Source organism: Zobellia uliginosa, assembly GCF_900156625.1.
In the GTDB taxonomy this organism is placed as follows: Bacteria; Bacteroidota; Bacteroidia; order Flavobacteriales; family Flavobacteriaceae; genus Zobellia; species Zobellia uliginosa.
Map to the genome: position 1 here is coordinate 1 of NZ_FTOB01000008.1, position 57,671 is coordinate 57,671.

A 57,671-nucleotide genomic window follows, 5' to 3' on the forward strand; every position below is an offset into this window, starting at 1 on the left:
CAATTCAGAGGTGTTAGAAACGTAGAGTTCTTCTTATTTAGGTTAACTAATATTTTTGCCTAAAGATAAAATCCCACAACTTTATGACTTGATCCGTAACAATCTTAATATACTTGGGAGCCGATAGTAATGTGTTTGTATTTAATATGGTGGGCGCTATTAAGACCCTAGGTAATCGGAGTAGGTATAATTTAATCGAATGAAATTGAAGCCTAGAAAGAAGGATTGAAAATAGGCATCAAAATAGACCTGACGATTGGAGGTGTTTTAGCGAGAAAAACCAAAATACTCGAAAGGGTAATTGTTGATTTTGTCAATGATGGGAATTCTTCTAACAATAGCGATAATATAGGTTGGATTGCTCATCGCCTAATAATTTGAATCTTAAGTTTTAAGCCTTTGGTAATTAAGAAAGTAGTCTAATCGGTTGATGTCATTTTACCTATCTGCAAGAAGGGAAACAGAATGACCGAAGACGTTCAAAAATCGTTGGCATTCGAACAGAATATTTTATAAGCTTTTAAATTAAGAGCTAAGCGAATGAGGTGCGATTCTTGCTGAGGTCGCTATCTTAAATTATTGTTTTATAAGGGGGCTTAAGCCCTAATAAGTGTAAGTCCTTTTAATTAGGGGCTTTTATATTTTATAGACATCGAATTTTTTGACCAATTCGTTTATCCTTTTTTTGTTTTCTTCTAGCTTTTCTTTAAGTTCTTCTATCTGTTCTTTCGTAAGGGGGTTCATACCATCATTAATTATGATTGTCCGATTATAACGATGCATAAAGGCTTACATTGTGTGCTTTTTAATCAATTATAAAATTTTCATCAGATAAATTGTTGATAACTCATCTTGTTATGCCGTTTTGTTCTTAATAATTTTAGTTTTTCCTCTTGGTCCAAATCTCGTACATGGGTTCTCCCTTACTATTGTTTCCGGTATGGTGCCAATCGTTTCCTTTTAGTTCGTAGTTGAACTTTAAGGTCGCTCCCACACGGGAATCGTCTTTTGAGAAAAAGTCTATGTTTTCGGTGTAATGGCCATCTTTTGAACTAAAGGAACCTCCGCCCGTACCAAAAAACTTCATGCTGTCGGTATGGTAGGCAATCCATTGAAAGCGTCCGTTCATAAGTAGTTTGAGTGTTTTTCTAGGGTTTTCTTCGCCTCTTCGCTCTTGACCGGTATCGGGGCCACGTGTGGCAAAAAGCCATTTTCCGTCCAAGGCTTGTGTTAGGGAGGCAATCGGTTTAAAAGTAGCGTTCGGTTTCAGTTCAAGAACAAGGGCATCCTCTTTTTGTTCGAAGGGAATCTGTAGTGTCTTCAGTTGGTCGTTTTCGTAATTGGAATTGAATTCCAAATCGACAATGAGGCGATTACCTTCGACTTGTACAAAACCTCCACGGGTCGTTATAAAATGGGGCGGACTTTTTTCATAGATCGTATGTACAAGGTAACCATCGTTGATATGAAGCTCATGGGTGATGTTTTTTTGGTCGATGTGCTCTTCAAAAAGGTAACTTTTTGATGCCATTTGGGCGCTCACAAGATGGGTCGTGGCCAAAATGAGGAATAAGACCATACATTTTGTCCCAATTTTGATTGTCGTTTTCATTTGTTGATGGTTTTTAATGGTTTAAAAATAAGGTAATTACGCCGTATTCTTAGCTTTTTGGCCTCCTTTAAAAATTTTTTTTCACGCTTTGTCGTAATTTTTTTGAAAATTCTTGATTTTAATTTTTTTTTGTTTTCATTTGTCTTGTCTTTAGCGCTTCAAAACTAAAGACGTTTAGAGCTTTTAGCTGAACATTATGCAACGTGTTTCTATGTTCGGGCTATGGGAGATTAGGAAGTCAAATCTCATAGCAACCCATCAGATGGGCGGCCGGATTTTAAAGCTAACTTCCGATTTTTCTACTACTATTGTGCAAAGCCAGCACAACTATTTTTTCATTCCTACTACTCAGGAACAAATTCTTATATGACACCATCGGTAACAATTTTTTAATCTTTACGGCACACCTTAGTAAAAAAATATACCGATTTTCATTCACAAGAATTCGCAATGAATACAAAATACATCGATCTAATCGATCAAACGTACTTTTTCCCTCAAGAAGAATTTACCCTTGAGGACGAACACTTGAAATTTCACGACATACCGCTTAGGGATGTGGTGGAAAAATTTGGGAGCCCCCTAAAATTCACCTACTTGCCTAAAATTTCAGAGAATATCGGAAGGGCGAGGAATTGGTTCGCGAACGCTATTGAAAAGAATGCCTACAAAGGCAAATACCACTATTGTTATTGTACCAAAAGTTCGCACTTTCAGCATATCTTGCACGAAGCGCTCAAGAACGATATCCATATCGAGACCTCTTCGGCCTTTGATATTAATATCGTAGAGCAGTTGAAAAACGATGGAAAGCTAAAAGATAGTGCTTATGTTATCTGCAACGGTTTTAAACGCGAGCAGTATATAGATAATATCGCAAGGCTGATCAACAAGGGCCATAAAAACTGTATCCCCATCATCGATAATTACGAAGAAATCGGACTTTTATCCGACGTTATAGACGATACCTTTAAAATTGGGATCCGAATAGCTTCTGAGGAAGAGCCTAAATTCGAGTTCTATACCTCTCGCTTAGGAATTGGCTATAAGAATATTGTTCCGTTTTTCGAAAACGAAATCAAGGACAACGATAAGGTAGAGCTGAAAATGCTTCACTTTTTTATCAATACCGGTATTCGTGACAATGCCTATTATTGGAACGAGTTGGTAAAATGTCTAAAAGTGTACACCCGTTTGAAAAAAATCTGTCCCTCTTTGGATAGCTTGAATATTGGGGGCGGATTCCCCATCAAGAATTCCTTGGCCTTTGAGTACGATTATCAATATATGATCAACGAAATCTTGAACCAGATCAATATTACTTGCGAAGAGGCCGATGTGCCGGTTCCCCATATTTTTACGGAGTTCGGAAGTTTTACCGTAGGTGAGAGCGGCGGCGCCATTTATGAAATTCTCTACCAAAAACAACAGAACGACCGCGAAAAATGGAATATGATCGATTCATCTTTCATTACCACTTTACCCGATACTTGGGCCATTAACAAGCGGTTTATCATGTTGCCCATCAATCGGTGGAACGACGAGTACGAACGCGTGCTTTTGGGCGGTTTGACCTGCGATAGCGACGATTATTATAATAGCGAGCAGAACATGAACGCTATTTACCTGCCCAAATACAAACGAGATAAACCATTGTATATAGGCTTTTTCAATACAGGGGCCTACCAAGAGACCATTGGCGGTTATGGTGGACTTCAGCATTGCTTGATTCCCCAGCCTAAACATATATTGATAGATAAGGATGCCGATGGCAATCTTACCTATGAGGTTTTTAGTCCCCAACAAAAGGCGGAAGACCTATTGGACATTTTGGGTTATAAAGCGGATAAATCTACCGTAGACACCAGCGATACTACTATCGAACATGCAATTACATCAAACGTATAAACTTCAACAATCAAGATGAGCACAACAAAGAATTATGCGGGCATTCCCGACAAATTCGCACAATTAGAAACGGCCAAGGTAGTTTTAATACCTGTGCCTTATGATGGAACAAGTACTTGGGGCAAAGGTGCCGATAAGGGCCCTCAAGCATTTTTAGAGGCTTCCGAGAACATGGAGCTTTACGATATCGAAACCGATAGCGAGGTGTATGGGCAAGGTATTTATTTGGCCGAGGCCATAACCGAGAACAGCTCGCCCGAAGCCGTGGTAAACGCTGTTCATAAACAGACCAAAGATTATATTAAACGTAATAAGTTCGTAACCTTGTTCGGGGGGGAGCATTCCATTTCGATAGGTACGATCCGCGCTTTTAATGAGTGTTTCGATAATCTTACCGTTTTGCAGATCGATGCCCATGCCGACCTACGCGAGTCGTATGAAGGTACAAAATACAACCATGCCTGTGCCGTTCACGAAGCCAGTCAGACCACAAATCTGATTCAAGTAGGTATTCGTTCCATGGATGCTATAGAAAAATCGTTTATGGACGAGGAGAAAACCTTCTTTGCCCACGATATGGTACATGATGAGTATTGGATGGACAAGGTAATCGAGGCCATGACGGACAATGTCTTGATTACTTTTGATCTTGATGCCTTTGATCCTTCTATCATGCCTTCTACGGGAACTCCCGAGCCAGGGGGACTCTTTTGGTACGAGACCTTGGAGTTTTTAAAACAGGTATTTGAGGAGAAAAATGTAGTGGGTTTTGATATTGTGGAGCTCTGCCCTAATCCCACGGATAAATCTTCAGATTTTCTTGCCGCTAAATTGTATTATAAAATGCTAAGCTACAAATTTATAAGTGAGGCGGCAGATGACGAATATGACAACACTTACGATGTAGATTACAAAACAGGTACGAACGGTTTAAAATTTGATGATGACGAAGACTAAAGGAGCAATTTCCGAATTTATAGAAAAATATTACCTGCATTTTAATGCTGCCGCTTTGGTAGATGCCGCCAAAGCATACGAAGAGCAATTGAACAAGGGTTCTAAAATGCTTGTATCATTGGCGGGAGCGATGAGTACTGCCGAATTGGGCAAGATCTTTGCCGAAATGATCCGTCAAGACAAGGTGCAGATCATATCGTGTACAGGTGCCAATCTAGAGGAGGATATCATGAATTTGGTAGCGCATTCACATTACAAGCGCGTTCCCGAATACAGGGACCTTACGCCCCAAGATGAGTGGAATTTACTCGAAAAGGGCTTGAATAGGGTAACCGACACCTGTATTCCCGAAGAGGAAGCCTTTAGAAGGTTGCAAGAGCATATTTTTAAGATATGGAAAGATGCCGAGGAAAAAGGGGAGCGCTACTTGCCACATGAATACATGTATAAAATGTTGCTTTCCGGGGTGCTTGAGGAGTATTATGAAATTGATCTTAAAGATTCATGGATGTACGCCGCTGCCGAGAAAAACCTGCCTATTGTGTGCCCAGGATGGGAAGACAGTACTATGGGCAATATCTTTGCATCTTATGTATTAAAGGGCGAGTTGAAGGCCAGTACCATGAAATCGGGTATTGAATATATGACCTTCTTGGCCGATTGGTATACCGATAACTCTAAAAACGGTATCGGCTTCTTTCAAATCGGAGGAGGTATAGCTGGTGATTTTCCCATCTGTGTAGTACCTATGCTCTATCAAGATATGGAGCGTACCGATACACCGTTCTGGAGCTATTTCTGTCAGATCAGTGATTCTACCACCAGTTACGGGTCGTACTCGGGTGCGGTTCCGAATGAGAAAATTACATGGGGAAAACTAGATATCCATACCCCAAAATTTATAATAGAAAGCGATGCAACCATTGTTGCGCCATTAATTTTTGCTTATCTTCTTGACTTATGAGTAGTAGAAAAGAAAACACAAATTTAAAGCGCGTCATCGTAGACTTTAAAAAGCTGACCCCAGAAGTATTGAAGCTTCTGGTGGAGGCTTATCCTGATGGTTATGATGATCGAAATATCATTTCCTTCAAAAATGCCAATGGTGAACGTATAGAAGCTGTTGAAGTGTTGACCGAAGACACCAAATATTTGGTGAAGATCAGTGCGAAGCTTGAGTACACTATGGAGAATTATGACGAAGATGATTATGAAGATTTTGATGAAGATGACCCAGATGCGGTAATAGAGCCCGACCCTGAAGATATGGCTCAAGACGATGATTAGAGCCGTTCTTCGGTTTGCGCAAAACCTTTGTTGCCCGTTCTTCGGGCAGTGGCCCCTTCTTAGCTCTATTCCAAAATTTCTTCATAGTAACAATTACCGCTTAATGCCCGTTCGATGAATATAGAGGATATAGAGAATGTAGAGTTGAAGTTTTTGAGCCTTGATGATTATCAAGAGCTCAAAGATGCCATGATATCGGCCTATGCCAATATGCCTGGATCCTACTGGAAAGAAAAGCAGATAAAATCGCTTATCGATAAATTTCCGGAAGGACAGGTGGTAATCAAAATAAATGGACAGTTGGCCGGTGTGGCCCTATCCATTATTGTAGCCTTTGACCGTTTTGACGATGAACACACCTATGAGCAGATTACGGGCAACTATTCCTTTGCTACGCATGATGATGAGGGCGATGTGCTCTACGGTATCGAGGTCTTTATAAAGCCACAGTTTCGCGGTCTTAGATTGGGGCGTCGCTTGTACGATTATCGAAAGGAATTGTGTGAGAAATTAAACCTTAAGAGTATTGTCTTTGGGGGAAGAATGCCCAATTTTCATAAATACATGGGCGAGCTCACCCCAAAAGAATATATTGCCAAGGTGCGCCGAAAGGAAATTGCCGATCCCGTACTGAACTTTCAGATCAGCAACGATTTTCACCCCGTTAAGGTCATGAAAGGATACTTGGAAGGCGATAAGGATTCGAGTGACTTTGCCATTCTGATGGAGTGGGACAACATCTATTATCAAAAACCTTCTAAAAAGGCGGCGACCAAGAAAAAAGTCATTCGTTTAGGGCTTATACAATGGCAGATGCGGCCCTATAGAGATTTGGAAGAACTCCTGCAGCAGGCGGAGTATTTTATCGATGCGGTTTCAGGGTATAGGTCTGATTTCGCCCTGTTTCCCGAGTTTTTCAATGCGCCCTTGATGGCCAAGGACAATCATTTGTCCACTTCCGACGCCATTCGTGAATTGGCTAGGCATACGGGGGATATCGTACAGAAATTTTCTGAGTTTTCCATATCCTATAACATCAACATCATAACCGGAAGCATGCCTGAAATGATCGATGGCCGTTTGTACAACGTAGGCTATTTGTGTCGACGTGATGGTAGTATGGAACGTTATGAAAAATTACATGTTACCCCTGACGAAGCCAAGGTCTGGGGAATGCAAGGTGGAACCCAACTGAAGGCTTTCGATACCGATTGTGGTAAAATAGGCGTCTTGATCTGTTATGATTCCGAATTTCCTGAACTAAGCCGTTTGTTGGCCGATGAAGGTATGGATATATTGTTCGTTCCTTTTTTGACCGATACCCAAAATGGCTATTCTAGGGTACGGCATTGTGCCCAGGCAAGGGCGATAGAAAACGAGTGCTATGTGGCTATTGCCGGTAGCGTGGGCAACTTGCCCAATGTGCAGAATATGGATATTCAATTTGCCCAATCCATGGTATTTACACCTTGTGATTTTTCCTTCCCCACCAATGGGGTCAAGGCCGAGGCCACACCGAATACCGAAATGATCCTGATAGCCGACGTAGATATCGATTTGCTGCGCGAACTTAACCAATTTGGGGCCGTACGGAATTTGAAGGATAGAAGAAAAGATATATTTGAACTTAAAAAAAAAATATAGTTTGACCGACTTAAAGATTATAGGAAGCGAAGAATGGTGCGTGTTTGAAAATTTGGGTATCCCGGCCATAAAGGCAAGGGTGGATTCAGGGGCCAAAACATCGTCAATACAAGCGACCAACATAAAGATTATTATGAAGGGCACCCAAGAGTGGGTAAAGTTTGAAGTAAGCCCGCTTCAAGAAAACCGAAGTATTTCCATACCCTGTCAGGCGCGGTTGGTAGACCGTAGAATGGTAAAAAGTTCTTCAGGAATCTCAGAAGAGCGCTTGGTAGTACGTACTGCGGTGACCCTCGGAGACGATACTTTTGAGATAGAGCTTACCTTGGCCAACCGTGATACCATGGAGTTTCGTATGCTTTTGGGGCGCGAGGCGCTGAACGAACGTTACATTGTAAACCCTGCTCTCAATTATCGGATACAGGATTTTGACGATGAGGTCATTAATCAAAAATACGCTCCCTATTTTAAGGAGAAAACGGGGTTAAAGATTGCCCTCTTGGCCAGTAACCCTAATCTATATAGTAATAAGCGTATCATGGAGGCCGCTGAGGCCCGTGGTCATGAAATTGTTTTTCTGAACGTAGAACTGGCTTACATGAAGCTTGATGCCCACTCGCCTGAAATACGGTATAGAGGGGGCAATATTCTAAATGCCTTTGATGCCGTTATACCGAGAATCAAGCCTTCGGTTACCTTTTACGGTTGTGCATTGCTCCGACAATTCGATAACCTTGGGGTCTATTGCCAAAATACGGCCGAGGCCATTACACAGTCAAGGGACAAGCTTTTTGCTTCGCAATTATTTTCTAAGAACGATATACATATTCCTATTACGGGCTTTGCAAAATCTCCAATGGACACCAAAGACCTGATCAAAATGGTCAATGGGGCACCTTTGATCATTAAGTTGTTGGAAAGTACCCAAGGAAAGGGGGTGGTGCTCGCCGAGACCAATAAGGCCGCAGAGAGTGTGATCAATGCGTTTAAAAGTGTAAATACCAATATTTTGGTGCAAGAGTTTATCAAGGAAGCCAACGGGCAAGATATTCGTTGTTTCGTCGTCAACGGAAAAGTAGTGGCCTCTATGCAAAGACAGGCCGAAAAGGGGGAGTTCAGGGCCAATATCCACCAAGGCGGCAAGGCTTCCATTATCCGCATTACTTCCGAAGAACGCAAATTGGCACAAAAGGCGGCAAAAGTATTGAACCTGGCCGTTGCCGGGGTCGATATCATTCGCTCGAACAAAGGCCCCTTGCTCTTAGAGGTAAATTCGTCGCCCGGTCTTGAAGGTATTGAAAATGCAACGGGAAAGGACATTGCCAACGAAATGATCGTAGCTATTGAAAAGAAGTTAAGGTTTAGTATCTAAATCGAACACCAGATCAAATAGTCCGAATTTGGAACTATAATACTATACCGTAGTACCTATATAATAGACTGACAAAGAAGACCTCGTTTTGCGAGGTCTTCTTTGTTATATATAAAGATGCCAAAAAAGAGGTATCCTTTCCCTTGGCGCTTACTTTTTTGGCCTACCGATGAAGCCTCCTACCTATCTTTGGTATATAGGCATAATACATATCCGAAGTGTCTTTTGCCTTCCTTTTTGACCCCTTGACGATATCACCGATCAAGGGGTATCGCCCAAGTAATTTCTTTCTCCGATTAAGGGTCAAATTCCCGACCTATGGCATCATTTATTCGATGAAAAAACATTAAAACCGACTTGTATGTATCTGATTTATAGTTTTTTACGCTTTAACGAGTAAAGCGTACCACTTGTATTGTTTTTCTACTTGACCGTACAATGTGCCGTTCAGGTCTAAGCAAAACAAGAAACAATAAAATTCATTTAAGTTATGGTACGATTCAACACTTTACTTCTTATTGCAATTACAGTCTTAATGACTTCATGTTCTTCTTCAACCCCGGAAGAAGATGAGCTATACAAATCGGTTTCTTCTACCCATCAAGAAGTAACGGTTTCCGATATAGAAAAAGAGGTAATGGATGTAGTAAATGAATATAGGGTGTCGATCGGGCTGAATGCATTAAAGTTTAGCGAGCTTGCCTACAGTTATGCAAATGATCACAATACTTATATGATTTCGGAAGGTGAGATCAGCCATGACAATTTTGATATAAGGGCTTCTAAATTATCTGTAGAGGCCAAAGCCGATTATGTTTCTGAAAACTTGGGCATGGATTTTACCAATGCCGAAGATATTCTTGAGGCTTGGAAAAATAGCCCGATTCATAAGAAGGTTATGGAAGGTAAATTTGAATACACGGCGGTTAGTGTGACCGCCGACGAAAATGGGGTACTCTATTTTACCCAGTTGTTTTTTCTATAAGATAAAGGTATACCATACACTTAAGTGGACCAATATTAGGTTGGCCTCCTATTTCGCAGAAGTAGGGGGCATTTTTATGGCCTAAAATGAGATGAAAAAGGGGTGGAAATGCGATGACTTCCTTCCAAATTATTGTTTTTCAGGGAATAATACGCACAATTTGCTTTTTTTTCTGCTCGATGAACTACGTTTTTGAAATAAAATACGCTAAAAACAGTGCATTTCATCGAAAAAACATGCATTTCATGGAGTAAAAATAATAGCGTAGGCAATAACATTTAGGACAAGGGAGTTTTTTATAGGACCTAAACCAACATTCTTTGCCTATGATACGTAAAACTACCTTAAAGCAAAACTTGCTGTTATTTTTCTCGTTTGTTTGCTTTTTTTCTTTTGCTCAAGATAGGGTTTATACTAGTGCCGTTACTAGTGAAAACGAAGTGGATCTATCTAACAATGCCATAGGTTCCGATTTAACAACCAATGCGACTATCAGGGCGAATTCTGGTATTGCTTTGGGAATTGGTGCTTATGATGGACATTTGGAACTCGCCTATCCGTCAACACTACCGGCGAATACTACCAGTTATTTAAAAATTGAGACCGAAGACAATTTGCTCTCTAGCCTATTGGGTGGGAGTCTAGGGAATTTACTATCCGATATTGTCGGGGTGCTGCTTATCGGAAATCAAGAGTTTACTGTTGAGGCCCGTAATGTCAATACAACTGTCCTTCAATCGAATTCGGGTATTGTCAATGCTTTTGCATCTGATGAAGCAAGGGTCGTTATTGACGAGACAGGAACCTATTTTCTTGCCGTGACCCCAACAAGCGCCTATGACAGGATTCGCTTGACCAATAGCGTCGGATCATTGATTGGATTGGGTCAAACTAGGGACCTCGATGTTTACGGCTCTTTTTATGGAGATGGAGATACCGCATGTGGCGCTCCTAGTTTTACTTCGTACAGTGGTAGCGGCATATCGTTAGACCTTCTCGACTTAGGGGGGGCAGGGGTGACCGACCCACATTTGGCCATTGATGGCGATAACAATACCTTTTCTAAGTTAGGACTTGGAATCATTGGTGTTGCAGCTAATATAGAACAGACGATTTATTTTAATAGCCCAGAAGATACAGATGATTATTACTATGTAGAGATGGCTATCGACCCTTCGTTATTACAATTGGATATAGCCAACTCCATTGAGGTAATCGGTCAGAACGGTGCGGCAACACCTGTCTATACAGAGAGTCTATCGAATTTATTGGATTTAGACCTGTTGGGTCTGTTACAGAGTGGTCAAACGGCCGTTATTGGCTTTGATCCCGCAACCCCTATAGATCGGGTAACGGTGAGGTTATCATCCTTAGTCGGTGTCGGTATCGATCAGAATATTAAACTTTACGATGTGTACAGGGCTCCTGAAACACCTGTAATCACCGCTACCGCAGATGACCTAAATATCTGTGCGGGTTCGGCTACTAGCATAACTGCAGAAATTCAAAACACTACCAATACAGAGTTGAGATGGTACGATGCCGAACACAACGGAAACCTATTGGCAACCTTAAACTCGGGTGATGCATTTACCACACCGGTCTTAAATTCAGACACGACATATTATGTGGCCGCTGCCGAAATCGGTTGCGCCGAGGAATCTCCTCGAACTGAAGTTGAAATAAATGTCGTTGCCATTCCGACTGCAGCCGATATTACGGTTCTGGGTAACGAAAATCCTGTATGTTCTTCAAACAATATAGTACTTGTTCCTTCAAGTACGGTAGACGGAAGCTTTACTTGGTATCTTGATGGGACAAAGTCCACCGAAATTACCGATGGAATGGTAGATGGTGGGGTTACTTACGAAATTGATTCCAATGGTGTTCTGACCGTAACCGGGCTGACCGAAGTGGGATCTCCGTACACGTATTTTGTGTCGGTGAAAGATGATTTGGCCGGTTGCGAGAATGTTTCTGGCGATTTGAAATCGGTAGAGGTCAACGTAGTAGATTTTTCAAAGACGGTATCTATTGATTCTGAAACTTTGATAAGCCTAGATAATCTCCTTGATATTTTTGATGGTACTAGTACGGTAGATGTAACCGGAACCGTATCGGGTGATGTTGTGGCAGGAGAACCTATTTCCTTGGCCGTAAACGGAAACCTTTTTAATGGCGTTGTGGGAGCCGATTCATCGTTTAGCGTTGCAGTAGATGCACTCGACTTGGTATCCGATCTAGATAACACCCTTGAAGCCTTTTTGCAAGGTGTTCTTTGTAGTGTTTCCACGGAAATTTCGGTAGACCTTCCTGATTTAGTGATAGACGATGTGCTACAGGTTTTCTGTGCCTCTGATTTTGCTACCGTAGCGGATTTGCAGGTAGATCTTGACGATATCGTTTTCTTCGATGACCTCGTGGCAGGATTGCAAATTGATGCCAATACACCCTTGGTCGACGGACAGGTTTATTTTGCGGGAATTTTAGATATTCCTACTTCTATACTGGCACGGGTACAGATTAGTGTTCAGATTATTGATGTTCCAACGCCGACTACCGACAACACGGATCAAGTTTTCTGTGAAAGCGATAGTCCCATAGTAGGCGATATTCAAACCGACCAAACCAATGTAGTGTTCTACGACAGTGCTTCGGGCGGAAATGTTATCGATCCTTCTACCCCCATAGAAGATGGCTTTAGCTATTATGTTGCGGCGGTCGAAAATGCTTGCGAAAGCAGTCAGCGGTTGGTGGTTACCACGAGTTTGGTCGATGATGGTTCTACACCTATTACATTGACCGGTGAATTCGAGGATGCTTGTCAAAACCGTTCGTACACCTATGTGACCAATGCCGATAAACAAAATTATGTTTGGGAAATTGTAGGAGGTACAATCATAGAGGGCGGAACTTCTACCGATGATTTTGCGACCGTAAGGTGGACCGAGTTGATCGATACGCAGATCAGCGTTTCCTATGTAGATGAATCGACATGTAGCCCCAATAAAATGCTTTCTCAAAATGTTGAGGTAGAGAGCTGTGGCGTGGTTATGGGAGAGGAATTCTGTCTTAAGGTTTTTAATGAGTTTTCCCCGAACAATGATGGCTTCAACGATTTCTTTACCATACAATGTATAGAAGATTACTCCAATACCTTGGAAGTCTATAACCGTAACGGAAACCTTGTCTACAAGGCCAAGGACTATCGAAATACTTGGAACGGGCTGGCAAATGTCAAGGGCGTTTTGAACAGCGGAGATCATTTGCCTTCAGGAACGTATTACTATTCCATTACGATTCCTGAGCTAGAAAGAAACCTCGTCGGATGGCTGCAATTGGCCAGATAACACGCTTTTCTTTAACTATTCACACCAAACCTTTACCTATTATGAAAGCACTTTGTACTACTATAAAGATAGTTATGGTCTGCTATCTCGCATTTAAAATGAGCGTGGCCTACGGTCAACAACCTCCGCAGTACACACAATATATGTATAATACGGCCGTATTGAATTCGGGCTACTCGGCCAACAGTACGTTAGAGGCAACTCTTTTGCATCGTTCGCAGTGGGTCGGCATAGACGGTGCCCCCGAAACCCAGTCCCTTTCGGTACAGGGGAAATTACGCGAACGTATCTCCCTTGGGCTTACGGCCATTAACGATAATATCGGGGCCGCAAACGACCTTGATGTCAACGGAACCTTTGCGTATGAGATACCCACAGGGTATACCACCAAACTATCGCTGGGCGTCAATGCCGGGATCGATGTTCTAAAAGTCGACTGGTCCAAAGGTATTTACCAAGACGGCCTAGATCCCGTATTTGCAGAAAACGTAAATAAAATTCGACCCGTGTTCGGTGCCGGGGCCTACTTCTATAGTAGCAACTGGTATGTTGGCCTATCTACCCACAATTTTTTGAACTCGCAAATCTACAACGATGACGAAGTGGAGGTAACGGACCGAAAAAGCCAGTATTACTTGATGGCAGGTTATGTTCTGGATCTATCCGATAACTTGAAGTTCAAGCCGGCCATTCTGACAAAACATGTGGCAGGGGCGCCTATAACCGTAGATGTGTCGGGTAATTTTCTGATCAAGGAAACATTGGCCTTGGGCTTGGCCTATCGTTATAACGACGCGATCAGTGCCTTGGCCGGTCTGCACATTTCTAAAAGCTTCTTTCTCGGATATGCGTATGATTACTCTACGACCGGTTTAAAAAGCTATAACGATGGTTCGCACGAAATCATTCTCAAATACAACCTGTTCAATGCCCAAAAAAGGGCACTGTCACCAAGATTCTTCTAAAAACCGACAATCATGAAAAAAATAGTACTATACATATTTATGGGTACATGCCTTATGGTTACTGCTCAGAGCAAGGAAGAAAGAGCCAATTCTTATTTTGAGGATTTTAAGTTCGACAAGGCCATAGAACTGTACAGTGATTTGGCCGCTGAAAAAAAAAGGCCTTCCCTTGATGTCATACAACGCCTGGCCGATAGCTATTTTAATATGAATAGGTATCAAGAAGCCGTAAAATGGTATGAAAAACTCTACCTGATCAAAGGTAAGGAAGTGGGAGAAGGCAATATTATTAAACTGGTGCAAAGCCTTAAGGCGAGCATGCAAATCGATAGGGCCGATGAATTGCTCAGGGAGTTCTATACCGATGAGAAGCGATTGAACATGATGTTGGCGCAGAAAAAACACTTGGACAGTACGCTCGGACAGAAAGAGAAATACGAGGTGGTAAACCAGGCTTTTAATAGTATCAAATCAGATTTCGGCCCTATGTTTTTTAACGATGGGTTGATCTTTGCCTCGGCACGTGACACTATCAAGTCCAATGGGGAACTATACCCTTGGAACAAACAACCTTATTTGGATTTGTATATAACCCGCCCTAGCGATGCGAGTTATGTACCCGAAAAATATCTGGAAAACCTTGAATCGTCTTACCATGACGCTACGCTGACCTTTTCTTGGGATGGACAAACCGTGTATTTTACCCGAAACTATCTCAAAAAGAAGAATAAACTCAGCGCCAACGAAGAGGGCTTGTCGAACATGCAGATTTTAAGGGGAACCATAAGCAACAACGAGCTTATCAATGTAACCTCATTGAGCTTTAACAGTAAAGACTACTCTTGCGGACATCCGGCTTTGAGCCCAGATGGCAGACACCTGTATTTTACGTCGAACATGCCCGGTGGCTATGGTGAAAGTGATATTTATGTAGTAGACCTTAACAATGACGGAGAGGTACTTTCCGATCCCATGAACCTCGGTCCTGCGATCAATACCCGTGGTAGGGAAATGTTTCCCTTTATCAGTGGTGACGTCCTGTATTTTTCATCCGATAGCCATTACGGCTTAGGAGGTTTGGATATTTTTGGGTCGGTAATTTCTTCGAAGACCGATTATTCCCTGCCCTTGAACCTAGGAAAACCCTTGAACAGCAATATGGATGATTTTTCGTTCATAAGGGAAGATGAAAAAGGCAACGGATATTTTGCTTCCAACCGAGCGGGAGGTAAGGGCGATGATGATATTTATCGCTTTGAAAAAGTAAAGGCTACCGATTGTCTTGAATATTCGGGTTATGTGTTGAACCAACAAACAGGTCAACCGATAGCCGAAGCCAATATAGAACTTAAAAATACGGTCGATGAACTTATTGTCGTTCACAGAACCGATGCCATGGGGTATTTCAATATTACCCTTCCCTGCAACAAGAAAAATACGATCGTCTTTTCAAAGGCGGGCTATTCTAAGGAAACGATAGTGCTAGAAACGGGTGAAAACCCCGCAGCGCCATCTGTCGATAATAAAATTTACCTAACCCCCTTTGATAGCTTGGTAGAGAAAGAGGGCGACGTAGAGAAAATCAGGGTGAACCCGATTTATTTTGAATACGACAAATCTGATATTACCGCCCGGGCGGAAATTGAATTGGACAAGGTGCTCTTTGCCATGGAGAAATTCCCCGAAATAAAGATCAAGATCGAATCCCATACCGATTCCAGGGGTACCGATAAATACAATTTGGAGTTATCGGACGATCGTGCCAAATCAACAAGACGCTACCTTCTTTCAAAAGGCATCGATGCGGATAGAATTGAAAGTGCCAACGGGTATGGTGAATACCGTTTGAAAAATGAATGTTCCAATGGCGTAAAATGTAGCGACCAGAAACATTTGGAAAACCGTCGGTCTAATTTTATCATAGTTTCCAAGAAGGCCGATGAGAAGCCTTATGCTAAAAAATAAGATAAAAATAACACCTCCGGATAGCTCCTGTATTATTTCGTGGGCTTGGAATTTTATTTGAGCATTCGGATTTCTGCGTTAGATTGTTGGAATTTTTGTCTTAGGGAGCCAAATTTTCCAACATTTCTTTCGTAGTGCTTTAAAGATCGAAACGGGCTTGCCAGCCCCAATCGTTACGGGCTTTTGAATCGTTAATGCTACTAGGCCATGAATCGGCAATCGCCTGGCGAAAATCGGGCTTGTACGATATTTTGAAATCCTTGATGTGCTTTTTGATTTGCTCCGCTATTTGAGCCGGGTTAAAGCTCATAGCCGCTAAATTGTATGAAGCGCGCACTTTTATGTTTTCCTTATCGGCTTCCATGAGTTGTAATGTCGCCCTTATGGCATCGTCCACAAACATCATGGGCAATTCGGTATCTTCCTTTAAAAAGCAGGTATATGCCCCTTCCGACAAGGCCTTATGGGAAATTTCCACCGCATAATCGGTGGTGCCTCCTCCAGGCATGGTCTTCCAACTGATAAGTCCGGGATAACGTATACTACGCACATCGACCCCAAATTTATAGTGGTAGTATTCACACCAGCGTTCACCTGATTGTTTGCTGATACCGTACACGGTACTGGGGTCCATTATGGTGCTTTGCAAGGTATGTTCCTTTGGGGTATTGGGCCCGAAAACGGCAATACTTGAAGGCCAGAATATTTTGTTTACTTTCTTCTCCTTACCCAAGTTGAGTACGTTAAAAAGTGAATTCATGTTCAGGTTCCAGGCGCGCATCGGAAATTTTTCTGCCGTGGCGCTCAACATGGCCGCCATCAAGTAGACCTCGTTGATGTCGTAGTAGGCCACAATTTCTTCAAGGGCGTTGTAATCGGTAGCGTCTAAAACCTCGAAAGGTCCAGAATCCATTAGGTTTTTACTCCCCTCGCGAATGTCACTGGCAATTGTGTTTTCCTTGCCAAATTTGTCACGAAGGGCCAATGTGAGCTCTGTGCCTATTTGACCACAAGCACCTATGATCAGAATGGATTTTTGCATTAATGTGGCGTTAAATGAGTTGTGTAATAAAGATAGCGTTTCTTAAAATTTGTACATTCGCTTTATGAAAAGAATCTTCTTTTTTAGTGCGATGTTGGTTTTGTTTCTTTCCTGCAAGGAAGAGAAACAGGAATCGACGGCTGAGAATACCGAAAACTATGAGATAAATACCGAGAACTGGGACAAAAAGCTAGCGGTAAAACCCAAGGCCGAAGCCATTTTGAAAGATTGGGCGGAGTTTGCCGCACTCGAAACCAGTTTTGATGCCCTCTATACGGTGGCCAACCGTGACGACCTGAACTTGGTGATCGAGAACCTGGTCGCCAAACAAAATGAGTTGGAAGAATCCACCTATCCCGAAGCGTTCAATGTTCCACAGGTGAAAAGCCGGCAAAAGGTTTTCAAGACCTATGCGCTAAAAGTAAAGGGCGATTTGTTTTATAGAACCGACCCAGAGGAATCGGTTGTTCAAATGATCGAAGCCTACAACGCTTTTAGAAACCAGTTCAATGTGGTTGTAAACAATACCTTGGATACCGAGTTGATCCTAGACTTCTAAAAAAATCACTTACAGCAAGAGGGATAGGCCGCATGGGAATGGTATGGCTAAGGCGCTTAGTTGCAATATACCTTGACCCGATGCGGTGAACTGGGGTTTATATAGGTGCTGTCCGGTACTATTTTATTCTATGGTACCGTTTCCTCCATCATTGATAAAACATCAAGGGAATCACAGGAATGGGCTAATGCCTATAAAAAAGTGCCGCGTACTGCAATTTGCAGTACGCGGCACAAGGTAAGGTTATGTAAAAGTTACTCCTTTTTATCTGCTTCTGCAGGTGAGTTTCTTCTAGATTCAAGAGCCTGCTTGCTTAAACTGGCCAAATTGAAATTTGGGTCAAGGGCAAGGGCTTCGTCTATTTTTGCTATGGCTGCATCTATGTTGTCTTTGTTATTGTCAAATATGGTAAGCGCCTTTAAATGTAAAAAGGCCGCTTTTAAAGGGACCTCATAAGGTTGTTGTCTTTCGTAAAAGGCATACTTCATATCGTCTTTGGCATTGGCTATGCCGTAATCGATATTGATGGTGGCAGAGGCAAGGTCGCCGGTCTGGATTTTAAGATCGGCCAGTTCATAGGCCAAATATGGGTTTGGGGTTCGCTTAAAAAGTTCTTCAAACTGCTCTAAGGCACGTTTGGGTTGGTTAAGGGCCTTTAGTGATATGGCCTTCACTTGTACGGCCATGTCAGAATCGGAGGCCTCTTTTTCAATACCGATGGTATTCAAGGCCTGCATATGTTGATTGTTGTTCGCATACACAAAGGCCAAGGTGTCTTTGCGCTCCTTAGAGGGCGAAATGACATTTAGATGGGTTAGCGCGTTGATTACCCCGTTTACATCACCTTGGAGCCTCATTTCATTATAAAAGGCCTCATAGTGTTTCTGTAAGTCGCTTTTCGTTTGTGCTGTTGCTGAAAAACCGATGCTCAAAAGCAAAACGGCGATAATCTTCTTCATGTTTCCTTATTTATGGTTCTTTAATTTTCTTCAGGTGGGCAAAATTAAGAATATTATCGGTATGTAGCTGTGAATAAAAGCATAATGGAGTTTTGGGTATAAAAAAAGGCGCCGTTTAGGCACCTTTTTTATATAGTTTTACATGTTGTACTACGCAACCAACGAAAGCTCGTTGCTTCTGTACGATTTTAAAAGCATGGCGTAAAAAGCAATACTTTTTGGTTCTTTATCTATACATGACTCCAAGAAGTCGTATAGATGCTTATACCACAGATTGGTCGACAATGTTGGAATACTAAGATTCACTTTTTTGGGATCATAATCATTGTCATCCATGACAATGTCCATTTCAACCCTTCGTCTATGGTAATCGATAGACACATGAACTGCATTGTAATGATGTTTTAATAGCGCTACATGCAAGTCTTTCATTTTTTGGGGAACTTTTTGCTTGGTACAGCTCGAAGCGATTAGATTTTTGATTTCAATCAAAATCTGGCTTCTTAAACCTGAATTTTCCATGGCAAATAGTTTTAATTTAGATTCCAAAGTTAGTCTTAAATCGACGAAATGCAGGGGGTGTTAACAACTATTGATCGAGTTTGTTGTGAAACGTGCCGGAGCTGTTGTGAAACGAATCTACAACGTTGTAGTAAATTTGAATTTCTTAACATTTGTAAGGGTTTGCGAGTGAATTAGCTTTCCCTTGGCCCTTGTATCATTATCATATTCAGGGGGTTGAATTCGGTTTTTGTGTGCTTGTAAGGTATAGTACTCAATTTTTGTAGGATGATACGGGAAGACGGCATTGAACAATTCTGCCCACCAGTTTTTCGTAACTATTTGAAGTATGATTTCTATGCAGTCGTTTAAATGTATGAGGTTGATAGGGGCCTTGCCGTTCTTTAAATTTTTTCGTTTGGAAAGCATGGTGACCGGATGCCTATTTGGTCCGATCAAGCCTCCGAACCTGATGACCGTGGTTTTGAATTCTTCCTCATTTTGAAAGAGCCGTTCACATTCCAAGAGCTGTCGGCCCGATTCGGTGGAAGGCCGGGGAGGGGTCTTTTCGGTTACTTCACCATCTATATCACCATATACCGAGGTGCTGCTCACGAAAATGACATTTTTGATGGTAGATGCTAAGATGGCATCGTGTACCAATTTCATTTTTTGAACGTAGTTTTCACTATTGCCGCCCCGAAGCTTAGGGGGGACGTTCAAGATGAGCACATCGGTATTGCTTAAAAACGAATGGATGTCCCCGGTGATTGCGGTCTCGGAAAGAGAAATCTGAAAAGCCTCGATTCCTTGGCCGGATAAAGCGTCGAGCTTGCTTTCCGAAGTGGTGCTTCCCTTTACGCGATACCCTTTTGATATAAAGGTTTTGGCCAAGGGCAGGCCGAGCCAGCCGCAGCCCATAATGGCTATGGTATTATTCAAATCTGATTGTTTTTGTGGTTATGATGGCATCATTGAGTACAAAGGGCATAGGGATACTGTTTTCAGGCCGTTCCGGTACTTCAAAGAGTGGGTGGGTCAGAAGATCGTTTGACGCTTCGTAAAATGTAAGCTCGAGAACACTGTCTTTTGGGAGGGTGATTTCAAGTTCGGTATAGGCGTCGTCAGTGATGTAATGGGTAACCAGCTTTGTCGATTTCCGTTGGTTGAGGTAAAAAGGCGATAGCTCAAGTTGATTGACCTTGACCTTTTTGAAATTCGACGTTTTGGTAAAGACATCAAGCCGGTTTACGTGGCGTTTTGGGGTAACGCATAGTATTAACTTTCGGTCGTTTCCGATGAGCGTATCTTTTAAGGTTTCTATATTCGGGCCTTCGATAGTTTTCAAAGGGGCATTTGCAGACCGCGTAAATACGGTGTTGTACTTACTTCCGATGGTATGTTGGTTCAGTTTTTCGATACTGTTATTCCCTTCCCCTAAAAAAGCTTCGTTCCACGTAATGGGTACTTGGTCGTAACTGGCCCATTGAGCCGTTTGACTATCCGTATCTAGAATGTAGACCAGACTGCTCGGTTTACCGTTTTCTGCATCGAAGCCTGAGTGTATATGGGCGTAGGCCATAGCTCCGATAAAAATGAGCAGTCCCAAATAGGCCCATTTCTTTTTATGTCGGTACTTGGCAAATAGGGGTAGTAATAGAAAAAAGGTAAGGGTGACCAACAAGGTACAGCCCACCAACATCTTAAGGCCGAGTCCCACAGGGAAGCCTTTGACCAAGGGAGCGTACAGCCATACGGCCGGTAAACTTAAAAACAGCAAGGGCAGCACATCGGGAGCCTTTTGGTTTGTGCTTACATAGCCCGCGGCGAGAAGGGCGAATACGGGTACGATAAAAAAGCTTGCCCCTGGCAAATACTGGGCCATAAGCCCACAGATTACCAACCATAACACTAAAGGGGCCACGAGCAAGTCGGCCGTTGCCAGTTTTTTGAACTTATGGTAAATGCCAAAACAAATGGCTATGGCAAGACAGGCAAAGGCCAAAATATAGGCGTAGCCGTTATACGTAAAGCCGTGCAGCATATCCTTGTATTCGGGGTATGCCCATTTTAACACGGGCCAGCTGAAATACCCGACAAGGCCATTGGTAATGACGGAAAAAAGCAAGGGGACAAAACCGGCAAAAATACCCTTCAGTGTCAAGGCCTTTTTTCTAAACCCGTATACTAGAAGACCAATAAAGGAAAGAATGGCCAATAGGAACATGGGCCAGATCCAATCAAAGGGATAGGAAATAACACCGAAAAGGGGCATGTTGAAGTAAACGTAGTCATTGGGACTTTGCAGTTGGCTGAGGTCGGCTTGGCTAAAATGCTTTAGTAAGGGGATTAGGTAACTACCTTGGTGGGCCAATGTTTTTTTGTCCAGGCGTTCGTAGGCATCCTGGGCGGTGTGATAATCAAAGTGATCGTCGATAAAGGCAAAGTTGAACCCTTGGATATCGCGGTCTTCCCTAAAAATGGTTAGATCGGTATCGTTCGGAAGCATTTTGTAGATGCTGTAATATAGGGAGTTTGCCATGGGGTATTCGGGATTGGCCCTGATAAACCCACTTATCAAATGTTGGTTGCCCCTATTGGTTTCAATAAAGGTATAGCTTGGTCCTCCACTTCCCCTGGCCTCGAAATTGAGTACAAGGCCCACATCTTTCGCCCATTCGTGCCGGTTGACAAAGAGGTCAGCTCCGTTCAGACCCAGTTCTTCCCCATCGGTGAACAATATAATGATGTCGTTTTTGGGTTTTTGCTTTTCCGATAGAAAGGCGCGTACTCCTTCTAGAATAGTTGCCACGCCGCTACCGGCATCACTGGCGCCCAAAGAGGAGTGTGGATGGCTGTCATAGTGAGAAAGTAGAAGTAAGGCCTTGCCGTTCTCGGTTCCCTCTATTCTAGCGATAATGTTTTCTGGTTTGCTCATATTTCCCCAGTCGCCGACCGCATAATCGTTTTGCAGGGAAGCTTGCAATCCCATTTTTTCCAATTCGGAAACAATATGGTCCTGGACCTTTTTATGCGCGGGGAAACCCACGGCATGGGGCTCTCGTGAGAGTTCTTTTACGTGTTTTAATGCGCGATCGGTAGAAAAGGCCGATGCCGCTGCAGAACTATCTTCGTGGTACACCGGCATTGAAGTGTGAAACCCCCAATAGATGGCAGCGACCAGAAGTAGAAAGGAGAGGGTAGCGGGGAATTTTCTCATTTGTTAAAGTTCTCAATTTTAAATATAAAATTCTAGTGGAATTCGGTTTTTTTGAAAGGGGGTATTTTTTTAAATTGGTATTAATTTGTATAAATTAAGAATAATACAATAGGTAATACGTCGAATAACTGAGTATTTTATTAAAAAATTCATTATCTTTAGTAATTAACCTAATCTGCCGCTAGGCAATAAAAACTATACTATATGGGAATAAAAAGTTTTCAAGGCCCTCGGGCAAAAGTCGATGTCAAGAAAGAGTATGAGGCGCCCATATTGGTTTCAGACTACATGACCAAGAAACTGGTGACATTTAAGCCTGACCAGTCTATTCTAGAGGTTATGGAGCTGTTTACCAAGCACAACATCTCGGGTGGTCCTGTCATGGATGACAATGGTTTTTTAGTTGGCATTATCTCAGAGGCCGACTGTATGAAGCAGATTTCCGAAAGCCGGTATTTCAACCAGCCTATTCTAGACAAAAGTGTAGAGAAGTTTATGACGAAGGAAGTTGAGACAATTCCCCATGATATCTCAATTTTTGACGCCGCAAGCATCTTTGATAAGCACAATAGAAGAAGGCTTCCGGTTATGAAAGACGGCATTTTGGTCGGTCAGATCAGCCGAAAGGACATTGTTATTGCCGCTCTGAAATTAACAGGCCACAATTGGTAATGTCACGTTCTCCCCAAACGCATTGCCAATAAATGAACACGAGTGCTTTCCTATGGAAAGCATTTTTTTATGGTAGTATGGCCCTGAAGTGCTTATTCCCGCTTTACGATCATATAGATATCGTTGTCGAGTGGCAGGTATCCCAAGTCGTACACAAAGTAGTAGACCGTGCCTTTTTTGGTGGTGTAGAGGTTGGTGATAAAATCGAAATCGAAGCCTTTGTCCAACAACTTTGCCTTGGTGGTAGTGGTCTTGCCGTCTTTTAGGGGGAAGCTATCTAAAATTCGGTAGTTCTTTCGCAAACGGTTGTTCGTATTGCGAATGAGATTGTTAGCGTCTTTGTTCGCCTTGTTGTGGTAGGCGTTTCGGCAATAATCGGAACAGAATTTCTTGTCGACGCGGCCTATGATTTCCCGGCCACAATCCAAACATTTTTTTTTCACCCTATTCTTTTTTAAAGTTAAAGGTTACCTCTTCGGCAGAACCATCTTCATTGCCGATTTGGGCGTAAATATTGATTTCGTCATTACTTACCTTTTCAAAGGTAAATCCTTCAAAATACACACGCTTACCGTCAACTTTTACCAATTTGAACGATTGCACTTCGTCTTTCTCTTCCCATCCCTTTAAATCACCATGAAAATGCTTGAGTTCATATACTAGGGTGTTGTCGAGCTCGCGAATGTGCCCCAGTTCATAAAAACCAACTTGGCCGTCCGATACCAGCTTAAAGGAAAACATCATGGAACCTCCCAAAGGAGGACCCCATATTTCTTCGGTAATACCTCCGAAGGCCTCGCCCGACCAATGGCCTTGCATCCAGGAAATGTCTTTTAACATGGCTTTAGGTGACGCGGCGCCTTCCGGAAGTGTCATAGTGTTTTGGCCATGTACGGCCGTTACAACAAAAAAGAAAGCACAAATAAAATAGCGCATGGTCTAAAGGTTTATAGGATTGTAAGATACATAATTATCCGTTTTTAAACGTATATAAATATCAAGGCTCTATTGATAGGTCATATTTGTTTAAGAGGCCAATGAGCCCCTCTTTTGAGAAGCGGGCTTTTTTGATATTGTTTTTTTCGGGGTCTATGTTAAAGTTGATGGCTGTTCTAAAATCGGCTTTTTGCAGGTCGGTGCGGTCGAAAATGGCATTTTCTAGATCGCATGTGTCGAAAATGGCATTTTTGAGAAGGGCCTCGGTAAAGTCGGTTTGAATCATTTTACAGTCCACAAATTGTTGCTTGCTCAAAGTGAGTCCTAAGAATGAGGAATAGTTGAGCGTACAATCGTTGAAACTAAAACCGATGAGAAAGGTATTGCAATCTTCAAATTTTAGTCCCATCATTTTGCAATGGGAGAAAGAGACCTCCTTAAAAGTGGTATGGCGAATGTTGGCATTGCTGAGGTTACAGTCGATAAACTCGCATTCCATAAAATTTTGGTTGTCGAGGTAGGCATCTGAAAAATCGCAACCTTCAAAAGTGCAGTTTTCGTAATCCCCTTTGGGCAGTTTGTTTTGGGTAAGGTCGCTTCCCTTAAAGGTTTGGTCGGCAATAAAGGGTTTATCCATAATCAGGTCAATTGATGTGCAATTTCCTGAAATGACTTTAAATATCCTAAAAAAAGCAGGGTTTCGTTTTAGAGCGTATCAATCGATGCGTTCAACCTCGCTCTCGAGCTTCAATACGTCACTGCCGTCTTCCTGTTTGATTAAGAGGGCTTTATTGTCGGTCGAGCCGTTTCGGGTAATATCATGATTTTCAATTTTTAGGGTGACCGATTTCGTATAAGTGTCTTCCACTTTGCCTTGGGCCTGTCCCGATCCCCATTTCAATTTTACCTGTGTTCCTTTTCTGATCATAGTGTCCGTAATGATGTTTTTCCCAAGAAAAGAAATGGATGGCACATTAAAGGAGGCGATAGGGGGAAATGCTGATCCAATCGAGAAATGATACGTAGCAATTGGGCTATGGCGCCTAAGGTCAAAATTCTAGGGTATAGGTCAAAGGACGACAGCGGTCGGTCATGACGAAAAAATGGGGCTGCCTTATTTACCCCCTTTTTTAAACCTCATTTTCCACCTCAAGTATTTTGTTGTTGTAGTTCTTTGGATCAGAAACTATTTAACTCAATAATTATGAAAAAAACCAACCCTAAATTTAAGACCTTCATACATGGCAAGACTTTGCTCTGTATGATGTTGTTTTTGACAAGTTTGGCCGTTATGGGCCAAAATTCGGTGAGCGGAACCGTTTCCGATAGTAACGGGCCTTTGCCGGGGGCCAATGTAATTGTAAAAGGGACCCATAACGGTGCCCAAGCTGATTTCGATGGAAACTATGCCTTGAGCAATGTTGCCGACGATGCCTTATTGGTGTTCAGTTATGTGGGGTTCAAGACCAAAGAGCTTGCCTTGAACGGACAGACCGTCATCAATGTAACCTTGGAAGAAGATGCAGAATCTTTGGACGAGGTTGTAGTAATTGGTTACGGAACCCAAAAGAAAAGTGATTTGACCGGTGCGGTAGCGGTGGTTAAGGGAGAAAAGGTAAATATAGCGCCCACCCCAAGTTTGACGCAAAACCTATCGGGAAAATTGCCGGGGGTCATTACTCGACAGGAAACGGGCAAACCCGGTGACGATGGAGGGGAATTTTTGATCCGGGGCAAAAGTACCTTTGGGAACAACAGCGCACTTATTTTAGTCGATGGAGTGGAGCGCAGTATTGATCGGCTCGACCCGAACGCCATAGAGAGTATAACCATATTGAAAGATGCCGCTTCGGCCGCCATTTATGGGGCACGTGCAGCTAACGGTGTGGTTTTGGTAACGACAAAGCGTGGTGCACTAGGGGCACCAAGCATAAGTTATAACAGTTCCTTTGGTTTTCAATCTGCGGTACAGGTACCCGAAATGCTAAACGCAGGTGAATTTGCCCAGTATTTTAATGAAGCCAGTTTGAACAGTGGTGATAACCCGGCTTTTACAGATGAACAAGTACAGGAATACCAAAATGGAACTTTGCCCAGTACCGATTGGTGGGGAGAGGTAATCCGAAAATCGGCACCGATCCAACAACAAGGTATTACCGTAAGTGGGGGTGGCGAAAGGGTCAGGTATTTTACCAGTTTAGGTATGCTCGACCAAAAAGGATTGTATGAAACCTCTTCTTTTAAAAGATATAATGTAAGGGCCAACGTAGATATTGATTTGACCGACCGGTTTACCCTCGGAATCGATTTGGCCGGAAGAAAAGAGAACATAAGCGATTCAAGTAATTCCCCCTTTAATTCACTTTTGAATTCCCAACCCACCTCACCGGCGTATGTGCCCGATAGTGTCGAACCGGGTGGATTAGGCTATAACGGGGTGAATATCAATCCTATTGGCGAGGCAATACATTCAGGGTATAAAAGAACCAATTGGAACGTGTTCCAAGGTAATTTTAAATTGAAATACGATATTCCTATTGAGGGGTTGACCACTACTTTCAAGTACAATTATGACCATTCGTTTAAAAATGAAAAAGAGTTTAAGGAGCCTTATACCTTCTACGTGTCAGATCCGGTCAATAATATCTATACCCCGTTCAATAGCATTTCGAACATTACATTGATCGAGGGCTATGATGAGATCGTGCAAGAGACCACCCAGTTTTTTTTGAATTATGATAGGGAGTTTGGGAAGCATAATTTAGGGGCCCTGTTCGTTTATGAAAAGGTCGATAACGAAAGGAAAAATATAGAAGCAGGCCGTCAAGGTTTTGTTTCACCCTCTATTGACCAGTTATTTGCCGGTGGGGCAACGGGCCAGACTTCTGACGGAAAGGCCTCTGAAAGCGCAAGACAAGGCTATATCGGACGTGTAACATATAGCTATGCGGATAAATATTTGTTTCAGGCCAATGTAAGGCATGATGGGTCTTATAACTTTCCAAAAGACAAAAGATGGGGTACGTTCCCCGCTTTCTCTGTGGGTTGGAAGATTTCAGAAGAAGGTTTTTTATCGGGCGTAGATGCCATAGAGACCCTAAAGCTTAGGGCTTCATGGGGTAAGTTCGGTAACGATAGGGTAGGGCCGTTTCAATTCTTGTCGGGCTACACCTTTAAGTCTGGATCCGTTATCGGCACTTCGGGGGCGTATAATCCCGGTATTCAAGATACGGGAATTCCCAATCCTAACATCACATGGGAAACGGCAACGGCCAAAAACCTTGGATTGGATTTTAGCCTTTGGAAAGGCCGTCTCTCGGGTGAATTCGATATTTTCAGTAAGCGTACCGAAGATATCTTGATTGCCAGAAACGCTTCCATTCCAAAGACCTTTGGCGCCAGTTTGCCCAAAGAAAACCTCGGTATTGTAGATAACAAAGGTTTTGAATTGGCCTTGACCTACAAGGGGCGTATCGGTGAAAATTTCAAGTTTGAACTATCGCCCAACATGACCAAGGCGACCAGTGAGGTCATCTTTATCGATGAGCCCGATGACGTTGAGGATAGAATACGAAAAACAGGCCGACCCTTTGATCAATTGTACGGATATACTTCCGAGGGCCTTTTTAAATCACAGGAAGAAATAGATGGATGGGCCGACCAAGATGGTCAAGGCAATGCCTCCCTTAAAACGGGTGATATCAAGTACAAAGATATTAACAATGATGATGTTATTGATGGTTTTGATGTCCAACAAATTGGTAAGAGCGTTATTCCTGAGATCGTATATGGCCTAAACCTGTCGATGTCTTACAAGAACTTTGATTTGAACGCCAGTTTTCAGGGCGCTACCGATTATAACAGCTATGCCTATATCGGAGCCTTTAGTCTAGGGTCGAATGCCATTCGCGAAAGGGTTTTGGATTCGTACAGGGAAGGAAACGAGAATGCGACTTTTCCTAGGGCTTATTTCAATACGCCCCCGAATAACGAGCGTACCTCTACTTTTTGGATGATAGATGGATCGTATTTAAAGTTGAGAAATGTAGAAGTAGGTTACAATTTGCCCGATGCCGTAATGGATAAACTGGGAATTGATTCGATTCGCTTCTTTGTTTCCGGAAACAACCTTTTGACATTTTCTAAATACGATTTCTATGATCCGGAACGGCCTTCCAATAAAAGTGGGAATTCGCTTTACTATCCGCAGTTGAGACGTGTAAACCTAGGTTTTAGTGTAAACTTTTAAAATTAAAAAAATGAAAAGGATAAAAATATATATGTCCCTGGTCGTGATTTTTGCATTTGCAATTTCATGTGAAGACGGATTTTTAGAAAGAGAACCCTTAGATATTATTAGTGAAGACGTGGTCTATAATGACCAAGGTTATGTAGAATCTGTTCTGTATCGATTGTATAATTATATGCCCGTAGGTTTCCCGGGAAGGGGGCAAGACAATCAGCCGGGAAACAATGCCTATGGTTTTTCTTCCATCTTGGATAATAATACCGATATAGCCATGACCAAAAGTGCTTGGATCGAAACGTGGAAGGTGATTCGTCCCGGTTTGATGGATGCTACCAATAACCCTTTGGACAACTGGGAAACCCTGTACAAGGGAATATACTTGGCAAATACCATTCTGGCCAATATTAAAGATAGCGAGTTGGAAGATGAGGTCAAGGCTAGGGTTACGGCAGAGGCCCGTTTTGTAAAGGCGTTTCAATATTTTGACCTGGCCCGAAGATATGGGGCCGTACCCTTGATCAAAGAGTTGCAATCGATCGATGATGAATTATTGTTGCCCAGAACCCCGGTAGATGAGATTTACGAATATATCGATCAAGAGTTTACCGCTGCCGCCGCCGATTTGCCATCGGTATCGGAACTTCCCGATTCTGAAATCGGAAGGGCCACAAAAGAGGCCGCATGGGCCTTTAACGGAAGGGCCCAACTGTTTGCTAAAAACTATGCACGTTCCGCAGAATTGTCGAAGGCCGTCATTGACGGGAACGGGTACACCCTGTCTTCAGATTATGAAGGTTTGTTTCAAACCTATGGCGGAGATCCAGAGGTTATTTTTGAAGTGCTTTTTAACGGTACCGACAAGGGCCATTCGATGGATAAGGTAATGCTGCCTTTCAGTTATAGGGCCGATTGGGGTTCGCAATGTAACCCTACGCAAGAGTTTGTAGACAGCTATGAAATGGCCAATGGTCTGCCGATTACGGATCCGGCATCTGGGTATAATCCCTTAAAGCCTTACGAAGGAAGGGATTCAAGGTTCTACGCTACCATATTGTATCAAGGAGCCGATTTTATGGGCAGGAAAATGGATTTGCTTTTTCCCGATGGGGTAGATGCGCCTTTGCGTACCGGCCTACATACCATAACCGGCTATTACATCAGAAAATTTATGGACCAAAGCGCGCCTTTTGGTGTTGATTTTGGACAAAGCAAACAAAGTTGGATAGAGATGAGGTTGGCAGAAGTATTGTTGAACTATGCCGAAGCACAAAATGAGGTGGCAGGTCCAGATGCGTCGGTCTATGATGCCATCAACAGGGTACGTACAAGAGCGGGGCAGCCCGACTTGCCCGCCGGACTCTCAAAAGCTGATATGTTCGATAGGATCGTACACGAGCGCAAAATTGAATTGGCCTTGGAAGGTCACCGTTTTTGGGACCTTAAACGATGGGGCATGGGCGTAGAGGTATTGAACAATAAGGTTTTTACGGGAATGAAGGTGCTGGATGTCGACCCTGTAACGGGGGAAATGGAACTAGAGCCTTTTCCGGTGGACAACAGGCCTGTTACCATCTACTCAGAGAAGTTTGATCTGTTCCCTGTTCCTCAGGCCGAAATAGAAAAGAATCCTAATTTACTTCCGCAGAACCCTGGTTACTAGGGGGCGAAGTTTATAGTGAGTTGCACGTTAGTTGAGTTGAAAGGGTTACGGAATATTTCCGTAGCCCTTTTATTGTACTCGAAGTTTTGGTGTTATTCCAGCATTAAGTTTTGAAACTTCTCCAAAAACTGTGCTACGTGATAACCGTCTACCAATGCATGGTGTACATGAACGGAAACGGGCATAAACAGTCGGTCGCCTTTGGCGGTCATTTTTCCAAAAGTAATTTTCGGACAGCTATCGGGCCGTGCGTAGTGTCGGGCGTGCGAAATCGAAGTAAAATCGACCCAAGGAATGGCCGAGCAGTGCACCACATTCTCTCCCGATTCTTCGGGCGGCATAAGCCGGTCTGAATTTTGCACCTTTTCAATGGCCGGTAGGGCCAAGGCAAGAAAATCTTCAAAGTCCTCGCGATACTTTACGTGTGAAAAGCCAAAAGCGCCGTTTTTTTTATTGATGGTCGGCGAGGCATTAATGGTCTCGTACTCGTACAACTTGCCGTCAACGATCCGGTACCTGAATTCAAGCGTTCTGTTTACGGCAACCAAGGATTTGTGCAAGTAGGACAAGAAAAAGGAATGACCATTAGCCTTTGCGGCCTTATAGGTTTCCGTGCAATCTAATTTGGTGGCAATGCCATGAAAGGGCTCGTCAAATTTTGAAAAGAACTCAAAGTGGTCTTTCCTGTTCCAAGTTTCGATATTGATTTCTTTGCGCATACTACGTTTTTAGTAAAGGGTTTTGGTTTGTTCGTGAAAAATACTCAATGCTGGTGGAATCGGCATAAAGAGATGCTTTTTTTGGTTGGGGCCAGAAATGGGGAGTCTGGGAGAAATGGTTGTTTTTTCTTCTTGATGTTAACCTATGCTACTGCTTGGGTATGAAGTAGTACAACAAACTGATAAAATTGAAATATGAAAACTACTGTAAAGATTTTGACTAGTATGGTAATGGTATTTACCATTGCATTGGCCTCATGTTCCAAAGATGGTGTGGATGGTGATGTCGGAGCACAAGGGGCAACAGGTCTTCAAGGACCCCAAGGGGAACAAGGCCTAAAAGGGGATAAGGGAGACCAAGGCGAACCGGGAACTGTCAATGTAATGTATAGTGATTGGCTAGACCAAGACTTTAATTTTAGCGATGAGGCGAGCTACAAATCAATGAGGGTTATAGAAGCGAACCTGACTCGAGATTTTTTAAATAATGGCGGTATTGTACTGGGCTTTTTCAGAAGAACCAAAAATTCAATATACCAATTGCCCCGGGTTTTTGACTATGGGGGCTTTGCCATACGTCATGATTTTGTGGCCATCCATTTTCCCGATAGGGGGGAGGTTCGGTTTAATGTAAGTTCTATAGACGATACGGATCTTTCGGAGCATGAGCTTATAGGCTCATCCATTTCCGAACCGCAGTACAGATATGTCATGATTCCCGGTGGGGTGAGTCTCTCAGGGCGTTCTTCTCGACCGAATTTTGAAAAGATGTCGTATGAAGAGATCGCGGCGTATTTTGATTTAGAGGATTAAAGACCAGGCCATACGCTTTAGGTTTTGGTACGGAATTCTATAAGGTTTTGAAGTACTTCCTTTTTAAGTCTTTTGTTTTGAGTTTGTCGCAGCCCAAAACAAAAGTTCTGTAGGCGGGCCTTTTAGGTCCGAAATAGGGAATCTCGTCTTGAATGAATTTAATCTCTCTTTTTCTTAATTCTTCGGATAATTCCATTTTCTCTTCCTTTGAAGTTGTCATTCCGATACAATGGGTTTTCGCCCATTTGTCCGATTGAATTTGATCAAAGGTATAGGCGATCAACTCCTTTTCCGTATTGAAGATTTTGATGTTTTCTTTGATTCCGCTTTCGGTGTAATACCAAATATATTCGCCCTTGGTTTTATCGATTCCAAACCCTTCGTAAATTGCGTTTCCGTTTATGGAATAACTATTAAAATTATAGCAATGCCGCTTCATCCAGGTTTCTAGCTCTATTTCTGTTTGGGGAATCATTACAGGGCAATTTTAAAATAATGGGGAGTCAGTCTTAGGTAAACCAAAAAGCTTTGGTAAAGTGGGGCTTGGTGTATGGGGCGATACGGGACTTATTTATGTTTCTTTAATTCGTTTTTGACCATTTTTTCAAGTTGCTTCATTTCATCTTTGGAACTATACAGTTCTATAAAAAAAGAATCGCCATTTATTTCAGAGCCTACATAAAGTGCAAAGATAAGTTCGTTTTTAACGATAAGTCCCAGCTTTTGGTGCGTTCTCATGCCAATTCGCGATAGGTTTTGTATTTCGGACTGCCCTTTTGGGTTTAACGTAAAAGATAGTCCGCACTGTTTTTCGGATGCTTTAAAATATTTATCCTCCAGACATATTCGTTTGACCTTGTCAAAATTACCGATAGGTAACCAAGGTCTTTTTTGAATAAAATAGTATTCGTTAGGGTTATTTTTTAAAACCCTTTTAACGCCTGTGGAGTCGTTTAATAAATATATGCCCGATGGTAAAATCCCTGGCTCCGTTTCCGGTTTCCCTTGCAATAGGTGCATTGTACTGGAGCCTATAGTGGACATAAAAAGAACGATGGATATGGTTTTTGTAAAAATGCTCATTATGTAGGGGTGCTGAAAGTTTTAGATTTTTTCCAATGGTTAAATGCTACAAGGTTATCTTTCAAGAGTGTGGTTCGTTTTTACTTTTTTTTCCTTTTGTCATCTCGATAATCTATAGAATAAAGAAAACCTTGTAATCTCTTGTGCTTTGTCTCTCGGTTTGTAAGAGGTAGAATTACTTTGCAGCATGGGTCTGTGGGTCGCGAGCTGCTTTTTGGTTCTAAAATCGATATCCAATGCGGAGGTGTAAGTTTGCGGCGACGTCTCCTTCGTTTTCAGAAAATCCGGCATTTTTTGCAAAAGAATAGCGGTAACCAATTCCAATACCGGTTTCGTAGTTCAAATGATTTCCGATATTTCTTCGAATTCCCCAAGTGGGAATTATTGTCAGCTGGTTAATAACATTAATGTTCTCGTAATTCGATATAACGAACCAATCGGGCAAAAAACTGGTTTTTAGGGAAACAAAATTACCTGCATTATCTGCCGTATTTTTAGCTTTCGAAGCGCGTTTCTTTAAGTTGTAATACCATCTTGGTTCAACCGAAATGGAGGGGATCAATAAATATCCTGTTCCATCGTCATAAAAAACGCTGCCTCCGAAAAAACCGGCGTCGAGTCCCACTTCACTTCTCAAGGCAATGTGGTCACTTAACTTACTTTCGTTGTGGAACCAAAGTCCTAAAATCCCTGTTTGTATTCCATATGTCGATTTTTCAACGGTTCCGTCTTGGCATTGGGCGGAAAAGGCCAAGGCAAATAATGTAAAGAACAAAAAAGTTTTTTTCATAATTTTTTTTTGTTTTACGGTGAAGCTGATAGCTCAATTTTCTTTTAGTCACCAAACCTACGGGGTTTGCTGGGCTAGTACATACCGGCCATTAATTTGTCACATACCATCCTATTTGCTATTACGGTGTTGACAATTGTATTGTTTCGGGTGTCGTTTTTTGGTGACATCACTTTATGGTCTTACTAGAATGAAACGAAACTACTAAATTTAAAATGCTCAATAGCCCCAAACCCTATTTGTGCGTCTCGATTAGAATCTAACGCGGTTGTTCAATATATACGGAAACCCTTATTTCAATTAAAGTAGGGGCATTATTGAAATGGGGTAATAATCGTAAAGATTAGATTAGGCCATCACAGTAAAAAAAGCACATATAATGGTTTTATTATATACTTTGTTCATTTTCCTTATCGCTAGTTTCTTTCTCAACGAGATCGAAGTATTTATCTTTTCCTATAGTCATATAATATAAGGGGTATAAAAACACGATTCCGGCTATGATGCCCAGTATCATGATTTTCGTAAGCACGAGAAGTAGTGCCAAAAACATAAAAAAGGCTTTAGCGACACCCTCATACTCAAAGGTATTTAGGGTAAATGTTACGGTTTGTGCATCGCTAAGGTTTACGGTGCGTTTTTGACTCGTACACCAAGCGGCTTTTGCATAAATTTCGCAGGGTCCGTTTTCTACTTCATATTCTTGTTCCCCTTTTTTTATGGTGCCACGGTCTTTTTCGTTGATGTATATTTTGGCCGCAGTGGCACTTTCTATTTTGATTTTTCCCATTTTTTATATTTAATCTTGGTCTATATGAGGGATAAAACGTTTAGAACTGTTTATTAGGTGCTTGGCCAAGATATAACTGAATTATGGCCTGTTCGCTTTAGGTTATTTCCCGAATAATTTTTTCCAAAATCCCTTTTTCGCCTCTTTCTTTTCGGGGGCAATGTTTCTTACTTTATATTCGGCGTTTGCAGCGATTTCCCCTTCTTTTAATTTTTCTTGTTTTTCAATTTCCGCAATCTGTTCCATGGCGGCTTGCCTGTAGAGTATAGCCCCTTCCGGGTCGCAGTTTAAGAGGTTTGAATAGCAAGAAGACTGGTTGAGGTCCAAGGGATTGGGCTCTACAACTTCGGTTGCCTCTAGTAGGCCTAAATCATGGTCTTTCGCATAGTTTAGAGCTTTTAAAAACACCTTGATCCTGTCGTACGAAAACAAATTGTCTAGTTCGCTTTTGATTTCGGGGTTATTTTCATAATCCTCTAATAGCTCAGCTACTTTGTCGGCAGGAATATAAACACCCGAACAATAATTCTCTATAATGGCATTGTGTACTTGTTCGGTTAACCTTTCATTGGGCACTATTTCATTCCATTTTTTATAATAGGCCTGAAGAAAAGGTTTCTCGGAAAAGGAAAGGGCAGCGCCTCTAGTGTAGAAAAACTTCTCAAAAAAGCCTTGAACGACGGCCACATAATAGCCGTGGCTTTTGTCAAAAATATCATTCTGCTTGGTTTCTAAAGCTACCTTGATCGTATTCTCATACTTTTCCTTATAGAAATCTTCAATATTATTTTCGGTAGAGAGTTTCTCTATTAAGCTTTGATTGTCGAGTACGTCAAAATACCATTTGTTTATTTGCTTTTCCGATATTGGATGATAACTTATATCCCAACCCATATTTGTTTATTTTCTAATTATTGATATTAAATATTTATCGTTATTACTGCGATTATATTTTATAATAACTCAAATAATTATCTCCCAGATCCATGTATAATCGCTTCCTTGCATGGATCTATGTTTTGGTGGAAGTAGCTACACCCCTTAATGTGATAGGCTTCACGGCCTTGTACGGTTCTTTGGTCTGGGTAATGTTTACTATTCGATCATGCCTGTTATAAACTGGCCAGCCTTTCCTGTATCGTTATTGCTGACCACCAAAGGCACCCTGCCCAGTTTGGCTGCAAATTCTTTCGATCCTTTATCAAGAACATAAGTATGGTCGTAATACCAAGAATCGGATTTGTTCGCTTTTACGCTCTTTTCGGTTTCTTCAAATAAGACTAGGCACCATTTTGATATTTCCTTGTTTTCAACCTTTCGCTTTAAGAAACCAATCGATTTCGCACAATAAATATCCCATGTTACAACAAAGATCACATGATAATCGATGAGCTCGTTAAACTGGAGGGATGTACCGGATTGTACGTGCTTGATTTTAAGCGTGTGGTTTTGAATAAATTCAATTGCAGACGAATTATCGAGTAAATTGGATAGTTGACAATAGGCCCGTTTAGGGTGTGCAGAGAAAGCTCTGTAATGTTCTGGGGTATCCAAGTATTTTTTCTGTCTTTTGAAAAATCGGTCTAGTATTCTCATGTTTAGCATTTAGTAGGTTATTATGATTGGGTGTATAATACGTACTAAAATTAGCAAATTTTCTTACAAAATATAATATACTTATATTCAGTAAATAAAACGTTTTTAAACGTTTACAAACGAAAACAATTGTTTTGTAACCGATTAGAATTTGGTCGCCGTTCTAGGTTTGCAGTGTTGAATCCCGGTGGTTCAATAGTATGAACTGTTTAACGTAAAAATTAGTAAAATGAACGCCTTAAAAAACAAAGTACAGTTGATTGGAAACTTGGGCCAAGACCCAGAAATTGTAAACATGGACAATGGCAATAAACTCGCCAAATTTTCCATTGCTACCACGGAAACTTATAAAAACGCCCAAGGTGAGCGTGTAGACGATACCCAATGGCACAATGTGGTGGCCTGGGGAAAGACCGCAGAAATCGTAGAAAATTATTTGATCAAAGGTAAACAGGTGGCCGTCGAGGGCAAGCTCACCCACCGGTCGTACGAGACCAAGGAGGGCGAAAAACGATATATTACCGAAGTACGTTGTAACGAACTTTTGATGTTGGGTAAATAGAATATGCCGTTCTTTGCAAATGAAGCGACACCAAGGGGCAATATTGCGCTCTTTGGCCTCGCTTCATTTGTTGCATCGGTATTTTTAATAAACAATCGTTATACTTATTGCATGGCGCTTACAACAGAACAAGAACTGCTTCCCCTTTTAAAGACCAATTTTGGCTACGATTCGTTCCGTCCCAATCAGTGGAGCGTAATCAGCGATGTACTGGCCAAAAACGACGTTTTGGCGATTATGCCTACGGGCGGGGGAAAGTCGCTTTGCTTTCAGCTTCCGGCCTTGGCCATGAACGGAACGGCCATTGTTATTTCCCCGCTGATCGCCTTGATGAAAGACCAAGTGGATGCCTTGACCGCCAATGGTATTTCCGCGGCCTATTTCAACAGCTCCTTAGCGCCCGAAAAACGAATGGAAGTAGAGAATCGATTAGTGAAAGGCGAGTTGAAGTTGCTCTATGTGGCTCCGGAAAGCTTGGCCTTGGTACAGCATATCCTGTCTGAAATCACCATCAGCCTTTTTGCTATAGACGAAGCACATTGTATCTCTTCCTGGGGGCACGATTTTCGTCCGGCCTATACGCAGTTGGGGAGCCTAAAGCGGCAATTCCCCGGAGTACCCCTAATTGCCTTGACCGCTACGGCCGATACCACGACCCAAGACGACATTTTGGAACAGTTGGGCATTCCCGGTGCATTACGTCATTTGGCTTCCTTTAATCGCCCTAATATCTCCCTAGAGGTGCGTCCGGCCCAAGACCGAATTTCACAGATTCTCGGTTTTCTCTCGGAACGGCCGAACGAAAGTGGAATTATCTATTGCCTCAGCCGAAAAAGTACACAGACCATTGCGGACAAACTGTTGGCATCGGGTTTTGAGGCCAAAGCCTATCATGCCGGTCTTCCTGCCGAGGAACGAAGTCAGGTGCAAGAGGACTTCATTACCGATCGCGTGCCTATCATTGTGGCGACCATTGCTTTTGGAATGGGCATAGATAAGAGCAACGTGCGATGGGTAATCCATTACAACCTGCCCAAAAATGTGGAGGGTTACTATCAGGAGATCGGACGTAGCGGACGTGACGGTCTGCCTGCAAAAGCATTGCTCTTCTACAGTTTTGCCGATGTGGCACAATTACGCAGGTTTATTTCTTCGAGCGAAAATGCCGATGTGGAATACGCCAAGTTAGAGCGTATGCAGCAGTTTGCAGAAGCCTTAAGTTGCCGACGGATCGCCCTGCTCAACTACTTCGGGGAACATATGGTCGAGAATTGTGGCAATTGCGATATGTGCAAGCGTCCTCCAAAGTATTTTGATGCTACCGTACTCACCCAAAAAATATGTTCGGGCGTGGCACGTTTAAAGGAACGTGAAGCTATGGGCATGTTGGTCGATGTGCTTCGCGGGGCACAGAACGCCCCAGTGTTCGAGAAGGGTTATCAGCATATAAAGACCTATGGAGCGGTAAAGGAGGTGTCGTGGCAAGACCTGCAGCAGTACATCATTCAATTGCTCAACCAAGGTGTGCTTTCCATAAATTTTAGGGAAGGCGGTCGGTTGGCGCTTACGCCATTGGCGAAACAGGTGCTTTATGAAGGCAAAAAAATACAGCTTGCCATTTTAGAAAAACAAAAGGCCAAGCCGAAAAAGGAACGAAAAACCAAGGCCAGTGCGTCAGGACTATTCGAAAAGCTTCGGTTGCTACGGCAAAAAGTGGCGGCGGAGCAAGGGGTGCCTGCCTATGTGGTCTTTAGTGATGCCAGTTTAAAGGATATGGAGGAAAAACTTCCTAGGAACGAAACCGAGTTCATGGAAATTTCCGGGGTAGGTCAAGCGAAGCTGGAAAAATATGCGACCATATTCTTGAAGGAAATCAACGAACATAAAGCGGAAAAGAAGCGAAAAAAGGCGAAAAAGAATCCCAGTCACCAGCTTTCCTTCCAATTGTTGAAGGAGGGATTTTCCGTCGAAGATATCGCCAAACAACGGGGAATACAGGAAAGTAGTATCTACACCCACCTGCAAAAGGCACATGCCGAAGGGGCTCCGGTAGATTTGGGGCAGTTTATTTCTTCCGATGAGATCAAAAGTATCAAAAAAGCGCAATCTGAACTTCAGGGTGCCGACGGCCTAAAAGTATTCTTCGAATATTTTGAAGGCAAGATGCCCTACTGGAAAATTCAAATGGGACTGTATCTGATCGGAAAGTAAAATTTGTGGACAAGTGTAGCCGAAGACAGGTGTTACTGCCTCTTATCGATTACGCTGATAGGCTTCCTTCCCAGCTTCGACATCCGCAATTTTTGAATTTCTTCATTAGGACAGATTTCAATATTGGGAGAAACCCTCAATTTAGACCTAAAGTGGTCTTTAATGGCTTGCATCAATTGATGGTCGGCTGAAGATGAAGCGATTTTTATAAGGATTTCATCCGTACCGATTTCGTTCTGGTAGATTTCGAACACATAGCCTTCCACTTCTTCAAAATCGTTCAGAAGGTTGTCCATGGCAGGAGGGTAGAGGGTAGTGCCCTTGTATTTTATCATTTGCTTCTTCCGTCCTACTACAGGGCCTAAACGCATGGTGTTTCTGCCACAGGCACAGGGCGAAGTATGGGCCACGACAATATCCCCGGTTTTAAATCGCAACAAGGGCATGGCCTCAACACCTAGGGTGGTGATCGTAAGCTCTCCTTCTTGGCCATCGGCAACGGCCTGATCGTTGTCATCTAAGATCTCGGCAACAATGAGTTCGGGGTGGTGATGTCCCCCGCGTTGTTCGGAACACTCGGCAAAAGCCGTACTCATTTCGGTCGAGGCGTATGTGGAGTAGAGTTCAATGTTCCATTTCGATTTTATTTTGTCGGCCAGAACGTTTAATGAAAAATCTTGATTCCTTAACGATTCGCCTATACAAATGGCCCCTTTGACCCCTGAAGTATTGATATCGATACCATGTGTTTCGGCATACTGGATCAATTTCAGTAAAAAGGAGGGCACCACAATTAAATAGGTGGGCCTAAATTTGAGAATGGTATCCCATTGTAGTTCGGGGATACCTGCTCCCACACGGATGATACCCGCACCCAATTTTCTGATTCCTAAAAAGTAGGCCAGACCGGCCATAAAACGACGGTCCATGGTCGTGGTCATTTGTATGATGTCATTTTCGCCAACACCCGAACACGCCAAGGATATGGCCTCGTTATGGGCCAATCGGTCAAGGTCTTTGTCGGTCTGCCCCAAGATTACGGGGTCGCCCAAGGTGCCCGAAGTCGTTACAAAATCAATAATCTGTGATTTGGGTACGCACAGAAAATCATCGTTGTAATGCTGTAGCTCTTCTTTGGTGGTTACCGGAAGCTTCGCTAGGTCCTCAAGGGTTTTGATATCCGATACCTTGATATCATACTCCTTAAAAATGCGCTTGTAATAAGGCGATTTTTCGGCTACATAGGCTATCAGCTCTTGAAGCTTTTCTTCTTGAAAGGCTTTTATTTTTTCGGTCGATGCTTTTTCTATTTCTGGAATCATTTATTTGAGCTTCCTTTTTAGTTTTTTAATATAAGTGTCTATGGCTTCCTTATCGGGTACCGTGGTCACTTCTTTGGTCTTGGCTTTCTCGAAGGCGTCTAAGGCTTCCTTGTAGTTTCGGTTTTTATAGTAATACTTCCCCTTAAGGAAATACACCTCCCAAAAATCGGGATTTACGGCTATAAATTCAGTCCATAGGGCCGGTTCAATTTCTTCTTCCGAGACCATGGCCTCCGTAATCTGACGCCTTAATTTTCGATAACGTTCGTAGTGTCGATATGCCAAGGTTCTCAAAAAAGGGTCAGGGGCTATGGTCCTATCGGGCGAAGATATGGGGCGTGCCTTTTGGTTTTGGTCGGCTGTGCCGAATACTTCCTTTAGGTCGTAAGCTACAAATTCACCCAACTGATAGGGATTACTAGAAACCCAGACCAAAAGGTCTTCCGGTTGAAAGACAATGCCGTGGTGCGCCAACATTTGGTTGAGGGCTTTTTCGTTACCGTAACCAATAAGTTTGTCTTCGAGTCCGTCTTTGTTCCTTAAGATGCTTACGGCACTCTCGGGGGTTACTTTCGGGGTGTCTTCCAAAAGTTCTTCCATACGTTCGTAACGGTATTTCGAATGGCTTTCGAAGATATGTTTTTGGTTCTTTTTATCATCGGTATAGGCATCGCTTTGAAAGTGGTTGGAGCAAACGAGCTGATTGTCGTTTTCTACCTCGTACACCCCGAAATTATGCGGGGAAACCTCAATAAGGGCCGCTTTTTTGTCTTTGGCACTTCCCACAAAAATCGATTCAGAGACAAATACTTCCCGTTTTTTGGCAATGGCGATGGCCTCATCTATGGAAGAGGCGTACTGTAAGATTTCGCGGGTAACCAATGATATAGGGGTTTTGGCGACCAAGGGGAATTTCGACTTGCCCGCGTTGATGGTAACGGTCAGGCCTTGGTCGTTCATTCCGGAAACCACACCGATCATACCGCCCCAGCTCACCGACATAAATTTATGGCCCTGATCGGGAGCTACGAATGCAATGATCTTGTTCTTTGCAAAATCGTCGCCGGCGTAAAAATCGAAATTCCTACCGATGATAAGTTTGCCGTCTTTGGTATGTGGCCCCCAGGCGGCGAAGGAAGAGCAGCCTACCAGGGCGAGGTCTTGTAAGGCATGGCCGATATCGTGTGCCCCGTGAAAGTACATGACACGTGGGTAAGGGGCCGCAATGCGATCATAATCTTTTGAGGCGTATTGCGAGATACCATAGATTTCGGCCTTGTACTGCTCGTCAATGTTCTTGTACATTTTTCGGTTGAACCAAGCCAAGAACTTTCTGAGCATTTTTTGCTTTCCTTTTGAGGGCACGAGCTCATCTATTTTTTCTACAAAGACCCGCTCTTGTTCCCGAAAAAGTTCTTGGGTTAGGCTACCTGTCTTGAGACCCAGTTCGTAAGGGTTTCCCGAAACATAGAGTTCGTAAAGGCCTTGGGGGTTCTTGGTCAAAAAATTGGTGCCGAGACGGTAGGTAGAATCAGAGAGTTGTTGCCTAGGGGGCAGCTTGGTTTCATACGTACTTACGTCGGGAAGGTCTTTCAATGATCGCGAAACACCACAGGAGCCCAAAAGCAAGGCCAGGCCTAGAAGAACGTATATGTTTAAAGCTATTTTTTTTGGCATTATGTCAATCGGCTATGAAAGAAAGAATTGTAGGGTAAAAGTACGGGGCCTTAGCTATCTTTTGCGAGTTTTAGTTTTTTTTCCGTGCGCTTTATGGCCCATCGATCTTTGAAATCGAGCCATTTCTGGCCACGGTAGCTTCTGATGGTATTGTCGATATGGCGCATGATCATTACGTTGTAGAGCATATTGGCGAAACGGAGCGGATGCCTGGGCAAGGCACGTAGGGTCATAGAAAAACCTCCGTTAAGGTAGCGGATGCTGTGCCAATATCCACTGGGCATATAGAGGGCGTCGCCATGCTTCATTTCGGCACGTATACCTTCGGCATATTGCAGGGCCGGGTATCGGTCAAAATCGGGGTTGTCCATATCTATGCTCTCGATATTATGTATGGAAAAAGGCACTTTATACAGGTATTGCGTTTGCTGGGGGGAAAAGAGATTGACCACCTTGTCGCCGTCAAAATGAAAGTGCATGCTGTCGGGTAGGTCGATGTCGTAATGCATGAATACCTTTGATTTCCCTCCACCAAAGAACAAGGCCGGAAGCTTTTTAAAGAACTTCAAGCCGATATCGGGGTATTGAAAATCTTTGAGCAGTTCGGGCATTTCCTTTAAGATATTATAAAAGAAAATACGGAGGTCGGTAGGTTCGGTCTTTAAGACTTCGATGTATTCGCTCAACTTCATTTCTTTGACCGGAGCGTATACACTTTGCTTGTCTTTGGCGGGTTCGTTGTTGTACAAGGGCACAATTTGGTCTCCCGCACGTTCTTGGATATAGTCGAGCTTCCATTTTTCGTAGGCTGGCCAATCTTTCGTCAATCCGGTAATCAAGACAGGCTTTTGCGGTTTGTAGTAGTGTTTGATAAAATCCGCTTTTGAGATGTTTTCTACCCGTTCGATAGGCGTTGTCTTAAACTGTCCCATTATGCATCTATTTTTTTATTGGTCTTTGTACTTCCTTTGGTTATTTTCTTTACTAAGTATTCACTGCCCAAGATTTCCGAGCAAGTGACCACACTACTGATGGTTACCCCTAGAATGCCGTGCATATTGATGCTTTGCCCCGTAAAAAAGAGGTTTTTTATTTTGGTGCGCGGCGAGATAAAGGTCTTTAAGGGGGTATTTACGTTTTTTGCATATCCGTACATGGAGCCTTCGTTAGAGCCTATGTAGTCTCTATACGATAAAGGGGTAGAGGTATGAACCGATTGAATGCTTTTACGGATATTCGGAAATTTTTTTTCCAATGCACACAAAAACGCTTCTATTTTAGTCTGTTTGAATTCCTCGTAAGTCTCGCCCCGACTGTTTTTTTGCGTAACCGTATTGAAAGTGCCCGACCAAGGTTCGAGTTCCTCATAGCGCATATAGGTTATGGCGGTCAACTGGTCGGCCCATTCGCCTTGGTTTTTACGGGCCCCCATAGATACCATATAGGCTTCGGGCCATGATTCTTGGGTGTAGTTGTGCGAATTCCAAACCGCGTTATAGTCTTTAAAGTGGTAATAATTGTGGTTTAGGTATTTAAAGGTTTTTGGTTTGAGTACAATATGGATGCTGAAAGCGGAAATAGTGCTTTCTATACTTTCTATGCGTCTGGTGTACGATTTTCTAAAATGCTCTTGCCCTACCATTTTTATGGTAATCTTCGGTTCTATGTTCGAAATGAACAGGTCGCCTTTTATGATGTCTCCCTTTTTGGTTACCACCGAAACTACCTTTTGGTCTTCAACGTTGAACTTGGTTACCTCGCAATGTTTATAGGTTTCCCCACCGTTTTCCTTTAAACGTTTTATGAGTAATTTGGTGATTTGGCTCCCGCCATCGGCACACCTGTACGAGCTTTGTATGTACGAGTTTATGGAAAGTGCGTGTACGTAGAAGGGGGTCTTGTCGGGTTCGCCTGCATACAAAAGGTTGGAGCCGGCAAGAACGGCACGCAGCTTCTCGTTTTCGGTGATGGAGTCAATATACTTTTTGGCGGGCAGGGTAAAAAGCTCGGTATCGTCATGATATGGCTTGCCGAGTCTTAAGTTATACAGTGGAAATTTTCCACAGGTATCCTGTAGTTTTTTACAATATTGATGAATGGCTTCCTTTTCTTCGGGAAACTCTTCTACCAGCCTACGTTCAAAATTTTCATAGCCCTGGGCATGGGGATATTCCTTTGGGTCGCCATCAAATGTGATCAGGTCAAAACCGTCTTCGTCCAAACGGGTCAGGTGTAGTCCGTCTAGAATATCTAAGTATTCAAAATAGCGGTAGAGGTTCTGGCCTTTTTCCAATCCTCCTAAATAATGAACGCCCGTATCAAAAATAGTACGCTCGCGTACAAAGGTCTGTAGGTTGCCCCCGTATTGGTTGTTTTTTTCCAATACGCAGACACTTTTGCCCTCACGCGCCATGATAATGGCCGAAACAAGTCCGCCCATACCACTGCCTATTATCACTACGTCATAATGTTCGTTCATTAACTGCGTCGTTTTTTTAATAACCTAAAGTTATCATTTTGTTGGCTGGTAGCGAAACCTAATGCCTCTATAGGCGATAATTCCATTTGTTGTGCTTCTTTCAATAAAATCAAGGTCTCGACCGTATCGCCCAAAAGTTCGGCCAGTTGCCCGCTTTCCATCTTTATATCGACCAGAACGAGCTCGGCATCGGTTTCAAATGCTTGGGCCATGTTCTCGGCAAGGCTTATTTTACTGTAGTTTTGGGTCAAAAAGTTATTCTTTAGCAACAGGGCCGCTTCGTGGTCGCCCAAATATGTCGTTATTTTCCTATCGATGGAATCTAGGGCAAGCAACAGGTCTAGCTGTCCGTAATCTTGCGATAGGTGTATCATTTTGGTTTTCTTTCCTATGTGCTTTAAAAGCAATGTATAGGTTTCTTTATGGGCGGCCAGGTCAAGTTTGACGCTTTTGTAAACCGTATCGCCCTTGTATCTATAGTTTTCCAAAAGGGTTTTGGTCCAATAGTCTTGATCTTCGATTTCATTTCTAAGCCTTTGGAATTCCTTCCTGAAATAGGCGCCCAATTGCTTGGCACGTTCGCTATAGTTTTTGCCGAATTTGGGGTCGTTGGCCTTGATCTTGGGCAAGAGTTCTATGGTGATGCTCCCATCGCGAATGATAAAACTTCCCTTTGGCAGTACTTCGGAATTACCGTGTATGAGTACCGGAAGAATATCCAATTCAAATTGCTGCGCCAAATAAAAGGCCCCTTTGTGAAAACGTTTGATCTTATTGCTGGAAGAGCGTGTGCCTTCGGGAAAAGCGATCAAGCTGAAACCTTGGGCGACTTTTTCCTTTAAATAGGCCTCGCCGTTTTCTATACCTCCGGAAACAGGATAGGCGCCTGCCAATTTAGCCGCACTACCGAATACGGGCGAGTTGTAGACCCAGTCGTTTACCAAAAATACAATTTTAGGATGGAGCATGCCAATGGCCAGAATGTCTAAAAAACTGGTGTGGTTGGCAATGATCATTACCGGTTTTTCAAAGGTTTCCTTACTGAGGTTTTTTATTTTTTTGGATACAAAGGGGTTGGTGTACAACACTGAACCCATGAGTTTGGAAACCGCTCGATGAAAGCCGATATTCTCTTCCATTAGGCTTTGGGGCGATAGTTTTAATTTGGCCCATCCGTATATGGAATACAAAAATCCTCCCGTACCGAAATACCCGAACGACAATACCGAATGGATAAAATAACGCAAGGATATAGGGCGTTTATCGGCACTTCCGATAAAGAGCCTGAAGAGCAGGGGTTGAACGGTAAAGGCCACAAATGCCGCCGAAAGGATCCCGATTAAGGAAACGGTGGAAATGGTATACAGTACGGGATGCTTGGCGAATATCAAGACCCCGACGCCAGCAATAGTGGTGATGACCGAGAGTAATATGGAGGTCTTATGGGTGTGTAGCACCTTTTCCCCTGTGCGGTATTCGGTAAGCAAGCCGTTGGTTATGAAAATACTGTAATCTACCCCAAGACCGAAAATAAAACTGCAGATGATGATATTGAAAATATTGAATTCGATATGGAAAAGGCCCATGATGCCCACGGTCAAAAACCAGGTGAGAAATATGGGTATGCTGGTCACCACGGTCAGGGAAAGGCTACGGTAGAAAAAGAAGAGAATAAATAGCACCACGATTAAGGAATAACCGATAAGGCTATTAAAATCGTTCTTTAAGTTGCCCAAAAAGGTTTCGTTTACCTGTTGGCGGTCAATGAGCAGGGTATTGGGCGAGTTCTCGAACTGTTCGCGAATAAGGTCGATATGGTCTTCATCTACCTTTATCAGGGAGGTGATGGTGGTGCCGTTTTCGTCCTTTACGATGTAATCATCAAGGGAAAACGATTTTATGGCTTCAAAGTCGTCGACCTCTAGGGGTTCGAAATCGGCGTTCAGCAGATCGTAAAACTTGTTGAAGGTAGTGGGTTTAAAACCGAATTCGTTTCCACTTTCGATCAGCTTCTTTTGGGTTGTTTTGATTTTAGTCGCGCTCCAGAAATCCTTCCATAGGGCTATTTTTTCCTCTTGGGTCGTTTTTGCCCGTATGAGTCCGCCCACAGAGCTGAAGCTTAGTATTTTGTCGTTCGCTTCAAGGGTCTTTAGAATGTTGTAGAGCGAATCGTTTTGTCCTAATACGGTCTGGGTGTCGTTACCGTAAGTGGCCAGGTAAATGGATTTTGAACTGATGTCCGTTAAGGTTTCCAATCGTTTTCGTGCATCGCGCAATAGTTCGGTCTCGTAGTTTAGCCTGGCAATATCTTTGTTGAAGACCACCTTGTTATAGGTAAAGATGCTAATAAGGGAAAAAAGTACTAGGCCCATAATGGCCCATTTCGATTTGTGGAAATCAAAAGATGCCACCCGATCTAAAATGGTGCGTCTAGAGCTCACCGCTTTCTTTGCGGAATAGACCTGTGGGACGAAGAGCAAGGCAAAAACCGATGCGCCCAAAACACTGACCGCCGCAAAAATACCTAGGTCTTGCAGGGCCTGTGATTCTAAAAAGAGGAGGCATAAAAAGGCAGATGCCGTAGTAAGGCTGCTCATTAAAATGGAGGGGGCCACTTCTTTGTAGAGGTTTTCCGCTCCGTTACCGTTTCGTATATGCGTCAGTATATGCAAGGCATAATCAAGGGTAACCCCTAAGAGGACCGAACCTATGCCCAGGGATATGGCCGAAATCTTTTCGCGAAGAATACACAAAAAGGCAATCGATAATAGTGCGCCGATTAATGTGGGCAGGAAAAGGATAAAGGGCAGGGCCAGTTTTCTGTAAAAAAGCATCAAAATAACGATGAGCAGGGTCATGGCAATGCTTACCGTAAACTGGATGTCGCTTCTGATCTGTTTGGCATTGGCTACGGCAACCAAGGCGGCCCCATAGTATTCGCTGTGTACCTTGCCGGTATAGGCTGCGTTCAGTTGGTTCTGCAGTTCGTACAAGGCATCTGAAAAAGGCAGGTTTTTGTCGGTTTCGTTGGAGCCATAGGCCGGGGTTAGAAAAAGAAGGATGTTCTTTTCCTCTTGGTCGACCAAGAAACCGTTCTTTAATTTAAAATCTTCGCCTACACCTAATTCCTGTAGCCTTTTCAGCGCAATGAACGAGAGCCGTAAAGGGTCTTTTACAATGGTCTTTTTGGCAACGATACCCGATGGGGAAATAAGTGTCCTGTAATTTTCGGCAGTGATATGGGCGATACTGTCCGAGTTTATTTTTTGGGCAATCTGTGGATAGTCGTCAGGTTCTAGAAATAAGGGCAGATGCTCGTATACTAGGTCTAGGGTCTTGGGTACGTCATCGGAATTGACCCGACCTTGTATGTTTTTAATAAACTCCGATTGGTTTTGCTCTAGGCTATCGAGAAGGTCTCTGGCGTATTGGGTAAGGTCGTTTACGCCGCCTTCTTCATCTTTTTGTATGCTGATGATGATCTTGTCGGTAAACGTAATCGACTTTAAGACCTTTTGAATGCGTTGCGCTTCTTCATTGGCGGGAATGAGCGAGGTGATATCATCTTCAAACTGTATTCTGGAAACAATGGCAGATAGGCCCATCACGACCAATAGAAGTATCGCTACGGATAATTTACGCTTTTGCGCAATGAGTCGATATGCCTTAAAGAAAAAATTACCCATTGTCTACGATTATTTTTTTCTTTCCGAAGAATAGAATCGTTAGATAACCGATGATGCCGAAAAACAGGGCGGACAAAATGGCCAAGGCAAAACTGCCGATAAGGTATGTCTTTAGGTTTTGTAGCATTCCAAAATTTTCGGTCATGTGTTCCATGGAAAAGGAAACCTCTTCGCCAGTTATCCATACCCCGATTTTAATACTAAAATAGACAATAAAAGGGATTAGGGGCGGTAGGCTGATATTCGAAAATGCAAAGGTGATCGCCTTGTTCAGCCGAAATACCGTAGCCAGGGCAAAAACGAGTATGGTTTGAAAGCCCCAAAAGGGGGCTATGCCCAAAAAGACACCAAGGGCTATGGATAAGGCCTTTATTTTGGGGGAGTCGTCACTGCGGAGCAGGTCTTCCAACAAAAATTTTTTAAAGCCTTTTTTTTTTATTTTACGGATAAAGTTACGAGGCTTTATATAGAAGATGGTAACGATGACCAGCCAAGTGTTCAGCACGCTGATGCGGGCAAAGTCGGGTACGGTCCTAAAGTGCGATACCCTTTCGGTTTCGTCGTACAAAATACGGACGGGCACATTTTTTACAAGGGTGCCGTCCCAGGCCAAACGAACGATGACCTCTATTTCAAACTCGAATTTTGGGGTATAGAACTTTAAGTCTTTCAAAGCATGCAGCGGATATAGCCGATAGCCGCATTGGGTATCTTGAAGCTTGGTCCCTGTTTCGAACCAAAACCAAAAGTTGGAGAACTTGTTGCCAAAACTACTTTTGCCGGGAACATCTTCTTGTTGCATGTTCCGTGAGCCGATATACAGCACGTTTGGGGTTTCTTCCTTTTGCAATTCATCTAAGAAAACGCTGAGGTCTTCGGGAAAATGCTGCCCGTCGGAGTCTATGGTTATCGCATAATCGTATCCTTGGGAAATAGCGGCCTTAAAACCTACTTGAAGGGCATTGCCCTTGCCTTTGTTTTCCGGTAAATGGATTTGCTCTATTGCTGGATAGTTTTTTAGGATGTCGGACGTGCCGTCAGTGGCCCCGTCGTTTATTACGATGACGGCGTCGGTGCGTTCTAAAATACCGTCAAGTACCCGCTTTAGTGTGCCCGCATTATTATAAGTGGGCACCAATACGCAACAATTGAGCTGCTGCATAGTATTTTGAAGTGATGGGGTAAGGGTCGGCACGAGCAATTTTTTTCAAAGGGTTCAGAAAACAGGTCCTGAATTTTCAGCAAAGATACGTATTACGAACCTTGTAACAATTGCCTTTCTGATTCGTTAAAGGCTTCTGATCTGGAAATATACCCTTTTACAAAATCCTTGCTGTTCTTATTGGGGATGGTGTTGAAGTTCTCGATTATAAATTGTTTGTCTTCCTCAATGTTTTTGGTGTACCCCGTAATCTTGGGTACGTTCTCTTGAACGCTTAGACGAATACAGCGTATTTCAACATTATCGGGTTCGGCCGCTATGGCAAATTCCAAAAGTTCCGCCCCTTCCTTAAAAAAGGTCTTTTTTTCTTTCATGCCTTTGGCGTATTTCGCCATCATTGTAGTTACCGCCCCTTTAAAGGCTACCAGCGTCTTGTTGTCGGTTTTGGCTACCGAAACCAGGTCGTTATTAAGTGTAATGGTGGCTCTTTCATTACCCGAAGCTTCAACGTAGGCTGTTCTCACCCGGGACAAATCTACTGGATTTGTAAGGGGTAAAAGTGAAAAAAAAGCGAGCAGAACTAGTTTTAAGTGCATAAAATCTAGGTTAATATATTGAAGGTAGCGCTTAATTTTAAGGCCAATGTATCGTCAAAAGTTGTAGTGTTCTTCACTTTTACGATTGCATCTTCCTCGGTAATCGTCAGCTTGAGTTGAATGGTTTCGTTTTTCTCAGGATTGATAATGGCCATGAACTTTATGTTCGTGGCGACCGAAAGAAACAGCATTTTTTCCGTAGCCTGCTCGGTGAGTTCTTTGATGATCTGGATCATACATACACCGGGCATTACGGGGTTGCCGGGAAAATGGCCCTTGAAAACATCATGCGCGGCGTTTAGTTTAACCGTGGCAGTTACGCTCTGTCCTTCCTTTTCAAAACTTTCAACGGAATACAATCCTTCGATCAACATGTCCTTTATAATTTAAATTTATATGCGGCACCTATTTGAAATACCCCATTGAGATTGCTTCCGGCTTCTTCGTAATAATCGTCTTCGCCAAAGAAGTCAACGCTTATGGTTCCTTGCTTGTACCTTGCTTCAAGTATCAGGCCAAAATCAAACTCGTAGCCTATTCCTCCAAAAACGACGACATCTAGAGGCGAGATTTCATCGTCGACGTTAAAGTTGGTCAAGTTAACAAAATTGTTGTCAAAGTTAATATCCAGTCCCAAACCGAGTATAAAATGAAACCCCTTGTCAGGGCTTACGTAAAATTTGTTCGGTATACCGATGGAAATATAGTTGATGTTTACATCGCCATATGCGTCGGAATTCGATTTGCCCCCTTGATTGGAATATAGGATTTCAGGTTGTAAGGAGTAGTAATCCGTTAGTGAAATGTCGGCAAAGGCGCCGATGTATACTCCTGATTTGGTGTCAAGGGCGGTGTTACTGATGTTCGAACTGTTCAGACCTGCCTTTATACCGGGGCGCGTCTGTGCCATGGTCATGCCCGTGCTGTAAAAAACCACTAGCATGATAAGAAGTTTTACGGTTTTCATTTGAACGATTTTAATGTAATATGAAGTTTGAAGTTGTAGTGTGCTATTTCAATTTCCTTGGCAAACTGGTCGTCGATATTGCTAAAGAAAAATTCTACTTTTTTTTGGTTTCGGTCAACCCGGGCAATTCTGTTCAGCTGCCCCTTCTTGTAATAAAAATAATGTTTTTTAGATAAGATGTCGCTCTGTAATACGGTATGGCTATTCACGTTAAATTGATTCTTTACTTGTGACTGCTCCTGTATTAACGCTTTAAAATCCCGTTTTAAGATGTTGATGAGTACTTTTTTGTCCAATTCCTTTAAAATCCGGTTAACCACGAAGTCGTTTTCCTTAAAGGTGAAATCGAAAATGGTGTTGCCTATTTCGGTGGTAAACGCGATGCGATGGTGTTCGGGCCCCAACTTTTTGACGATAAAAATACCTCCGAACGATTTGTTGAACGCATCGATTTTGGCCTTGTATACATAGTCTTTCTCGGGATTTGAAAAATAGGGGTTTTGAAGCTCTTGAGAAGATTCTGTGCGGGGTTCAAACCCATTTTTGGCAGGGTAAGAAGCGCATCCGACCCATAGAAAAAGGCAAAGGCTACTGAGTAAAGACCGCATCTGACAAGGTTTTGTTCACGACACGATCGGTAAATTTAATTTGGGTATAGTCGTCTGAGGGTTCGATCATTTTCACCTCGGTTACATCGCCGTTGGCGTTAAAGGAAAGGTGAAAGGCTTTGATGAACTTGGCAAACTGTTCGTCTTTCGGAAGAAAGTATACCAAACTAGAATCGTTTATTTTAAAATATTTGATGTTGAACTCATTGTCATCGAACATATCGCCACGTATACTGGCCGTAATGAGTTGGTTCAACTGTTTGAATATTTTGTTCGACCCCACGTCCATATTACTCTTGTTACCGTCGTCGTTGATGTATAGGGTTTCGTTTTTGAACAAGACCGAATAGGCAAAGGGCTTGGTGTATTGCCACTTGACCAGGTTGGGGGCCTTGAAGGCCAATTGGCCCTGTGATACGATATCGTCTGATAGGAAGTCTAGGTGCTTGTATTGGGTAAAATCGCTCATTACCGTGGTAATCGCCTCTGCCCGGGTCTTTACCTTGGTCTTTAGCGCCGTGGCTTCGTCCGGCGTCATTTGCTTTTGTGCAACGGCCGAAACGGAAATAAAAAGGATAAGAAAAAGTATCTTATGCATAAGCTTCGATTTCTAGTAGGCGGTCAACAGTGACCGAACTGAGATTTTTCTTCCGCAAAAATAACAATAACTGTTCCAAAACGGCGATTGTTTTTTCGTTGGTGTCGTGCAGCAGTATAATATCGCCCTTTGATACCTTGTTCGTTATTCGTTTTAAGACGGTTTCTTCGGACCTTGATGTTGTGTCCAATGAGCGTACGCTCCACCCTATGCTATGTACTTTTAGCTTGTCTACCGCTTTTGCGATCTGCGGGTTGGTCACCCCAAAAGCGGGTCGATAGAGTTTTATTTTTTTTCCGGTCAAGCTGTGTACAAGGTCTTTGGTCTGAACGAGCTCGTTCAAAACCTTATCTAACGAAAGAAAACCGAAAGTATTGGCGTGTGAGTATGTATGGTTGCCAATGGTGTGCCCTTGGGAAATGATCTGTTTTAAAATTTCCGGATGTTTCTCGATTCGTTGTCCAACGCAAAAGAAGGTCGCCTTGGCATTGTATTTTGCCAATAGTTCGAGTGCTTTGGGGGTGAATTCAGGGTTCGGGCCATCGTCAAACGTAATGGAGACCCAGTTCGTTTCAATGTTTTTGTTGGCATGTTTTGAGGTGAGATGGTAATTCCATTGGATAAAGAATGAGCCAAAAACCGTAAGGGAGAACCAAAGGAACAAAAGCGCAAAAACCGGCCACCAGGGTAGGTGTTCCATAAAGCATAGTGCGACCAAGGGCAGCAAAAGAAAAACAGCAGTGGTATTTACCCTTTTCCGCCTTAACATTTGCGAATTAAGGTAAGACTGTGGTTTTCTCCCCTATATTGGTTGTATATCAAAATGGTCTCTAGCTTCGCGGGGACGATAGCATTGAGTTGTACCACTTCGGGAAGCGTCTGTGTCTTTATAATTTTATTGGCCAACCAAAAAGCAAATCCCGTTGCGGTATCGAATTCACCCGAAAGGTGTTTGTAATAGGCTTGGGGCGTATCTTTGAACAGGGAAGTGCCCAGCTGGTCGTAATAAGGGTCAAAATTAACGTCGCCATTGTTACCGAGTATGGCAAGGTCAATATCATCGATACCAAGTTGTTGCCGTTCTAAAAAGGCGAGCACGTTTTCTTCGAGGCGTTCTTTTGATAGGGTGTTGAACGTTTTTACGGCAAGCAGTTCGGCGTAACAAGAGGGGGCTTTTTGATTCGAAAGCACAAAAAAGTGGGCGCCTTCACCCATTACCATGCCCTCGGTCTTCGATTGCAAAAGCTCTTGGGAGGCTACAGGTTCTTTTTTGATATGCCCGATCAAACGGTGAGTTTCCACATGATGGTCTACCAATTCATCTACACCGCCGACAAGAACGGTTCCGGCTTCATCGTTTTCGATCATCATCTTGGCGTCGATCAAAGACGATTCAAAAGAAACGGCCGAATGTACAAAGGTGAAATTGTGTCCTTTGCAACCTAGGCCAAGCGCAATTTGCCCTGCCACGGTATTGTGTGATGACTGAATAAAACGGGTAGGGGTTAAAAACTGCTCGTCGTTCTTGATGATATCGCTAACGAAACGTTCGGAGTCGCCAATACAGCCCAGTCCGGTACCTACGATAATGGCATCTATGTTTTCTATTCCGGCTTCGGTAAGGGCATTTTTAGAACTTACCGTACTCATTTTTATACCTCTGGCCATGCGGCGTGCGGCCGCTGGCGGAATGTATTCTTTATAATTGGGGGCGATTACGGGTACCGTGCTAGCGTTGTACTCCGTAATTTCATTTAGAAACTCGCTGTTGTCAAAGGTTTTTTGGGCCGAAACCGAACCTACGCTATTTATATATACTGGTTTCATTAGGCTTCTTTGGAAAAGATTAAAGTGGAACAATTTCCGCCGAACCCGAAAGAATTGGAGAGTACATGGTGCAACTCCTTTTGTTTTACCGTCGTTTGCGGAAGCAGTTCAAATTCCTTCATCGGGGTGGTAAAGTTGAGGTTAGGGTAAATTACGTTGTTCTGTAATGCCAAAACCGAATATACGGCCTCTACGCCACCTGCAACGGCCAATGTATGGCCCGTAAAGGCCTTGGTTGAACTGAATTCGGGCACCTTGTCGCCAAATATCCGAAGTAAGGAACGGCCTTCGGAAAGGTCGTTGTTCGGTGTTGCGGTTCCGTGTGCGTTTATGTAATCGATATCGGATGGGGTCAAGCCCGAAACTTTCAAGGCTTTTTCCATCGCCAGTACGGCACCGTCCCCGTTTTCAGAGGAGGCGGTTTGGTGAAAGGCATCATTGGCATTGCCGTAGCCTTTTACGTAACCCAATACTTTTTTCTGGTCTCTTTTTACAATCTCATCGGATTCTAATACAAGGTAGGCCGCGGCCTCACCGAGGTTAAGTCCTTTTCTATTGTCGTCAAATGGCGTGTTGTAAGTGTCGGAGAGGATCATCAAGGTCTTGAAGCCGTTGATGGTGAATTTGCACAGGCTATCGGTACCACCGACTATAACACGGTCTAATTGTCCTGATTTTATCATTCGCGCCCCCAACATAATGGCGTTGGCCGCCGATGAACAAGCGGTGCTTATGGTAGAGACAAAACTCTCTGATATACCAAGGTGGTCCGCCAGTTTTTGTGTGGAGTCGCCTGCATGAAGTCCATTGATATGGCCCCAATGTTCATCGGTCTCAAAATATTCAAAATAATACTTTTCCGATTGGTCCATACCACCTACGGTAGTTCCGGAAATGAGTCCGGTCTCACAATCGTTGATGTCGGTGATTCCGGCTTGTAATACGGCTTCCTCTGCGGCAAGCATGGCCAATAAGGCCGTTCTTGATACGGCCGTTTCTTCGGCTATTCCCAATTTTTCCTTCAATTGGGCATTGGTCATCCCTATTTCGCCTACCATGATATCGTTTTTGTGAACGGTATCTATTTTTGAAATTCTAGAAATGCCAAGTTTGCCAGAGACCAGCGCCTCATAGTTTTCCTGCACATTGTTCCCAATGGCGGAAATAGCTCCCATTCCCGTAATTGCTACGCCCTTGCACATATTAATTTGGAAGTATTATAGATATAGAATAAAAATACGAATCTTAGACTTAAGTGCGAATTCTGTATACCGCTTGCGACTTATAGGTCGGTGTGCCAGGTAGCTTAAAAAACGAAGGGTCTTTAGTTCGATCGGTTCGCTGCAATATAGGCGGCCATGGTATCGATAGACTCAAAAATCTTACGCCCTTCTTTCGGGTCGGCCAATTTAATGCCGTAATCTTTGTCGAGCATTACAATAAGCTCTAACGCATCGATAGAGTCAAGACCAAGACCTTCTCCAAAAAGCGGGTCGTTATTTGCGATTTCGTCAACGGAAACATCTTCCAAGTTTAGTTGCTCGATGATTTTCTCCTTCAATTCTTGTTTAAGTTCGCTCATTTTGTTCTGTATAATTTGGTCAGTTCTCCGGTATCATGGGGCAACAAACCTTTTTTAGCGATAACGTATAAAAACGCATCATATTTTCCTTTATCATATTCAACCCAGCCGCATAGTACTTCATCGGCTTTACCCGTCTCTAGCAGATCATTGGCGTAATCTGACAATAAATGGGGGTTAAACTCGGCAAATATAAAGAAACTATTTTCAGAATACAGTTTGTGGCGAATGCTAATTTCTCCCATACAGATATTTGGGAGGGTGTAGACGAATACGGCCGGACTGGCAAATGCGCCTGATCGGTCGCTAATGGCGGCCTGGTGCTTGCGGTCGGTGTCTAGGCTTGAGGCCTTGTTTGAAAGCACAAGGGCGGTATTTTTTTCCTGGTCTTTTAATAGCACCTCGGCACCCATAAAGGCCAATTTGCTGAGGTTGTCCATTTTGAAGAATTTGGAATAGTCGGTTTCAAAATATTTGTAAGCCGCTTTTATAAAGGCCGGAAACTCTTCGGAGGCATCGGAAAACAAAACTTTTCCGTTTCTGGAAATTTCTCCATTGGCAATGCGGCAATATGATTTTATATAGTGACCGGGCATATTCATGGATTGATTTTTTGGAAGATTGCCGCTGTATTGCAACCTCCGAAACCGGAAGCTGTCTTTAGAAAAACACTGCTTTCCTTGGCGGTGGTTTCTTGTATGATGTTCAAGGGTTGCGAAACGCCCAGTTCTTGAAAGCCAAGGGAGGCGAACAAGGTGTTCGAATGCAAGGAATACATGCCGATAATGGTTTCCAAAAGACCGGAAGCCCCTAGGGTATGCCCAAAATAGCCCTTTAAGCTATTTAGGGGACTGTCTTGTAAATGGGCCCGGTTAAAGGCAATGGCCTCCATTTCATCGTTGTACATGGTAGCCGTACCGTGGGCCGAAATAAAATCTATGGCCTTGGGGGCTAGTTGGGCTTGGCGCATGGCCGATGCAATGCTTCGGTAAAGGCCTTCGCCGGTTCGGGAGGGTCCCGATATATGGTTGGCATCGTTGCACGAGGCTTCCCCGAGTATACGAACGGATGCATCAATGAGTCGGTCTTTGTCCTTGGTTACGAGGACACTGCATCCAACTTCGCCTATATTGATTCCTGTCCGGGTCTTGCAATACGGTCTACAGGGAGATTCGCTTAAGGCCTGAAACGAATTAAAGCCCGATAAAATAAATTTGCTGACCAAGTCTCCGGCAACCACAAATACGTGGTCATAGCGTTTTTGGTGAATGAGGCGCTTGGCTACGGCCAAGGCCAAAACTCCCGAAACACAGGCGTTAGATAATACTAAGGCTTCGTTTTTGAAGCCGAAAAAGGATTTTATTTTCCCACCCAGTTCACTCAGGTAGGCCCTGCTTTCATCGAAAGGGCTGTCGGTATCCAAGACATCGATATTGCCTTTGGTAGTCGATATGATGAGTCCGACCCTGTCCGTTAGGGGGACACCCGAGTTTTTAAGGGTATCGGCCAAAGAGACCAAAAGGATTTCTTCGAGTCGGGTATAGGCTTCTTGGGGGTTGAGCTTCAAGAATGCCTCATGTACGTTTTTTTGGTCGATCAGGGAAGAGTAAAAAGGGTTGGGAAGCAAGTCGGGGTCGTTCACCAAGGTGAGTCCGGATACTTCGTTCTTAATACCATCTATCGCGGCAGCGCTATCGAGTCCGTAAGCGGAAACAATATTGTTATGTGAGAGGTAAACACTATCCATCTAAAAGGCCTACTTTTTTCTTCCATTCGGTAAAAAATGGAGGAATTACCAATGAGAGTTCCCCGCCCAATTCCACAAAGACCTGAACGGTCTCCCCGGTACAGACCACGGCCCCCTTGGGGTTGTAAATCTCATATTTGAAAATCATTTTAGCGGCGGCACAGTCAACATAGGTAGTTTTTATAGTGGCTACATCGCCGTAGCTCAATGGTAGTTTGTGCTCGCAGACCGATTTGACTATGGGCGTGGAAAAATTGTGGGCTTTTTGATCTAGGTACGAAATGCCATGGTGGCGTCCAAAGGCTTCGCGCCCATCTTCAAAGTACTGAATATAATTGCCGTGCCAGACAATGCCCAATGGGTCCGTTTCCGCAAAACGTACCCGTACCTCACTTGTGAAGCTAATTTCTTTTTTGGTTTTAGACGGCATTTTTTCTTTCGTTATAGATAATGGCAATGAGCGTTGTGATTACGAAAAAACCGAGTAAAAGCGATATTTCGGGGATAAGCTCAATAAAGGTTGCGTTGCGCAAAAATACATCATAAAATGCACTTAATCCCCAATTCATTGGTGATAGGTTAGAGAGCAACTGCATAAATTTGGGCATGGCAAAAACAGGAACCCAAACCCCTCCTATAGCGGCTAGGATGACCACAAAAGTGGCGCCGAAAGGAGCCGATTGTTCTTGGGTCTTGGCAATGGTGCCCAATAGAAGGCCTAGGCCAACGGCCGCCAGACCTGCAAAGAAGGCCACCACGAACAAAAGCGGCAGTCTGCCCGTAACATCGAGTTTAGGCAGGCCTATCAGGGGGAAAAGAAAAATTCCCACGGCCAGCATTAGGGCGAACTGCACTAAGGAAACCCCTAGAAAGACTATGGTTTTTCCGCCAAGAACGGTGGCGTACGATACGGGGTTCGTCCTCAGCCGCACAAAAGTCCCTTGGTTTTTTTCCTTGACCATATTAATGGCCAAGGGCAGAATAATGAAAAAGATGGCGAAAAGCGTCCATGC

At 43.2% G+C, this 57,671-nt stretch carries 53 protein-coding genes (1 of these 53 running past the window's edge); 17 read left to right on the forward strand and 36 right to left on the reverse strand.

What is annotated here, in order from left to right:
• Positions 1–880: 880 nt before the first annotated feature.
• On the reverse strand, positions 881–1,612 hold the full coding sequence (locus tag BW980_RS19365; protein ID WP_076456815.1) for a hypothetical protein: 732 nt from the start codon (positions 1,610–1,612) through the stop codon (positions 881–883).
• A gap of 450 nt (positions 1,613–2,062) precedes the next feature.
• On the opposite strand from BW980_RS19365, the gene BW980_RS19370 reads away from it, so the two are divergent.
• The 10 genes from BW980_RS19370 (at position 2,063) to BW980_RS19415 (ending at position 16,045) form a co-directional block, all read left to right on the forward strand.
• Complete coding sequence (locus tag BW980_RS19370) at positions 2,063–3,520, forward strand: type III PLP-dependent enzyme domain-containing protein (RefSeq protein ID WP_076456816.1); 1,458 nt, start codon at positions 2,063–2,065, stop codon at positions 3,518–3,520.
• A gap of 15 nt (positions 3,521–3,535) precedes the next feature.
• The gene (gene speB / locus BW980_RS19375) at positions 3,536–4,477 is read left to right on the forward strand and encodes an agmatinase (protein ID WP_076456817.1); all 942 of its coding nucleotides are present in this window, start codon (positions 3,536–3,538) and stop codon (positions 4,475–4,477) included.
• Complete coding sequence (locus BW980_RS19380; RefSeq protein WP_076456818.1) at positions 4,464–5,441, forward strand: deoxyhypusine synthase family protein; 978 nt, start codon at positions 4,464–4,466, stop codon at positions 5,439–5,441. Before speB ends, BW980_RS19380 begins: the two co-directional genes overlap by 14 nt.
• A complete protein-coding gene (locus BW980_RS19385) occupies positions 5,438–5,764 on the forward strand; it encodes a hypothetical protein (protein WP_076456819.1) in 327 nt (108 codons plus the stop codon). The genes BW980_RS19380 and BW980_RS19385 overlap by 4 nt, the downstream gene beginning before the upstream one ends.
• A 114-nt stretch (positions 5,765–5,878) precedes the next feature.
• On the forward strand, positions 5,879–7,408 hold the full coding sequence (locus BW980_RS19390) for a bifunctional GNAT family N-acetyltransferase/carbon-nitrogen hydrolase family protein (RefSeq protein WP_076456820.1): 1,530 nt from the start codon (positions 5,879–5,881) through the stop codon (positions 7,406–7,408).
• Position 7,409: 1 nt separating this feature from the next.
• Entirely contained in the window at positions 7,410–8,780 is a 1,371-nt protein-coding gene (gene rimK, locus BW980_RS19395; RefSeq protein WP_076456920.1) for a 30S ribosomal protein S6--L-glutamate ligase, read from the forward strand.
• Between the two features lie 490 nt (positions 8,781–9,270).
• On the forward strand, positions 9,271–9,765 hold the full coding sequence (locus BW980_RS19400) for a CAP domain-containing protein (RefSeq protein WP_076456821.1): 495 nt from the start codon (positions 9,271–9,273) through the stop codon (positions 9,763–9,765).
• A 326-nt stretch (positions 9,766–10,091) separates the two neighbouring features.
• Positions 10,092–13,115, forward strand: coding sequence for a T9SS type B sorting domain-containing protein (locus tag BW980_RS19405; protein ID WP_076456822.1), 3,024 nt, complete (start codon positions 10,092–10,094; stop codon positions 13,113–13,115).
• A 41-nt stretch (positions 13,116–13,156) separates the two neighbouring features.
• A complete protein-coding gene (locus BW980_RS19410; RefSeq protein ID WP_076456823.1) occupies positions 13,157–14,080 on the forward strand; it encodes a PorP/SprF family type IX secretion system membrane protein in 924 nt (307 codons plus the stop codon).
• A 12-nt stretch (positions 14,081–14,092) separates the two neighbouring features.
• Positions 14,093–16,045, forward strand: a complete 1,953-nt coding sequence (locus BW980_RS19415; RefSeq protein ID WP_076456824.1) for an OmpA family protein — start codon at positions 14,093–14,095, stop codon at positions 16,043–16,045.
• A 139-nt stretch (positions 16,046–16,184) separates the two neighbouring features.
• Here BW980_RS19415 and BW980_RS19420 read toward each other — a convergent pair whose 3' ends face one another.
• Positions 16,185–17,087, reverse strand: a complete 903-nt coding sequence (locus BW980_RS19420) for an NAD-dependent epimerase/dehydratase family protein (protein WP_076456825.1) — start codon at positions 17,085–17,087, stop codon at positions 16,185–16,187.
• A 64-nt stretch (positions 17,088–17,151) separates the two neighbouring features.
• Here BW980_RS19420 and BW980_RS19425 point away from each other — a divergent pair, with 64 nt between their 5' ends.
• Entirely contained in the window at positions 17,152–17,646 is a 495-nt protein-coding gene (locus BW980_RS19425) for a hypothetical protein (RefSeq protein WP_076456826.1), read from the forward strand.
• A gap of 254 nt (positions 17,647–17,900) precedes the next feature.
• Here the strand turns inward: BW980_RS19425 and BW980_RS19430 are convergent, their stop codons facing one another.
• From BW980_RS19430 to BW980_RS19445, 4 genes are all read right to left on the reverse strand, one after another.
• On the reverse strand, positions 17,901–18,605 hold the full coding sequence (locus BW980_RS19430) for a hypothetical protein (protein WP_076456827.1): 705 nt from the start codon (positions 18,603–18,605) through the stop codon (positions 17,901–17,903).
• 150 nt (positions 18,606–18,755) lie between these two features.
• Entirely contained in the window at positions 18,756–19,127 is a 372-nt protein-coding gene (locus BW980_RS19435; RefSeq protein WP_076456828.1) for a hypothetical protein, read from the reverse strand.
• Positions 19,128–19,244: 117 nt separating this feature from the next.
• The gene (locus BW980_RS19440; RefSeq protein WP_076456829.1) at positions 19,245–20,048 is read right to left on the reverse strand and encodes an SDR family oxidoreductase; all 804 of its coding nucleotides are present in this window, start codon (positions 20,046–20,048) and stop codon (positions 19,245–19,247) included.
• Positions 20,041–22,326 (reverse strand): M20/M25/M40 family metallo-hydrolase, encoded by a 2,286-nt coding sequence (locus BW980_RS19445; protein ID WP_076456830.1) that lies wholly within the window; start codon positions 22,324–22,326, stop codon positions 20,041–20,043. The genes BW980_RS19440 and BW980_RS19445 overlap by 8 nt, the downstream gene beginning before the upstream one ends.
• A gap of 204 nt (positions 22,327–22,530) precedes the next feature.
• Between BW980_RS19445 and BW980_RS19450 the strand changes: the two genes are divergently transcribed.
• Positions 22,531–22,998 carry a CBS domain-containing protein gene (locus BW980_RS19450; RefSeq protein WP_076456831.1) on the forward strand — a complete coding sequence of 156 codons (468 nt, stop codon included), beginning with the start codon at positions 22,531–22,533 and terminating at the stop codon, positions 22,996–22,998.
• 92 nt (positions 22,999–23,090) lie between these two features.
• Here the strand turns inward: BW980_RS19450 and BW980_RS19455 are convergent, their stop codons facing one another.
• The 4 genes from BW980_RS19455 to BW980_RS19470 form a co-directional block, all read right to left on the reverse strand.
• Positions 23,091–23,441 carry a hypothetical protein gene (locus BW980_RS19455; RefSeq protein WP_076456832.1) on the reverse strand — a complete coding sequence of 117 codons (351 nt, stop codon included), beginning with the start codon at positions 23,439–23,441 and terminating at the stop codon, positions 23,091–23,093.
• Position 23,442: 1 nt separating this feature from the next.
• Entirely contained in the window at positions 23,443–23,934 is a 492-nt protein-coding gene (locus BW980_RS19460; protein ID WP_076456833.1) for a DUF6265 family protein, read from the reverse strand.
• A gap of 61 nt (positions 23,935–23,995) precedes the next feature.
• Entirely contained in the window at positions 23,996–24,571 is a 576-nt protein-coding gene (locus BW980_RS19465) for a pentapeptide repeat-containing protein (protein WP_076456834.1), read from the reverse strand.
• Between the two features lie 78 nt (positions 24,572–24,649).
• Positions 24,650–24,862, reverse strand: coding sequence for a hypervirulence associated TUDOR domain-containing protein (locus BW980_RS19470; protein WP_076456835.1), 213 nt, complete (start codon positions 24,860–24,862; stop codon positions 24,650–24,652).
• A gap of 276 nt (positions 24,863–25,138) precedes the next feature.
• On the opposite strand from BW980_RS19470, the gene BW980_RS19475 reads away from it, so the two are divergent.
• Positions 25,139–28,183 carry a SusC/RagA family TonB-linked outer membrane protein gene (locus BW980_RS19475; RefSeq protein WP_076456836.1) on the forward strand — a complete coding sequence of 1,015 codons (3,045 nt, stop codon included), beginning with the start codon at positions 25,139–25,141 and terminating at the stop codon, positions 28,181–28,183.
• A gap of 10 nt (positions 28,184–28,193) precedes the next feature.
• On the forward strand, positions 28,194–29,843 hold the full coding sequence (locus BW980_RS19480; RefSeq protein ID WP_083690552.1) for a RagB/SusD family nutrient uptake outer membrane protein: 1,650 nt from the start codon (positions 28,194–28,196) through the stop codon (positions 29,841–29,843).
• A 92-nt stretch (positions 29,844–29,935) separates the two neighbouring features.
• Here the strand turns inward: BW980_RS19480 and BW980_RS19485 are convergent, their stop codons facing one another.
• Positions 29,936–30,562, reverse strand: a complete 627-nt coding sequence (locus BW980_RS19485; protein ID WP_076456838.1) for a chloramphenicol acetyltransferase — start codon at positions 30,560–30,562, stop codon at positions 29,936–29,938.
• 195 nt (positions 30,563–30,757) lie between these two features.
• On the opposite strand from BW980_RS19485, the gene BW980_RS22675 reads away from it, so the two are divergent.
• Positions 30,758–31,375 (forward strand): collagen-like triple helix repeat-containing protein, encoded by a 618-nt coding sequence (locus tag BW980_RS22675; protein WP_175609928.1) that lies wholly within the window; start codon positions 30,758–30,760, stop codon positions 31,373–31,375.
• Between the two features lie 37 nt (positions 31,376–31,412).
• Here the strand turns inward: BW980_RS22675 and BW980_RS19495 are convergent, their stop codons facing one another.
• The 6 genes from BW980_RS19495 to BW980_RS19520 all read right to left on the reverse strand — a co-directional run bounded on the left by BW980_RS19495 (position 31,413) and on the right by BW980_RS19520 (position 35,634).
• Complete coding sequence (locus tag BW980_RS19495) at positions 31,413–31,850, reverse strand: hypothetical protein (RefSeq protein ID WP_076456840.1); 438 nt, start codon at positions 31,848–31,850, stop codon at positions 31,413–31,415.
• A gap of 92 nt (positions 31,851–31,942) precedes the next feature.
• A complete protein-coding gene (locus BW980_RS19500) occupies positions 31,943–32,458 on the reverse strand; it encodes a hypothetical protein (protein WP_139327740.1) in 516 nt (171 codons plus the stop codon).
• Positions 32,459–32,678: 220 nt separating this feature from the next.
• On the reverse strand, positions 32,679–33,248 hold the full coding sequence (locus BW980_RS19505; protein WP_076456842.1) for a hypothetical protein: 570 nt from the start codon (positions 33,246–33,248) through the stop codon (positions 32,679–32,681).
• A gap of 388 nt (positions 33,249–33,636) precedes the next feature.
• Positions 33,637–34,038: a hypothetical protein gene (locus BW980_RS19510; protein ID WP_076456843.1), complete on the reverse strand. Its 402-nt coding sequence runs from the start codon at positions 34,036–34,038 to the stop codon at positions 33,637–33,639.
• Positions 34,039–34,140: 102 nt separating this feature from the next.
• On the reverse strand, positions 34,141–34,932 hold the full coding sequence (locus tag BW980_RS19515; protein ID WP_076456844.1) for a hypothetical protein: 792 nt from the start codon (positions 34,930–34,932) through the stop codon (positions 34,141–34,143).
• Between the two features lie 201 nt (positions 34,933–35,133).
• Positions 35,134–35,634, reverse strand: coding sequence for a hypothetical protein (locus BW980_RS19520; RefSeq protein WP_139327741.1), 501 nt, complete (start codon positions 35,632–35,634; stop codon positions 35,134–35,136).
• 229 nt (positions 35,635–35,863) lie between these two features.
• On the opposite strand from BW980_RS19520, the gene BW980_RS19525 reads away from it, so the two are divergent.
• Positions 35,864–36,196, forward strand: a complete 333-nt coding sequence (locus BW980_RS19525) for a single-stranded DNA-binding protein (protein ID WP_076456846.1) — start codon at positions 35,864–35,866, stop codon at positions 36,194–36,196.
• 111 nt (positions 36,197–36,307) lie between these two features.
• Positions 36,308–38,407, forward strand: coding sequence for a DNA helicase RecQ (gene recQ, locus BW980_RS19530; RefSeq protein ID WP_076456921.1), 2,100 nt, complete (start codon positions 36,308–36,310; stop codon positions 38,405–38,407).
• Between the two features lie 32 nt (positions 38,408–38,439).
• Here the strand turns inward: recQ and BW980_RS19535 are convergent, their stop codons facing one another.
• The 19 genes from BW980_RS19535 to BW980_RS19625 form a co-directional block, all read right to left on the reverse strand.
• Positions 38,440–39,729, reverse strand: coding sequence for a flexirubin biosynthesis putative acyl-CoA ligase FlxY (locus BW980_RS19535; protein WP_076456847.1), 1,290 nt, complete (start codon positions 39,727–39,729; stop codon positions 38,440–38,442).
• Positions 39,730–41,406, reverse strand: a complete 1,677-nt coding sequence (locus BW980_RS19540; protein ID WP_076456848.1) for a C45 family autoproteolytic acyltransferase/hydrolase — start codon at positions 41,404–41,406, stop codon at positions 39,730–39,732. It abuts the gene before it with no gap.
• Between the two features lie 50 nt (positions 41,407–41,456).
• Positions 41,457–42,338 carry a cupin-like domain-containing protein gene (locus BW980_RS19545; RefSeq protein WP_076456849.1) on the reverse strand — a complete coding sequence of 294 codons (882 nt, stop codon included), beginning with the start codon at positions 42,336–42,338 and terminating at the stop codon, positions 41,457–41,459.
• Positions 42,338–43,885: a phytoene desaturase family protein gene (locus BW980_RS19550; RefSeq protein WP_076456850.1), complete on the reverse strand. Its 1,548-nt coding sequence runs from the start codon at positions 43,883–43,885 to the stop codon at positions 42,338–42,340. The genes BW980_RS19545 and BW980_RS19550 overlap by 1 nt, the downstream gene beginning before the upstream one ends.
• Entirely contained in the window at positions 43,885–47,571 is a 3,687-nt protein-coding gene (locus tag BW980_RS19555; protein ID WP_076456851.1) for an MMPL family transporter, read from the reverse strand. The genes BW980_RS19550 and BW980_RS19555 overlap by 1 nt, the downstream gene beginning before the upstream one ends.
• Positions 47,564–48,733, reverse strand: coding sequence for a DUF2062 domain-containing protein (locus BW980_RS19560; protein WP_076456852.1), 1,170 nt, complete (start codon positions 48,731–48,733; stop codon positions 47,564–47,566). Before BW980_RS19560 ends, BW980_RS19555 begins: the two co-directional genes overlap by 8 nt.
• Before the next feature lie 92 nt (positions 48,734–48,825).
• Entirely contained in the window at positions 48,826–49,329 is a 504-nt protein-coding gene (locus BW980_RS19565; RefSeq protein WP_139327742.1) for a hypothetical protein, read from the reverse strand.
• Between the two features lie 5 nt (positions 49,330–49,334).
• Positions 49,335–49,703: an ApeI family dehydratase gene (locus BW980_RS19570; RefSeq protein WP_076456854.1), complete on the reverse strand. Its 369-nt coding sequence runs from the start codon at positions 49,701–49,703 to the stop codon at positions 49,335–49,337.
• Between the two features lie 5 nt (positions 49,704–49,708).
• Entirely contained in the window at positions 49,709–50,296 is a 588-nt protein-coding gene (locus BW980_RS19575; protein ID WP_076456855.1) for a porin family protein, read from the reverse strand.
• Entirely contained in the window at positions 50,293–50,904 is a 612-nt protein-coding gene (locus tag BW980_RS19580) for a flexirubin biosynthesis protein LolB2 (RefSeq protein WP_076456856.1), read from the reverse strand. Before BW980_RS19580 ends, BW980_RS19575 begins: the two co-directional genes overlap by 4 nt.
• Entirely contained in the window at positions 50,885–51,502 is a 618-nt protein-coding gene (locus BW980_RS19585; RefSeq protein WP_076456857.1) for a flexirubin biosynthesis/transport protein LolA2, read from the reverse strand. The genes BW980_RS19580 and BW980_RS19585 overlap by 20 nt, the downstream gene beginning before the upstream one ends.
• Positions 51,495–52,271: a polysaccharide deacetylase family protein gene (locus tag BW980_RS19590; protein WP_076456858.1), complete on the reverse strand. Its 777-nt coding sequence runs from the start codon at positions 52,269–52,271 to the stop codon at positions 51,495–51,497. The genes BW980_RS19585 and BW980_RS19590 overlap by 8 nt, the downstream gene beginning before the upstream one ends.
• A complete protein-coding gene (locus tag BW980_RS19595; RefSeq protein ID WP_076456859.1) occupies positions 52,265–53,329 on the reverse strand; it encodes a beta-ketoacyl synthase N-terminal-like domain-containing protein in 1,065 nt (354 codons plus the stop codon). The genes BW980_RS19590 and BW980_RS19595 overlap by 7 nt, the downstream gene beginning before the upstream one ends.
• Positions 53,329–54,531, reverse strand: a complete 1,203-nt coding sequence (locus tag BW980_RS19600; RefSeq protein WP_076456860.1) for a beta-ketoacyl-[acyl-carrier-protein] synthase family protein — start codon at positions 54,529–54,531, stop codon at positions 53,329–53,331. Before BW980_RS19600 ends, BW980_RS19595 begins: the two co-directional genes overlap by 1 nt.
• 122 nt (positions 54,532–54,653) lie before the next feature.
• Positions 54,654–54,911, reverse strand: a complete 258-nt coding sequence (locus tag BW980_RS19605) for a phosphopantetheine-binding protein (RefSeq protein ID WP_013993422.1) — start codon at positions 54,909–54,911, stop codon at positions 54,654–54,656.
• Entirely contained in the window at positions 54,908–55,513 is a 606-nt protein-coding gene (locus BW980_RS19610; RefSeq protein WP_076456861.1) for a 3-oxoacyl-ACP synthase, read from the reverse strand. The genes BW980_RS19605 and BW980_RS19610 overlap by 4 nt, the downstream gene beginning before the upstream one ends.
• A complete protein-coding gene (locus BW980_RS19615; protein ID WP_076456862.1) occupies positions 55,510–56,658 on the reverse strand; it encodes a beta-ketoacyl-[acyl-carrier-protein] synthase family protein in 1,149 nt (382 codons plus the stop codon). Before BW980_RS19615 ends, BW980_RS19610 begins: the two co-directional genes overlap by 4 nt.
• Entirely contained in the window at positions 56,651–57,088 is a 438-nt protein-coding gene (locus BW980_RS19620) for an acyl-CoA thioesterase (protein WP_076456863.1), read from the reverse strand. Before BW980_RS19620 ends, BW980_RS19615 begins: the two co-directional genes overlap by 8 nt.
• Positions 57,078–57,671, reverse strand: partial view of an ABC transporter permease gene (locus tag BW980_RS19625; protein WP_394333507.1) — the 3' portion only. 714 nt of this gene lie beyond the right edge of the window; only the last 594 of its 1,308 coding nucleotides appear in the window; its start codon lies beyond the right edge, outside the window; its stop codon occupies positions 57,078–57,080. Before BW980_RS19625 ends, BW980_RS19620 begins: the two co-directional genes overlap by 11 nt.

Excerpts from the sequence above, each read along its gene's own strand:
- BW980_RS19515 (WP_076456844.1), bottom strand. The coding sequence starts at position 34,932 with ATGGGTTGGGATATAAGTTATCATCCAATATCGGAAAAGCAAATAAAC.
- BW980_RS19425 (WP_076456826.1), top strand. The coding sequence starts at position 17,152 with ATGAAAAGAATCTTCTTTTTTAGTGCGATGTTGGTTTTGTTTCTTTCC.
- BW980_RS19610 (WP_076456861.1), bottom strand. The coding sequence starts at position 55,513 with ATGAATATGCCCGGTCACTATATAAAATCATATTGCCGCATTGCCAAT.
- BW980_RS19405 (WP_076456822.1), top strand. The coding sequence starts at position 10,092 with ATGATACGTAAAACTACCTTAAAGCAAAACTTGCTGTTATTTTTCTCG.
- BW980_RS19390 (WP_076456820.1), top strand. The coding sequence starts at position 5,879 with ATGAATATAGAGGATATAGAGAATGTAGAGTTGAAGTTTTTGAGCCTT.
- BW980_RS19465 (WP_076456834.1), bottom strand. The coding sequence starts at position 24,571 with ATGGATAAACCCTTTATTGCCGACCAAACCTTTAAGGGAAGCGACCTT.
- BW980_RS19500 (WP_139327740.1), bottom strand. The coding sequence starts at position 32,458 with ATGAGCATTTTTACAAAAACCATATCCATCGTTCTTTTTATGTCCACT.
- BW980_RS19435 (WP_076456828.1), bottom strand. The coding sequence starts at position 19,127 with ATGGAAAATTCAGGTTTAAGAAGCCAGATTTTGATTGAAATCAAAAAT.
- BW980_RS19525 (WP_076456846.1), top strand. The coding sequence starts at position 35,864 with ATGAACGCCTTAAAAAACAAAGTACAGTTGATTGGAAACTTGGGCCAA.
- BW980_RS19480 (WP_083690552.1), top strand. The coding sequence starts at position 28,194 with ATGAAAAGGATAAAAATATATATGTCCCTGGTCGTGATTTTTGCATTT.
- BW980_RS19570 (WP_076456854.1), bottom strand. The coding sequence starts at position 49,703 with ATGTTGATCGAAGGATTGTATTCCGTTGAAAGTTTTGAAAAGGAAGGA.
- BW980_RS19535 (WP_076456847.1), bottom strand. The coding sequence starts at position 39,729 with ATGATTCCAGAAATAGAAAAAGCATCGACCGAAAAAATAAAAGCCTTT.
- BW980_RS19495 (WP_076456840.1), bottom strand. The coding sequence starts at position 31,850 with ATGATTCCCCAAACAGAAATAGAGCTAGAAACCTGGATGAAGCGGCAT.
- BW980_RS19505 (WP_076456842.1), bottom strand. The coding sequence starts at position 33,248 with ATGAAAAAAACTTTTTTGTTCTTTACATTATTTGCCTTGGCCTTTTCC.
- BW980_RS19485 (WP_076456838.1), bottom strand. The coding sequence starts at position 30,562 with ATGCGCAAAGAAATCAATATCGAAACTTGGAACAGGAAAGACCACTTT.
- BW980_RS22675 (WP_175609928.1), top strand. The coding sequence starts at position 30,758 with ATGAAAACTACTGTAAAGATTTTGACTAGTATGGTAATGGTATTTACC.
- BW980_RS19575 (WP_076456855.1), bottom strand. The coding sequence starts at position 50,296 with ATGAAAACCGTAAAACTTCTTATCATGCTAGTGGTTTTTTACAGCACG.
- BW980_RS19555 (WP_076456851.1), bottom strand. The coding sequence starts at position 47,571 with ATGGGTAATTTTTTCTTTAAGGCATATCGACTCATTGCGCAAAAGCGT.
- BW980_RS19520 (WP_139327741.1), bottom strand. The coding sequence starts at position 35,634 with ATGAGAATACTAGACCGATTTTTCAAAAGACAGAAAAAATACTTGGAT.
- BW980_RS19580 (WP_076456856.1), bottom strand. The coding sequence starts at position 50,904 with ATGCGGTCTTTACTCAGTAGCCTTTGCCTTTTTCTATGGGTCGGATGC.
- speB (WP_076456817.1), top strand. The coding sequence starts at position 3,536 with ATGAGCACAACAAAGAATTATGCGGGCATTCCCGACAAATTCGCACAA.
- BW980_RS19415 (WP_076456824.1), top strand. The coding sequence starts at position 14,093 with ATGAAAAAAATAGTACTATACATATTTATGGGTACATGCCTTATGGTT.
- BW980_RS19460 (WP_076456833.1), bottom strand. The coding sequence starts at position 23,934 with ATGCGCTATTTTATTTGTGCTTTCTTTTTTGTTGTAACGGCCGTACAT.
- BW980_RS19410 (WP_076456823.1), top strand. The coding sequence starts at position 13,157 with ATGAAAGCACTTTGTACTACTATAAAGATAGTTATGGTCTGCTATCTC.
- BW980_RS19445 (WP_076456830.1), bottom strand. The coding sequence starts at position 22,326 with ATGAGAAAATTCCCCGCTACCCTCTCCTTTCTACTTCTGGTCGCTGCC.
- recQ (WP_076456921.1), top strand. The coding sequence starts at position 36,308 with ATGGCGCTTACAACAGAACAAGAACTGCTTCCCCTTTTAAAGACCAAT.
- BW980_RS19380 (WP_076456818.1), top strand. The coding sequence starts at position 4,464 with ATGACGAAGACTAAAGGAGCAATTTCCGAATTTATAGAAAAATATTAC.
- BW980_RS19370 (WP_076456816.1), top strand. The coding sequence starts at position 2,063 with ATGAATACAAAATACATCGATCTAATCGATCAAACGTACTTTTTCCCT.
- BW980_RS19400 (WP_076456821.1), top strand. The coding sequence starts at position 9,271 with ATGGTACGATTCAACACTTTACTTCTTATTGCAATTACAGTCTTAATG.
- BW980_RS19600 (WP_076456860.1), bottom strand. The coding sequence starts at position 54,531 with ATGTGCAAGGGCGTAGCAATTACGGGAATGGGAGCTATTTCCGCCATT.
- BW980_RS19605 (WP_013993422.1), bottom strand. The coding sequence starts at position 54,911 with ATGAGCGAACTTAAACAAGAATTGAAGGAGAAAATCATCGAGCAACTA.
- BW980_RS19545 (WP_076456849.1), bottom strand. The coding sequence starts at position 42,338 with ATGGGACAGTTTAAGACAACGCCTATCGAACGGGTAGAAAACATCTCA.
- BW980_RS19595 (WP_076456859.1), bottom strand. The coding sequence starts at position 53,329 with ATGAAACCAGTATATATAAATAGCGTAGGTTCGGTTTCGGCCCAAAAA.
- BW980_RS19365 (WP_076456815.1), bottom strand. The coding sequence starts at position 1,612 with ATGAAAACGACAATCAAAATTGGGACAAAATGTATGGTCTTATTCCTC.
- BW980_RS19565 (WP_139327742.1), bottom strand. The coding sequence starts at position 49,329 with ATGCACTTAAAACTAGTTCTGCTCGCTTTTTTTTCACTTTTACCCCTT.
- BW980_RS19540 (WP_076456848.1), bottom strand. The coding sequence starts at position 41,406 with ATGCCAAAAAAAATAGCTTTAAACATATACGTTCTTCTAGGCCTGGCC.
- BW980_RS19590 (WP_076456858.1), bottom strand. The coding sequence starts at position 52,271 with ATGTTAAGGCGGAAAAGGGTAAATACCACTGCTGTTTTTCTTTTGCTG.
- BW980_RS19470 (WP_076456835.1), bottom strand. The coding sequence starts at position 24,862 with ATGATCAGAAAAGGAACACAGGTAAAATTGAAATGGGGATCGGGACAG.
- BW980_RS19475 (WP_076456836.1), top strand. The coding sequence starts at position 25,139 with ATGAAAAAAACCAACCCTAAATTTAAGACCTTCATACATGGCAAGACT.
- BW980_RS19510 (WP_076456843.1), bottom strand. The coding sequence starts at position 34,038 with ATGGGAAAAATCAAAATAGAAAGTGCCACTGCGGCCAAAATATACATC.
- BW980_RS19430 (WP_076456827.1), bottom strand. The coding sequence starts at position 18,605 with ATGAAGAAGATTATCGCCGTTTTGCTTTTGAGCATCGGTTTTTCAGCA.
- BW980_RS19620 (WP_076456863.1), bottom strand. The coding sequence starts at position 57,088 with ATGCCGTCTAAAACCAAAAAAGAAATTAGCTTCACAAGTGAGGTACGG.
- BW980_RS19550 (WP_076456850.1), bottom strand. The coding sequence starts at position 43,885 with ATGAACGAACATTATGACGTAGTGATAATAGGCAGTGGTATGGGCGGA.
- BW980_RS19450 (WP_076456831.1), top strand. The coding sequence starts at position 22,531 with ATGGGAATAAAAAGTTTTCAAGGCCCTCGGGCAAAAGTCGATGTCAAG.
- BW980_RS19585 (WP_076456857.1), bottom strand. The coding sequence starts at position 51,502 with ATGCATAAGATACTTTTTCTTATCCTTTTTATTTCCGTTTCGGCCGTT.
- BW980_RS19615 (WP_076456862.1), bottom strand. The coding sequence starts at position 56,658 with ATGGATAGTGTTTACCTCTCACATAACAATATTGTTTCCGCTTACGGA.
- BW980_RS19420 (WP_076456825.1), bottom strand. The coding sequence starts at position 17,087 with ATGCAAAAATCCATTCTGATCATAGGTGCTTGTGGTCAAATAGGCACA.
- BW980_RS19560 (WP_076456852.1), bottom strand. The coding sequence starts at position 48,733 with ATGCAGCAGCTCAATTGTTGCGTATTGGTGCCCACTTATAATAATGCG.
- BW980_RS19385 (WP_076456819.1), top strand. The coding sequence starts at position 5,438 with ATGAGTAGTAGAAAAGAAAACACAAATTTAAAGCGCGTCATCGTAGAC.